The organism is Paenibacillus sp. FSL R5-0887, from assembly GCF_038002305.1.
In the GTDB taxonomy this organism is placed as follows: domain Bacteria; phylum Bacillota; class Bacilli; order Paenibacillales; family Paenibacillaceae; genus Paenibacillus_AQ; species Paenibacillus_AQ odorifer.
In genome coordinates this window covers 1,325,996-1,383,666 of the sequence record NZ_JBBOCE010000001.1, presented here as the reverse complement: position 1 = coordinate 1,383,666, position 57,671 = coordinate 1,325,996, and the positions used below count along the sequence as shown (strand labels likewise).

The window sequence follows — 57,671 nt, the reverse complement described above, 5'->3', positions numbered from 1 at the left end:
TCTTCATCCCAGCGTAGTTGCGCTGTTCCACTAAGATCATCCGCACCCTTATATCCGTTGAGCAAAGGGGTTCCGTCCGCAAGATCAATCAGAGCTGGACTTCGTGTATCGGACTGATGCTGCATCCGGTTAATATCTATGTTTTGCTTGAGGTGAACTGTCTCATAACCTTCAAGGTCAACTGTCAACTCAAGAGGATATTTAACCCCTTCAGAGAATCCCGGCAGTGGAATTGAATAAGTAAATCCACTATTTGGGGCAATTTCAGACAATTGCGATTCACTACCGCTGATCTGACCAGTCTCTTCCCCTAGGGTCCAGGAAATCTTTTTAATTCTTAGAGGATCCACACTGGAACTGTTCGTAAATTGAAGTTGCAGCGACATGCCGCCGTTATTACCATCTGTAATATGAGGAGCAATTTTTAAACCTTGAAAATATAGTCGCAGATCATCTACAGGGGCTTCTGGAAGAGTAGCAGGATCAAGTCCGGGTCCATTATAAGCTCCAATATTCGGTGGAGTTGCTGCTGAAACGGGATTGCCCCAGTAGTCCCGCCCACCGTTGTCTGCAATGACAGCACCGGCCCCAAGTGCAGGAGACCCCTCTCTCAGCTTGTAACCGTCCACTGTATTCCAGCCCATTCCGGCGGTGCCCTGAGCAACTAAGAGTGGATTTGCTGTGATAGGATTGGTATTTTCCGGCTCGCTTACTGGATGGTTGCCATATAATAGATTATGGTCGAAGCTACCGTTCACCCCTGGCAGATTATAACCTCCTTGACCAAGGTTGTAGACCAGATTGTTCCTAAAAGAATATGGAGCGTTAATATTTCCTGCGTCATCCCATTCATGATCGATAATTTTGGTGTTTTGCCCAGCTCCAATATAGATAGTATTGTTATAGATTTGTGTATCTGGCGTAACCCCGCCTGCAAAATTAAACGTATGCGTTAGATCATTCTGGCTGATGTTGTATCTGACTACATTGTTAGAGGAGCCTGTCAGCACGCCTGGAGTCAAACGGGCATCGACAAAAAGCATGAATCCGCCTTTGTTGCCATGGCTGTAATTATATTGAACCACACTGTCCATCGTATCGATATCCAGATTGAAGCCTTGACCATCTCCCTCTGGTTTGTTCGTGTTAAAAGACTCATTGAACTGGACGATATTATTCTTGCCGCGAGTCGGCCAAATTGCGGCAGAGCCGTTAAACTCGCCTTCTTCGGAATAATTTCCGCCTTCCTCCGCTATGTTATGCTCAATCACCGCTCCATCCGCACCGAAGGTGAGAATACCGTCGCTGTCGGCTTGTTTGACATAATTTCCACGGATCGTAACATTGACCGTAGCATAGTCTGCTCCGTTAAAACGCTGATCCCATACCACAATACCGGTCCGGCCTATCCGTTCCACTGTATTGCCCTCGATCCATACCCCATCGAACTTGTCCGTGCCCGTCGTTCCGCCCACATATACGGAGATACCTCCAAACGCATGCGGGCCACCTTCGGCTCCGGAAACCGTCGGATAACGGAAACTGCTTGATACATCATGGACATAGTTATCCTGAATGCGGATATTACTTAATGTTCCTCCATTAGCATTCTCCACCATAATACCTTCCCGGTAAACAGTTCCCCTCTCGGAAGCATAATTAGTGACCTCAAGATCCCGAATCACCCAGTTCGAGGCGTTACGTAGGTATACAGCTGCTCCGGCCATGCCTCCACCATTGATAATCGGTTTGCTTCCACTCCCATAGGCAGATATTGTAATCGGTTCTTCATCTGTGCCGCTGCCCTTAGGATATAATTGTTCGTTCCAGATTCCACCCTTCTTTAATAAAATCCGATCCCCAGCCTCAAAGGTAGTCTGATTCACTATAGAAAAGGTCTTCCAGGCAGTCTCCGGTGTTTTTCCATCGTTGTTGTCGCTGCCTGCAAATGAATCCACATAATATTCTCCGTCTCCACCGCTGCTCCCTCCATCTCCAGGCAAGCGGTTGGATAAGGTGACCGATCCTAGTTGCATCAGCCAGGGTGCGGAATCACCGCTAAGTTCTATTTTTAAGTAATGAAGTCCGGAAGGAATCCCCTGTGCCGGAGTATAATTCGTCCCGGTCCAAGCCGCATCACCAGTGGCCTGTGGAGGTTCATGAACAGCAGAAAGTTCTGTCCAAGTGGATGCATCCGCCGAACCATAGAACTTGATAGTCCCGCTAGAACCGGCAAAGGAATGCATGCGGGCTGTGAAATGTTGCAGATTATGCAAATGGTACACGAGTGATTCTGCTGAGTCTGCTGTTCTCACCGCACGAGAATGATCTCCACCAAAAAAAGCGGGATTGCTTGTATCTAAAGACCAATTTGTACTGTGTGTATAAAGCTGTGCAATGTCGTCAAGCTCATCAACAATCGTTTGTGGTGCAAGCGACACATTGGAGAGCGTAAGGTGCCCAAGCTGCATCAGCCAGGTATCGAGGTCACCACTGACTTCAATTTTGACATAATTGACACCATCCGGCAGCGCCCCCGAGGGTGTATATACTGTTCCGTACCAGCCAGAACCGGTTGCGGTGGGACTGTCGTTGATGGCTGGAAGCTCCGTCCAGATATCTGCATCTGGCGATCCGTAGAACTTGATAACAGCCGTGGAACCAGAGAAATAATACGCTTGAAGCGTAAACGACTGAACTCCAGTCAAAGGGTAAATGGCATAGCCAGTCTCCGTGGAGGTTCTGACCAGCCGGGCTGCATCTCCTCCGAAAAATTGAGGATTACTACTGTCAATTAGCCAGTTCTCGGACCTGTGTTCCGCTGCCGGTAGGGTTGAGAAATCATCGGCATTCGTCTCTTCAGAATGGGCAGAAACGCCCATTACGGGAAGCAGCGCTGTGAAGATCAGCACCATTATAAGCAGTGATTTTACGAGTTTTTTGAACATTATTGTATTATTCCCCCTTGAACATTTATTGGATGGTTTGGTTTGCGAGACCTTCAGCCATCGGGTAATTCCATTCCACGACAGCTTCGGACAGCTTTTCGTCCACAATGGATCTATACTTCTGCTGCGCCAAATTCAGTGCGATGGCATCCTTCACATGATCGAGCGGCTGAACAGCTGCATCATCTGCCGACAGGCAGTAAAGTAGATGGATAGCCCCATTTTCAGCAAACAAACTGCTAATCTCTCCCGGCGCCAGTTGCTCTGCGGTAAGCAATACCTTTGGATTTTCCAGAGCTGCTGTTCGCCGTGAAGCACTTGTTATTTTCACCTCGCCAACGTTTACGCCAAACTCTTTTGCCTGGTCTTGGAAGCCTGTGCCTGAAGAATCTGTTGCTGCTGTCGCTGTTGCTATTGCATGGAGCTTTTCCATTCTTTCTAAGGCTTTTTGCTGATCTTTGTACTCTGTTTCTGGGCCAAAGGGAAGCGTTGCCCATTCCAGACGAATCGTTCCCGGCAGAGAATATTTCGCAATTAGATTTGCTGCATATTCCAATTTCACCTGTTCGTCTGAAATCACGATACTTCCGTTACTGCGCATTGCCTCAATCGTGGCTTCCTCAAGGTTGCTCATGTAATAACTGAAATAGGCCTGCGCCTCCAGATGAAGAGGACCATACACCACCTCCTTATTCGCTGCTGCCTGACTCCGCCGATTATTCTCGCGCTCCATTTCCTTGAGAAAACCTTCAAAACTGATATCCGTTACGACTCCTGCTTCTTGAGCAAGCTGTAGCTCCATCCGCTTCGTCAAAAGCTGAGTTTGAGCTGTATTGATCCATTTCTGCATTGGATTTTCGCCGGAATAGTAGGCAGACCAGAAGTCTTTTGAATAGTCGGCGTTGTAAGTTTGTTTAAAATAATCAACAATCAGTGCCCGATTCATTTGAAGATGCCAGTTGAACTCCGCTGCTGTGGCCTCCTGCCCGTTAAGGGTCAGAAGCATTTCTTCTGCTTGTGGATCTTGCAACTTCTTCGCACCAATCAGCAGCAGGCTTCCTGCTAACAGAGCGGTCAGAATAACGATTAGCTGATTTCTTTTGGAATGAAGTTTTAGAGTCATATATTGATTCCTCCTCTCTTCCTTGGTGTTAAGCGCTTTCATTCTCTTCGATATTAGACATGTTTACCTTGAAATAACAGGCGGGAAAGCTGCGAAATGGTTTGCCATTTCACGATTTGACCGTAAAGGCCAGTTTTCGCCCCATAAAAAATGCTGCGGAGAATAGAGAAGTTACGTATTCGAACGTGGAATGTTGTACAATGTGCAGGAATTCAGCGCGTTTGTCGGGATTGAGCAGCAAATTGTTGTATATCAAGCATGATATCCATGCAATTACGGGATCGGAGTGATTTATAGAAAAGTCGATTTGCAATCATCACTGATTCAGTGTGTTCCTCAATTTTTTTGATTGTAAAATCATCTAATAAAAACAAAGGCAGTCCGGAATTTTCCAGACTGCCTTGCATTGTTCTTAAGACGGATATGCGCCCGAAAACATACAGAAATTCAAGACTCCACCTTTGACAATCTCGTCATGTGACAGAGAGTGGTGCTGCCATAGCGATCCGTTCCAGTGGACCGATTTGCTGTACACATTGGCGGGGCTGTTGTTCTCTGCTTCAATGATCCATTGCTGCCCATTTTCAAGCTGAATAGTTACCTTATCAAAAAGCGGGCTGCCGAGCACATATTCAGGAATTCCGGGACTTAAAGGGTACAGGCCGATGGCGCTCCAAATAAACCAAGCACCCATGCTGCCGTTATCTTCGTCGCCGGGTAAACCATCCATCTGGCTGCTGAACAGTTCGGTCATGGTTTTGCGGACCCAATATTGCGTTTTGGACAGCACACCCAGTCTGGCAAATATATAAGGAATGTGGAAGCTCGGCTGATTGCTGATGGCAAACTGCCCCAGATCGGCGGAGGCCATTTCCGACATTTCGTGTATTTCCAAACCATAGGATCCCACTTTAAATACCGGTTCCTCGGTCATCAACTGATCCAGACGCTGGACAAAAGCCTCTTCACCACCCATCAGCCCGGCTAGTCCCGGGAAGTCGTGGGGCACTGCCCAGCTCCCCTGCCAAGCCCCGCCTTCACAAAACGGATTACCCCACTCCAGAGGATCAAATGCTTCCTGCCAAGTACCGTCCTCATTGCGACCTCTCATAAACCCAACTGTTGGATCAAACAGCAGCTTATAATTCTGTGCCCGAGCCATAAAACGCTCATAATCATCCATTTTGCCAAGTGTTTTGGCCATCTGCGCAATACAGAAATCTCCGTATACATAATCCAACGTGTTGCTTACACTTTCATGGAAACGGTCATGCGGCAGATAACCATGCTGCAAGTACAATTCAAGGCCCCTTCTGCCCAGCTTCTCGTCCACTGATGGACGATCTGCATGCTTCAGAAGACCTTCATACAGTACCTCTGTATCAAATCCGCCGATGCCTTTAACCACGGCATCCGCAGCTGCGGCATCAATCAGTGTGCCGGGCATGGCACTGCGCTCCCCTGGTGACAGCCACTTTGGCAGCCAGCCGCTCTCCTTGTATGCCAATGTCCACGCCTGCATAATCTCACCCAATAAAGATGGGAATAGGATACTGTATAAAGGAAGGCTGGTTCGGTATACATCCCACAGCCCGATATCCGAATACATTGGACCCTGGCAGATGCTGCCATTAAAAGGGCTGTAATGGATTTTCTCGTTCTGCTCGTTATATTCATGCCACGTTCTCGGGAACAGGCAGATTCGGTACATGCAGCTGTAAAAGGTGCGGAGGTTCTCTTCATCTGCGCTTTCAGCAACAATGCGCCCCAACCGTTCTTCCCAGCTTGCCTCTGCTCTATTCAAGATCTCTCCGAAGCTGTCTTCCCCAATCTCTCGGTTCAGATTAAGCAGCGCCTGCTCTCCGCTAATAAAGGAAGTCCCGCACTTCACTCCCACTATGCCAGATTCCGGTGCAGCTATTCCTACGTAAGCGCCCAGTCGTTCGCCAGTCCCTTCATGGGTCTCCAGTGGCTGATAATCTCCGTTAAAGATTCCCGACTCCTCCATGTGAAAATCCCTATCGAACTGGAACACGAAATACATCGCGAAATTATCAGGCACCCCGGCGGTATGGCCTCTTGTGTAGCCGGTGATTCTACGTTTATCCGGCTGGAAGGTGAGATGTGAATCACCTTTCAGAGGTGCTATAATAAGCCTGTTCTGCTGCCTCTCAGCGAAAGTTATTCTTATCGCTGCACAACGTTCGGTTGGAGTCAGCTCCAGCCGGGTGCGGTAACGTTGAAGAAACATATCGAAATAGTGAGGGAACACTTGCATCTCTTCCGTTTTGAAGGAAGAAGAACGTGAACCGGGACTGAGGAGCAGTGGACCTGTCTGCGGCAACAGGGTCAGATGCCCATAATCTCCGATCCACGGGCTGGGCTGATGGGTCAGCCGGATGCCCTCTAGGTGGCGATGGCGCGGGTGGAAGAACCAGGTTCCACCTGCTTCATAGGTTTGCGGGCACCAAGCCGCCATACCAAATGGCATCGCTGTAAGTGGCAGTGTATTGCCATGTGAATACCGGAAATCTGACTCCGTCCCCTGTAATGGATTTACATAATCTAACCAACCCAAATAGATACACTCCTTTAGCCAGTTTTCACCGGCTCTATATTCTCCGCTCTTTACTGATACCGGTTAAGATAATCGGAATACTTGAACATCTCCAGCTTCCACCCGCACAGTCAGTTTTGTAGTTGTGGGTTTCAATAGATTCATTGGTTGAATTTCAGCGCTGCCATCATCAAACCACGGTTCGACAGAAGTATAAACAATACCCAGCGTAACGTCAGCCTTAACCGCCATATCCCCTTCATTATGAACATAAAGAAATGCCCCTCGGTCCTGCTCACCTTCCCACTCGGAGAGATCCGCGCGGACACCACCGCTTGCTTGTACATACGGCTGCAGCTTTAGTTCCTTCTGTAATAGATCCCGCACCAGCTGAAGCGTTCCGGGATGTCCATCCTGCCAGTAGGCAGCCGCAAGCAAGGTACCAAACCATACGGCACGCCCGTTGCCATAAGCGGCGGTAGTCAACACAGGCATGCGGTCCTCGGCAAATTCAGCCAGTACCTTCACATGGCTTTCCAGCTCGATATCCGATTTGTAATAGGATCCGTGCGCCGTATCGTCTGCTGCCGATTCCTCCGCCTTGCTATGCTCCATAACATTCCGCAACGGAATCGCTGTCCGTGATTCGAACGCAACCTGATGATAGCTGTGATCCAGGTTCTCAGCGGAATGAATCCAAGTCTCACGGACCCCGAACACCTGGTCAAATCCATAACCGGGCACCGTATAGCTGTGGCAGCCATTCTCTCCCTGAAGTGCTCCGAACGAGCATTCTGAAATCAAAATCCCGCCCTTTTCCACCCACTGGCGTAGGATGTCACACAGTTTGCGGTTCAAATATAGAGGATAAGGCATCCACAAGCAGTGGTATTGCTCCAGTGTCTTCTCGTTAACATCCGTCTCATGCAGAAATTCAACTTTATAATTGAGCTCATGCAGTAGTTTATGGGCGCCTTGTAAGGAATCGTTGTAGGTGTCCAGATGATCATGTGCCGCAAAGTTAGCAACCTGGTTCTGCGGACTGAACAGAATGGCAATCCCGTCTCCGCGCCGTTTTGCATGCATCAGCTCTTGCTTATTGTTTTGCACCAGCTTATTTAGATGAGCCATATCCTTGTACCATGGGGTTGGACTTCCGTCCAAATATACACTGCCCCATGCAGGGGCCTCCTGTCCCAATATCTCTGGTCTGTACTGCCAGAACAAATATCCCGTGATGCCACGAGCGAGCGGGGTCAGAATATGCCGTTTCATTTCCCGCAGGTCCGGCTGACGCGGCTTCATTGCAGTATTGCCTGGCAAAGCATGAATCTCCGAATTGATAATGGGTTTACCTTTGGCGGCAGAGATCAGTAGATCAGCAGACCAGGCCGAGGACCCAAGGCTATTGCCTGTCAAGTCACAGGGCTCAGCCAGCTTGAAGTCGTCCGAACCCGCTGTAATCATATTAAAGATAGGGGCGGGCACAGTGTGGGCCATAACAGGATGCAAAAGATCCAGTGACTTCACTATATCTACCCGGCTCCGCAGCTCATCCGTTAGAGTACCGGACATGAACAGGCGCCAGTCCACCAGATCATTAAATACGCCTTGTCCACGCGGTGCCTCTACTTCCTCCCAGCTTCCGTAAGTCCGCTGCCATGATTCATTGAGAGCTTCCAAAGTAACATATTTATTTTTTAGCCATTCTTGGAACACCCACAGCGATTGCTCGCAATAACACACCTGGTTGTCAAAAGACAGCTTGCGCTTGATTCCTGTGGTTAGTTCAGGCTCATTCCATAAATCCCAGACCCAGAGCGCCGGATGATCCTTAAAAGTCTTCACCGTCTCCGCCAGAAACTTTGCCTTTTCTTCGGCGGCAGCTGCATGATGATAACAGGGCCCCGGCGCTCCGCCGATCTGGCGGCAATTAATCGCCCTTGGTTCCAGAGTGAAACCGTCCGCTGTAACCATTTTGGAATCAGGATATTTTTTATAGAACCAGGCCGGCGCCACGTCGAAAATTACATTCAAAATGACCTTCAAACCATTCCTCTGCGCAATATCCATTAGCTCCTGAATATCATCGAAATGATAGGTCCCTTCTTTGGACACACTCGCGCGCCATTGTACCCAATATTTCACACAATTGAAGCCCTGTCCGGCAATATTGCTTAGGTCTTGTTCCCATTGATCACGGAAGGGGGTCGGGGAACGGTAATATTGAAACCCAAATGGAATAAATGAATCTTGCATCTAGTGTACTCCTCCTACAACGTTCAATTTCGATCTCTCTATGTTTATAAAAGCGCTTACTGCTCTTTTACGCTTAAAGTCTATCACAGTGGATTTGGCAAAAGTTAGGATGGAATCCTATGAAACGGTTTGCGAAGCTGTTGAAATGTTTGATCCTTACGCTACGTGGCAGTCACTGCGCAGAGTCAGCGGGGAATATACTGCGAAATCGTTTGCGATCCTGACAACCTCAGAAATTATACCTCCTCTTTAAGAGGTTTCATGTTTATAATGGCTGTAAGACATATTAGAAACTACTTCGAGGTGAAGCCAATGTTGAAAGCGCTTGTAGTGGATGACGAATATCTGGTCCGCATGGGCATCACCCAGACCATAGACTGGGCAGAATACAACGTCGAGATCATAGGAGAAGCCAGCAATGGCGAGGAAGGATTGGAGCTTGCCCTACTGCACCGTCCAGATGTGATCATTACCGATATTCGTATGCCGTATATGAACGGTCTTGAGCTCATCGAAAAAATACGGGAACAGGACATGCTCGTAGGGATTGTCGTGCTCAGCGGTTATGACGAATTTCAATATGCGCAGGCTGCTTTGCGTTATGGCGCCTCCACCTATTTGCTAAAGCCCATTAATATAGAAGAACTTGCAAATACAGTTCGAAGCGTCGGGGATGAAATCCTTGGCAAAAAGCAACTCTCCAAGCGGTATTCACAGCTTAATGAGGAATTGGCCTCGATCTCCAAGCAGTTCTGGCAGGATTTGCTGCATGACCAACTGCATGACGAAGAGTTTATTTCAAATAAGATAAAATTACTGGAACTGCAATTGGAACCTGGAAAAGCTATCATACCGCTGTCCATTACCTTTCCTCCTGATAACGGCCTTCAAGGAAATACTGTAGGCAAAGCGCTGGAGGATGCAGCGGCGACTATTCTGGAAGCGCATTCTTTTGAGCAACTGTGTCTATTCCGGGACAGCCATCTGGAGTGGGTTATGATCCTTCGGACCGGGGAACCAGAGCTGGCCGGAGATTCTGCACGAAAATTGGGCAAACAACTATCTGAATGGAGCCAACAGCACTTCGGCCAGGCCTTAAGCGTCGGCATAGGTAAACCTGCGGGAGAATGGTACGGGATCGTAGATTCATACCGGCAGGCTGTACTTGCTGCGCAGCGTGCCCTTTCTGGCATTGAACGTGTGCTGTATGCTGAAGAAGAGGCTGGGGCTCGGTGCCGGCGTGAAATCAGGGACGCACTCGCTTTTATCCGGGAGCACTATGCCGGAAACATTACCGTTGAGATGGTTGCTGCGGCGGTCTTCGTCAGTCCAACCCATTTGATGCATCTATTCCGTAAAGATCTGAACAAAACCTTTTACGAATGTCTGACGGAATACCGTATCGAGGAGGCCAAACGTATGCTGCGCAATCCGAAGTATCGGGTGTACGAGGTTGGCAATCAGGTCGGCTTCACTGACTCCAAATACTTTAGCCAGATCTTCAAAAAAATGACGGGCATCCCGCCGAGCGAATATGCAAAAACCTATGGGTAAGCGGAGACTAGCCAACCGGATGGATTCCTGGATGAGGCGGTTCAAGATCAAAAGCCGGATTGTTGTTGTTCTGTTAGCAGGACTGTCTCTGCATCTGGTGCTGATGCTCGTTATTTTCAATTTTTATTCCTATACCTACCTGCAAAAGGATCTGTACCGCCATGTCGTTCAGACTCAGCGCCAAATTGGGCTTAGCGTGGAGCTCATGGTCGATGACATTCAAATGTTGTTTCTGCGGTTTCTGGTGAACAGTGATATCTACCAAATCATCAATAACGATTCCCTGCCGTCAGCTGACAAGGAATCGCGAATTGGAGCTATCATCGACGGTATGCTGGCCCAGAACGACCTGGTGGGTAATGTAATTATCAGCACCAACGATAATATGCTTTATTCTTACCAGTCTAAGGAGCAGATGCTGGAAGTGCCTGAAGCCCTGTTCATCAAACGCATTCAGGAGAGCAGCATGCCTGTTGTCGGTGAGATCAAACGGGATGGAGAAGGCAATGCGTATATTCCATTCGGCCAGCAGTTCCGCAATTTCAATACAGGGCAAAATATCGGGGTCGTGATCATTTATGTCAGGGAGGCTGCTTTGGCGGACCTGTATTCCTCCAGCTTCACTGGCATCGGCTACTCCTTCCTGACTTCCGACAATCGGATTATTTCTCACCCCGACAAACGGCTCTTGGGCAATTTTTTGGAGGAAAACGCCCCTCTTCGCCCAGGTAAAAAAGAAGGCTATCGTACCTGGTCAGATAACGGAAATTCCTACATCATTGCTACTTATCCTTTGAATCCCCGGTTGGAGACACTTGGGGTCAGCTGGGAATTCACCAGCGTGATTTCCAATCACAAACTGCTCTCGGGAATCGCCAAAGGCAATCAAAATGCGCTTTTGTTCGCCAGCGTTACCTTTATTGTGCTGCTGATTTTTTCCTTCTATCTGGCAGCCAAAATCACCCGTCCACTGCTGAACTTGAAGAAGAAGCTGAGCCTGTTTGGCAAAAAAGATCTGGCCGCTGTTTATGAACAGCGCGGTCAGGTTGATGAGATTTTTCAGCTTGAGAACAGCTACTATCAGATGGTGGAGCGGATCAGCCAATTAATGCTGGAGAAAGATGAGGAGAAAGAAAAGCAACGGAAAGCTGAGCTGACCGCACTTCAATCACAGATCAATCCCCATTTTCTCTACAACACACTGGATGCAATTGCCTGGATTGCCCGACTGAAGAAGCAGCCCGATATCGAACGGCTGATTTCTTCATTAGCTACCTTTTTTCGAATCAGCCTGCATAAAGGCGACAAGTTCGTGACCGTGGACGAAGAAATCCGCTTGGTGCAGAGTTTTGTGACAGTTGAGCAAATGAGGTTTCCGGATAAGTTCGAGATTGAATACGAGATTGAGGAATCGCTGCGCAAGGTTCGCATTCTGAAGCTGATTCTTCAGCCTATTGCAGAGAATGCGATCAAACACGGCATCAGCGAGAAACGCGGGATGGGCCGAATCTGGATTAAAGGCGAATTAGTGGCAGATGAGATTCGCTTCACAGTGACTGATGACGGGGTGGGATTTTCCAACGGTGCGACGCTTAGCCAAGCCAAGGAAGATGTGTTGTTTCAGAGCGGGTATGGACTAAGAAATGTGGACGAACGAATTAAACTTGAATATGGTCCTCAATATGGTTTAAGTATCTTCAGCACGCCGGGGCAAGGCACCACGGTTACGATCAACTTGAAGAAGGAACTGCCCAATTAGCGAATTTAGTTTATAAATGCGGACATAACAAAGAAATCGAACCTTTTTGAGTGGGTAAGCGGGACTTCTACTTTGCTTAAAAAAACGATTTCTTGTTTTATTCTGAGTAGTGGCAAATTAAAGATACTTTCGAGAATTATAGGTGCTTTAGTTGTATTTAATACAGCTAAAGCACCCTTTTTTTGCAGCGAGCAGAAGTTTAAATGTATTTGGTACATCTATACGTTCCAATTCTGTTGGCAGCAACTAACTTTCCGAATAATAAGTGTACTGAATACAACTATATCTTACTTCATCCGTTTATTGCCCAAGCTAGATGTATGAAATACACTTCGGTTAGCGATTTTCATGATTCAGACTCCATCTTATCTTAGTCTTTCATTGTTGAATTAATCTTCAGGTACAACTGCTTCAGTGGATTAACTATACTGCCGCTAAGCACTGAGATCAGCAGCCAGAACACTATGAACACTACGAGGTTCAGGGCGAGCATTAAATACTTAAACGTTCGCAGCTCTGCATTCATGCCATCTGCTGAGATATAGGTGACAATCCGCTCTGCCGATTCCGGTAGTGGATAGAGCAAAATCAGGCCGTCAGCCGTTTCCCGCTCCAGCAGATCTGCATCACCTCTGCCTGTACTATTTTGATCGATACCCTGTGTCACAGGCTCAGGCAAGGTAGCTTTTTCCGAAGTAACTAGTGCTGCTTTGATCTCCTGCAGGCGCTCCTTCGGGACATCGGCAGCACTCAATAGCTTCCTGTTTCCGGTCAGTAGGTAAACTTCATTTCCCCCGTAGATTGTATTCTCGCCAGATAGGTAGAAGCTGTAAAGCTTGTCAATCTCCACTTCGAGCGAGAGCAGACCGAGGACGTCTCCCATCGAACCCTTAATTTTTACTTCAAGCAACAGACGGTCGCGCAGATCCGAAGGTGCATTCATTAGATGCTCCCGGTTCAGCACCGTCCAGCGCAAAGCCTGCTCTCGGTTATTTAGAAATTGTTCCATCCCTGGTTCTTTTTTGATCTCTGCAAAGGGCAGCAACCCGGAAACATTGCTCGAGGAGTAAGTTCCCCCTGCTTCTCCCCAAATGTAAATGCCGAGAATGTCACTACTGGAAGAACGTATGCCCTCAAGTATCGGAGAGATTGCCCCGTCATATGTTGGTTTTTTCAGCGCATTCTGCACCACCTGGTTGTTGGATATAAGCTTCGAGGTCTCCTCCAGCCAGTTCATGAACAGAAGTGTGTTCTTATGCTGCTGGCCAGTGTACTGAACGGATAGCTGCCGCAGCATGTCAAGGCTTCTATGCTCCATAGTACGGTACAGAATGAAGCTCGAAGCGACAATATAGACAGTAATGAACAACACCAGGACTAGGCGGATATTGCGGCCGAACGATCTGAACATATGACTTCCCCATCCCCCTCCGGTGTATGAATCATGAAAACAAAATCAACTGAAATCAGACTAACAGCTAAGGTGACTAATGTCGATCTCCTTGTAAAAGGAACCCTCATCTGTCTCATGCACTTCATGATTAGGCAGAATTATTGTAATTGCCGATCCGGTTTGCCAGGAAGCTTTCATGTGGAAGATCTCCTGTCCTGTTACTGAACGGATCTCCCATTTGATGTTTATTGGGCCGATACTTGTATTTACGGTTCCGCTGGCCTGCCGCAGTTCTCCATAGTGGGGCTTTATAGTTATTCCCTCTATTCCTTGTTGGACACCCAATATCCCTCTGGTGAACTCAGTGATCGGCAGTGCGCTCCATGCGTGGCAGTCACTTCTGGTGCCGGTTGAATCTATTTCTGGAAGTGTAGTGAGATTAAGCTCCAACTGCTTCAACCACCGTGTCCATAGTCCGAACGAGCGGTCATACATTCCGCATTTCTCTAGCGCGCGGAATAGATAGTAGCTCATCGGCAACGAAAGCTTAGCCAGTGATGTGTCTGTTAACGTTGACTCCAGCAGTGCCGCCCCTTCTACAACATCCACTGTGCCCGCCAAAACCGCCCAGACCTGCGTGTGCTGGCTATGCTGCGTTCCCGCAGATGCCTCCGGACTGTCGCGGAACAGCTGACTGTTCGTTAGCCGGCAGCAATCCATTACCGCAGCGTTGACCGCCGCTTTGCGTTGACGCAGTTCACCAGCAATCTGTGTCCAACCGCTGGCTGCAAGCAATTCAGCCGCTTGCTCCAGCGCGGCCGCATACATCAGGCTCAGTACGGTTGCGGGTGCATCATCCGTACAATCCGGTGCGCCGAGCGGCCATTCCTCCACCCAATCGAAGTAATTCCAATATTGGCGGGGCGTTCTGTCCAACAGACCCTCCGGAGTCAGATGTTGATCGAACCAGTCCAGCACAGATAACAGCGCTAACCGGTACTGATTCACCAAGGCCATATCCCCGAAGGATCTGTAGTGGTCATGAATCATTCCGATCCAATATAGGGAGAAGGAAGGAATGACCTGCGGCAGCACAGAGGGATAGCGACTTTGCAGCATCCCGTTTGGTAGCTGAGAGGCCTTATAATCTTCCATAGCTCTCCGCGCTAACCGGTCGTCCCCTGATAATAGGTACGTAAACTCCATCATCAGTTTGGTATCCATGGTATACTGCAGCTGTTCATAATACGGAGTATCCTCGTAGGTCTCATGCATGCAGCGCTGAAGTGTTCGTACACTGAGCTCCCATAGTTGGTTATATTGTTCATCGGAGCAGTGAAAGTTTCCTTCCGGCTGCAGTGGATATCCGGTCTCCCTATAGCTAAAGCTGGAAATCGTTAGAGGCTCGACACCAGCCTGCACTTCCAGCCGTACATAGCGGAAAGTACGGAACCAGAACGGTTCGTAGATTTCCATCCGCGCAGAGATGCCGTAACCTGCCGGGTGATAGCTATCGTAGCCCCCTCTTAATACATGTTCCTTCGTATTATCGCGGACAGCTTTGCGGCGAATCTCATCATCCCCCGTTTCTTCTTCATAACACTCAGCGCATAGTAGGGTAATCCGGCTACCTTTGCCTCCAAGAAGTCTAAGCTGCAAATACCCTGTGGTTAGCTCGCCAGCATCCAACTCCAACCAAAAATGTTGCCCTGCTTCTATTGTTATTCCAGCGGAAGGCAGTACTGCGTTGGGTGAAGCGCCGCCATCTCCATTTCGCAGCTCCAGACTATGCCCTTCCTCAAAAAAGGCTTGCCCTACCCCGCTACTGCTGCGCATTAGCTTCAGAAAAAATTGCTCCCGCTCATACAACAGCGGAATCGGACGCCGGGCCAGCTGCCAAGGGGTTAATTGGCCATATTCATCCCGCACCGGTTGCACAATTCCGGTAGCAAGCCAGGCACTGTCATCATATTCGGGCAGTGTCCAATCCAGCAGCGCTGCGTCACCCTCCACTTCTTCCAGTCCACCCATCCAGCGTATGATCGGAAACTGCTGGAGCTTATAGCGGCGATCCTTAATACTTTTCCATGAGCTATCCGTATTTAGCTCCTGTACTAGCTGCCCGCCTTGTGTAACTGCCGCTTCCACAAGCAGACCGCCTTTTTGCGAGCGCCAGACGGACAAAGGTCCGTCTTCACCCAGCTCAAAGGGCGTAGTCCCTGCATAATGAACGACCATAACAGCAAGCACATTTAAACCTGGTTGTAGAACATTGTCCAGACTGAATTCTTCATAATACTGTATATGACCATGTCCTTTACAAGGACCGGCCCATAAACGCTGCCCATTGACGAACAGCCTGTAGCGGCTGTCTGCGGTAATGGCCAAATCCAGGGTGCAGGTCTTTCCGATACCAGCTGGCAGTTCGAACACTCTGCGAAAGTACGCACGCTCGTGCTGCTGTTCCCTATCCGCTGATCCTTGCTCCTCCTGCGGCCAGATCCAGCGTGCTCCCCAGTCTCCCCATTCTTTTGCTGCCATGTTATGCATATCTCCTTTATCTCATTTAAGTAGTTAAGGCAATCTACGCAGAAACGGCATCGCCGCCCTTCAGAAGGACGACGTCGCCGTTGGTCTGCGTTTTATTTAACCTTATCGAGATAATCACGTTGGAATTCTTCGGCAGCCCTATCCAAGATCTGTTGCGGATCTGCGTTCTTGTCCGTCAGTACGGTTTGCAGTACGATATCCAGCTTTTGGTACAATTCCTGTGCGTTGACTGGTTCTTCCGCCCGCATGCCTTTGCTGCCATTGTCCATATAATCACGGAACAAATCCAGATTGACGTTGTTGTATTTGTCGAGAATCTTTTGTTCTTCTCCAATCCGTTTCTCATCAGTCCAAATCCGCAGCCCGTAAGGCCCTACGATCAGCCCTTGATCGCTCAGTGTCTTCTTCTCAATATCCCAACCGGTCAGTGCCTCTTCAGAGGACTCTGGTGTAAATCCGTAGGTTTTTAGCCATTTGAATCCGGCATCAATCTGCTCAGGTGTTACATTAGGCGAGAACATATATAGGCCGCCACCGAGCAGGGTTACAGGTTTCCCGATCGGTCCTACTGGAAGCGCGGACATTGCCACATTGTCCTTGGACATCTTAGTCTGTTGCTGGATGACCGGTGACCAGTCATTCGTGCCGAAGCTCATAGCGACCTGATCGGTTCCGAACAAGCGGAACATATCGTTCGTAACATCGACCAGATTGTTGTCGGGCAGTACATCATATTTCCATTTTAAGTCCTTCACATATTGCAGGGCCGCTGCTGCTTCCGGCGAATTGAACACCGCCTGCCATTTCCCGTCTACCTGTTTTTCAAATTCTGCTCCGTATGCCCAGGCAATGTTCATGAACATCCAACCGCCTTGACCACTTTTTGTAGGCAAGAACATTCCGGCTTTACCGGTCTTTTGTTTAATAATCTGCGCAGTTTCTGCTAGCTCTTCATATGTTTTAGGAAATTTAGGAATTCCCTTGTCGTCCAGCAGTCCAGCCTCCTTGAAAAGATTCATATTGTAGAGCATACCGATGACGTATCCGTCCTTCGGAATCCCATAATACTTGTCGTCCTTGGTAACCATTTTCAGCAGATCTGGATTGATCGCCTTGTCGTAGCCATATTTTTTCATCGTATCCGTTATGTCAGCGGCGTAATTTGCCTTGATGATTTTGCTTGTTTCTGTAAAAAAGGTTTCGTATACCGTCGGAAGCTGGCCGCTGGCCGCTTTTGGCAGGAATGAGCTGACGTCATACCCCCATTCATCTTTGTCCACAATAATTTCCGGATAATTGGCTTTCATCTTCGCCATGACCTGCTCATACTGGGCGATTTTGGCTTCCTCATTCGGCTTTGGCCAGTTACTGACCTTGATCGTCACCTGTTGATTGCCCGCTGTCTCCGTCTTTCCTCCGGCATTCTTCTCATTGGAGCCGCCTCCGCAGCCAGCCAGTCCGGCAGAAAAAAGCAGCGTAAGTGCCAGTGTAGCTGTCAGGTTCTTGGTGTGTCCTTTTTTCAATGTAATTCCCCCTAGTCTTATTGTTAAAGCATTCTTCGCAACATGTAAAGCGCTTTCTTTTTGAATCTGAAATCATCTTAACATGCACCTTCTGCAGCACCCTACGGGGCAAAACTGTGAAATGGTTTGTGATCGGGTGATGTTACCCTTTAATACTGCCGCCGAAGGATTGCCCGTTCATAATGTACTTTTGGAAAAAAATAAACAGGATAATCGGCGGCAGAATCGCAAACGTCAACGCAATAAACTGTATGTCCTGCGGCAATGTCGCCTTCAGATTGTAAATAGCCACAATGACCGACCAGGTCGATTTATCCTTCAGCACCATAAAGGGCCAGAAGAAGTCCTGCCAGACACTGTTCATCGTAAGGATTGTAATTGTAGCCATAACTGGTCCGCTGAGCGGGAGAATGACTCGAATAAAAATACCGATGGTGCTCGCTCCGTCAATTTTGGCTGCTTCCAGCAGCGCTTGTGGGATGGTATCGAAAAAGTTTTTGAAGATCAGAATTACCACCGGATTCACAGCAGCCATAAACCACATCGGCCAGTAAGTATTGGTCAGGTTCAAGTGCAACAGCGGAAAATCAATCAGATTCTTAAACAGCGGCACCATGCCCACTGTATTCGGCACCATCATGGTCCACACGATCAGGGCAAACAGCAGGGCACTGCCCCGCGGCTTTAGCTTGGAGAAGAAATATCCGGCCAGTCCGTTAAAAGTAAGGCAGAACAGTACAGAACCTGCGGCCAGATAAGCCGTATTCAGATAATAACTGAGGAAGTTAAACTCCTGCCAGGTCTCCCATAGCTTGCCAACATTGAACGAGCGGGGGATCAGGGTGGGCGGGATTGCATAAAACTCTTTGATGTCCTTCAGACTTGAGACCATAATCCAGACCGGAGGCAAAATACAGACAGCGGCCAGCACAATCATCAGAATGAACATGCACCAATACAGCAGGCGCACCCAAGGTGATCTGTATTCTATATTGCCGATAATGCCATATGCTTCTTTAGTTTTCATAGCTTCTACTCCCTGTTCAATTTCTTATCCAGCCGGAAATAAATAATGGTAAGCACCATCAGGACTAGAAAAGTAATAACCCCGAGCGCCATTGAATGGCCTGCTTCAAAACTCCGGAACGCATAATAATAGCTTTGCAGCATCAAGGTCATTGAGGCATTGTTCGGTCCACCCTCAGTCATTACCAGGGGTTCATTGAAGATCTGGAATACACCGCTGATCTGCAAAATCATCATCAGTCCGATCATGCTAGAGATTTGCGGAATGGTGATACTTTTGAATCTCCGCCATACATTCGCACCGTCAATCGAGGCTGCTTCGTACAGATCATGATTAATACTCTGTAGACTTGCCAGATAAAGCAGCACTGTTCCCCCGAAATTTCGCCAGGTAATCGTGAAGATAATCAGCATTATCGTCATTTGCGGATCCTGAAGCCATTGCTGCACCGGAAATCCCATGGCACTCAGCATAATATTCAGCACGCCACCCTTTCCGGGCTCAAACAAAAACATCCATAACATCGAAGCGGCAATGCCGGGAACCATACTCGGAAAAAAGACCGAAAAGCGAAAAAATGACTTCCCATGTCTCAATTCATTAATCACGACAGCGACAATAATGGGTACGGCAAAACCGATCAGTAGTGACCAGAACACATACACAAAAGAGTTGGTCAATGTCTGTTGAAACGCCGAGTTCTGTATAACATCCTTGTAATTCTGCAGTCCGGCGAAACTTACGGCATTATAACCCTCAGTATTGAAAAAAGAGAGCACAATGCCCTTCACGAGCGGCTGCCAGGAAAAAAAGAAAAAGGCAAACAGTGTGGGTACAATTAATATCCAGGATGACCAATCTTTGAATAAACGCCGTACAGGATAACCTTTCTTTTTCTCTGTCATTAAAGGATTTAGTTCACTGGTTTTTCCAATCATGCTCCTGTCCTTCCTTCCTCCCGGAATCAAGCTTTAATCCGGTCAGGCGTTGTATAGTTGTTATACCTAAATGATAGCGCTTCCTACTGAGCGCCGAAATCCGGTAACCCTGCGAAAGCGTTTGTAAAGCTACTTATTTGTTGGCAAAAAAAAGCAGTGCACGCACCGGAATGGCCGCACACCGCTTATGTTCATGTTATGGTGAATCGTTTAGGCCTCACTTAACCCTGCGCTGATGCAGAGGACGGCCGCTTCCGCCCGAAACGCTTCGCTCGCCGGATTGGGCTGCTCCTCCAAAATACGAAGCACCGACTGAGGCTCTACGCCGGGCTGTGGCACACGGGAGGGAGAAACTACGCTCCACTTCTGCTCACCCTTGAGCCTGTATGACAGCTCATAAAGATATAAGCCCGCATGTTGTCCGTCAGTGAGCTGGCTTACGCCATCCTGCCACGAGCAGAGTTCAAGCGGATGCTGTTTGTCCGGCAATACACCGGACGCCAGTGTGATGCGCTCATCTCGAACTACCTGCTGCTTCTGTTCCCAAGCCTGCTGATCTAGGATTCCCAGATCCAGGCGGTATTCCATTCCCGGCTCTCCATAAAGAGTCCAAGCCACAGGGCTACCCACCGCTACGAACTTAGGTGCTTCCAGAAAAACGGGTTGATGAGTTGGGACAAAACGTTCGGTCTGCTCCCACTCTCCCGCAGCCGGACTGCGTCTGCGATAATGCACCGTGCCCGTGAATTCGAGCTCCTGTTCCTGTAGCAGAGCTATTAGACATAGAATAGCTTGCTCGTAAAGATCCGTGCAGTTGTTATGGCCGAAGCGGTATCCGATCTCATGGCGAAGCGGTATCCCGCGACTCCGGACCAAAGCCGCGAAGGAAAAGCTGAAGCGGCTAAGGGTAAAGGCATCATGCGTGCCATGGTTAATCAGCAGCTTTGTGCCACTCGCTTTAAGACCCTCCAGAAAAAATTCGGATTCCAGTCCGGTCGTTTCCTTTAGACTTGCAGAGTCAATAGTTCCCGTCAGAGTCTGTAGCAGAGTCTCGATTCCCGTGCTGCCGTTCTGTGGATGCTGCCAATCTTTCTTCCAGATTTCCCGGTAACCGGTGTCTACTTCCGCCACATGCCAGATCAGTGGGCAAGCTCCTTCGGCAAACTCACGGGTAAGCCCGTTCAGAATCAACGGCGGTGCATAACACAGTGTGTAGCGCACCCGGTAGGGTAAGCAAAGCGGATTGCCTCCAGCCAGCAGCGCAGTTAAGCCGCCGCGCGAACCACCTACAGCCACTACCCGCTCTGCATCACCGCCATAACTTTCTTGACCTCTGGTAATTGCCGCCCCAATGCCAGCATAGATGGAGCCTTGCAAGGAACGGCTGCCGATATATCCTCCTCCGTTCCACAGAATGCCGACAACGCCTTTGCCGGTGCTGGCCAGAGTCTTGCCGATGATTTCCAGAAATGAGGGACCTACCGTACTGAAGGTATTCTCATTGGCATCATAATAACCATTGAACAACAGTGGATATCCCTTAACATTTGCCGCGCTCCAAAAGGGCGGCAGAATATAGGAAGCAAGGCTATGCTGGTCATTCTCTGTAACTAGCAGACTGCCGCTGATGAGCTGAAATACAGGCGCATTACTTAAAAGTGAAGCATTGTCTGTGGATGCATTGCGGAAAACCACCGGAAATCCGAAGGTCTTAAGGATGCGGTCGCTCAAGGAAACTGCAACTAGATCATCTACAGCATAGAGACTGTAGCGGTCACCGATATAATGCTCGAATTGCGGAGTTTTAAAATTCTTATTTCCCTCGTTGCCTCCGAACAGCTGATGATCTTCCGTATTGTATACATAAGGGCTATCTGGGTCGCTATTGTAGAGCCGTGCATGCTCGGAAACAACCTTTTCCCCGGCTTCGTCCATCCGCAATGTCCCTATGCCATCTGTTCCGCCATAACGGAAGCCTCCTTTTCCCTCAGCAACGCTATTATCCCAGTGAGACACTACAGGAAGCATATTGGTCAGCATAGGACTGACTAATACAAATACCCCCTCCTCTTTCTCGGAGATCCCTTCTGCTGCTTCAACTTCAACAGTGTCTTCATGGAGGGTTGACCAATTCGCTTTCTGATAAGCTACTTCGCCGCCTCGCAAGCAAGCAAGCAGCAGTGGAGCGTTGTGCAGCCTTAAGTAATCAGCCACTGCTCTGCTAACAGGTATAGCGACAGGTGTAGATCCCTTGGCTTGAATAAACCGACTTAGCGGAACATGTACCTCCGGTACAAAACACAATGTTTTACTCACGATTTTTTTCTCCTCCAACCTGTATCATTCTGCTCTGTGCTGTTAGGAACGACATGAATCTAATTTCTGGCAAGCCATCTGTGATCCTATAATTTTCCCCAGACAGGAATCCTCCTGAGAGTTTAGGAGTGCAAGTAACCGTTACTGTTTTGGTCTCACCCGGAAAGAGGGTATGGAACTGCTCATCCGCTTCCATCCAGTAGCGGTCTCCCCTTTCCTCTGCATGGATATGCAGTAAAACTTCACTACCGGTATTTTGGACTGTAAAAAGGGCCTGCTGGCTCTTCTCCTGAGCACCCGTCGGCTGCCATAAACTCTCCTGACGCACCTCAAGATTGCCTCCTATAAGTGCAAGCGCGGGAGCATATGGATGCTTTTTATTGGTAGAGAATACATATAAATTCTGCTGTGGTGCTTCATCGCCGTCCTGGTAGGACAATCTGACGAAATATAAAGCATCCTCATGCTCTGGCACGTTGAAATTCAGCACCCCAGCGCCGACAGCCTGATCTTTGTTTCCCTCTGCCTCAAATGATTGCTGATAGATGCACCGTCCGACTGCATCGAAGACTTCCGCGTCGACTTCTACCCTGTGTCCATTTCCTCCATGCACGTATACATCTCCCTGAAATCCGGTGCTTGGTGTAAGCAGTAGACTGCGGTAGTCCAGCGAAACATGTAGCGGACGGAAGGCAGATTTCACCCAATGGTAGGCCATCTTCGTTTCACCGTAATAATCGACAAGGTTAGTGCAGGACACATTCGGCCACGGCTCGTTGAATTGCCATACAATGCTGCCGCTGTTTCGGAACTTACGGCGGCGGTTAGCCTCCAGCACGAACCGGATTCCTTCCGCCTGTATCCACTGGCTGCAGGCAGAGAACTGCTCCAAATCTGTCATGCTGCCGAACATTTCTTCTTCACGGCTCAGCGTATCCCACCACTCCCCGTGATGTCTCCATATCGCGTTGTTCTCCATAGAAACCGGTCGCCGGTTGGTCTCACTCAGAAATTTCTCCAGACTTTTGAGAGAACTCAGACCGTCCACCCCAAATTCGCTGTGCAGCAGATTATCATTGCTGCCATATAACTCGTAGTGATAAGGGTTTCCCATATACTTCCAGTAACCGTGCACATCATGCCCCTGACCTTTGGCATCCGTAATATATTCTACCGGGCCGGAAGCTGAGGTCGGTAGGAAGAGTCGCTGCGGATCATACTGTTCTACCAGTTCTTTCAACATCGCCAGATTGGAATCGCTGCTGTCGGAAGGCTTATTTGGCTCACTCATTAATTCATTGCCGCCGCTCCATACCGTTAGCGATACATGATTGCGTTTGTCACAGAGCGCTGTGCAGGCAGTCTTGTGAAGCAGCTCCAGAAACTCCGGCTGCTTCGAAGGGATATTGTCAATACCTGAACTCGACTGAATGAACTCCTGCCAGACCATAATGCCGTTCACATCACATAAGTCGTAAAAAGCCTTTTTCTCAATGATTCCACCGCCCCATACCCGAACGAGATTAATATGAGCTGCTTTCATCAGACGAATCATCAGTTGATATTGTTCAACCGTTACATTCCCGTAGAGATGGTCCAGAGGGGTCATATTTACCCCTTTCATATAGATCTTGCTTCCGTTAATCACCACTGTATATGGTAGGGCGTTGTCTGGACTGTCTACATTGTGGATATAATCGAGCTTGCGAATGCCCGTTTGAAAGCTCTGGGTATCCAACTCCGTTCCAGCTTCATCCAGTAGCTTTAGTTCAAGATTGTACAGTGGCTGCTTTCCATAACCGTTTGGGTACCATAGCTCAGGTTCGGGTATGTCCAGCTCCGCGTTCAGAAGCTCTCCAGCTCGAACTAGTCGCGATTGAACCAGCAGCGGATTCCCCTCCGGATCAGCACAGGTGATGCACGCTGTCAGTGTCCCATCATCTTCAGAGCCAGCCATTCGCTTGATTCCAGCTTGAATGGTAATTCGACCAGACGAGATCTGATTTCTATCGTTCTCGCCAAACTCCGCATCTGTAGTGATCGACACATCATCCCAAGAGCACTGTTGATGTACCCTCAATACCACATCATCCCAAATTCCGACATTGACCAACCGGGTAGAGAAATCCCATTTATAATTAAAACGGCTCTTCTGCGTGAAGGTAGCCGAGGTTTTGCCGATTTGCCCCATTTCATCTGGCGCCTGCTTCAACAGCACTGAAATTTCAAGGCTTTCCCGCCCGGAGAGCAGGTCTGTAACATCAAATACAGCCGGCTCGAACATACCTTTATGTTCACCCAGCAGTAAATGATCAGCGTATACCGAGGCTTCATAGTCCAGTCCCTGAAAGACCAGTTCAACTCTGGCTGCTCTCAGCTCAGGCTGCTTCAAGGTCGTACGGTAAACCCACCAGCGGTTCTCCACCCATTCACAACTCAGGCTATTTAACTCTTGATTAGGGTTGGTAATCCAGCCCTGTCTGAAGAGATCATAGTGAACTCCACCCGGCACAGTGGCAGGCATCCAGTCCGTAACCCCCATCAATTCCTGTCCCAGCTCCATACTGGTGCCCTTTAGCGGAACCCAGGGCCAATACCCTTTGACTTCCCACTTCAAATCGTTCAATCGAATTTCATTCATGTCTTCCCGTTCCCCCAAACCCTGCTAAATTTGGCGCTGTTCCTGACGATGAGCGGCTCTGGCGCCATTCGTTAATGCGCTTACAACTTTAGGTGTGCAGCTTCATTACCAATGATAGCACCGGGTTAATGTTTTCAAAGGTCTCCAACCCTGTGAAATCGTTTGTAAAACTGCTCAGTTGCTGATAAACACAAACAACCCCTCTAGGCTGGAGTGAGGCTTATCAGCAATCATCTATAGAGGTGGCTTTTTAAGGCTTGTTTTGTTTCGGAGCCTCTGACTCCCGTGCTTTACCAATACGTGTAATACGTCGAACGCGAAAAAAGGAGTTCCCTTCAGCCGCGAAAGGCTGCTTGGTGAACTCCTGTACTTTTTGTTCGATAGAAGTTTTAAGAACTATTGCAACAATGTAGCACCACCTATCGGACATAGATGACGCTAAAAGCAGTATTATTGTACTTTTGGTGGGCTAACGGTCCCCATAGCCACTATCTGTATGAAATACAACACATATGGACCTCTTTTTAAGCAATAGCGTCACTGGAGTCCGAAATGTTGTTCAAAAGGCTGAAAATTAGCAAATAGTGTCATCTGGGTCCGAAACCCTCAGAGACTCAGATAACGATGACACAGTTGAAGCTGGCGGCTACCAATAAACTAAAAGCAGCAAAAAACTAAGAGCAGCGAATCTCTCTTTATTATGAGAAACGCTGCTCTAGAGTTTTTTACGATGAAACCTTCTGTCTTACTCAATAAAAATGTAGTTTTTAGTATAGCGCCCTTGGACTGTTCATCCATATAAAATGCGATAAGTAGCTCAGTAATCGCCTGCCTCTGCCTATTGGATCAGCTCTAGAAGCTCCGCAACATTGGCCTTGTACTGTGGTTTGAAATCGTCTGATTTCATATAACCCGCAAGGCTGGATAAGAACTGTCTGCCTTCCGGCGTATCGCTAACCTTAACAGCATCCAATGCGCATATCAGCAGGTTGCCTGCTCCTACACTGCATTCCACTAGGAAACTCAGCTTATGATTGCGTTCAAAATTATCGATAGTCTGCACAACGGGATTCCAATCGCGGTCAGTTGCATCCATGATGAGCGATTTCGAATTCTCAACAATACTCCACCAAGGATAGGTAGAATATTCCTCGCTCGGGAACTCACGAAGCACCGGGTGCTTGTTATCAATCAACAGCCCCATAGTACCAATGGGTACTGGCCGGTTCATGCTCTCTGAGATCGAGCGGAACATTGGATAACACCAGAAATCTGTGCAGTAATAACCTTCAACAGCATTTTGGAGAGATTCCGGGTTCGGCATAAGCAGCACATTCTCACCTTGCTCCAGCAATGCAAGCGCATTATCAGATAGCTTGTCGAAGACATGGACACCCTCCAGCATGTTGCCACTCTTCACTGGATAAATCCACAGGTCGTAGCTCTTACGGATATCTGTTCCCTGTATGGAGAGGGATAATACGATAGTACTCATCCGTTCAACTACAGGTAGTTTTATTGCCAGATCGCAGATATCGATATAATTCGTTCCTGCAGGTACGTCCACCTCGGTTGAACCTGAGGCGAGTATACCGTTATCCTCGGTAAGCTCCCAATGCAGTTCAAATGCACTCGGCATACCACTGCGGAAACAGCTCAGTTCGACATGGGCATCGAACGATTCACCAGAGACATAGTTATACTTGGGGAATCTTGCCAACAGAACGGCATCATTACAAAAAGTTCGCCAGTCCTCAGCACTTATCATTCCTTTGGAATCCATAAAGGCGTCGAGGACACCCACCAGCGCCGTTCCCTGGCCACTGAAATCCTGCAAATCAAGCAGTTGGAAGCCCGCAAGCCGCCGGGAGCGGAATGCAGACTCGAGTTCCTCTTTGTAGCAAGCTACTGCCAGTTGCCCCGAGGATTCAAAATATTTGGCGGCCAAATGACCCAGCCCTTTACTTTCCAGTCGTTCACGGAAAATTTTGAAATTCTCAGCTTTGAGCGGACCGTTGTATTTATCGATTTCCTCATAATTAGGATAGGTAGCATACTGTCCGATCTCATGCGAGATTACCGGAATGTGCGGTATCCATTCTGCGGAAGCGTCTCCAGCCTTCACCGTCTTGGCTTCCGTACCATACTGGATCTGGATCTCGCCGCCAGCGGCAGCTTCCAACCCCTCTTCGTTGAAGAAATCCTGAGGGACGATCTGATCGTCATAGTCTTTCATCGTGCCTGGCAGATCAATCTGGACATGACCTAATGGAGCATCACACATCGCATAGGAGCCTCTGAACAGCCGATCTCTGGAGAAGCGCACGCCGCTGAAAAAATCGTCATGTTCCAGAATTTCTGGCACCCATTGGTGGTTATTGGATCCTTGTGTATAGAGAATCCGATTATCAAATGCTTTATAGTCCTTTAGGAAGGAATCAATCTTAGCTTTGCTGCCCCATAGCTCATTGCCAAGCGACATCATCACGAAGGAGGGGTGATTGCCAAAAGCCTGAAGAATGGCATAGCCTTCGCTGATCAGATAGTCCTGCTCCGCCTGATCATGTCCCTCGTCGGTTTCTTCTGTGATTGTTCCCCAGAAGGGAAGCTCTGGTTGCATGTAGATACCGAGCATATCCGCTGCGGTGAAAGCAGCTTCCGGCGGACAGCAGGTATGAAAGCGATAATGATTGATGCCGTAAGACTTGGAGATGCCCAGGATTCTTACCCATTCCTCGACGTCAGTCGGGGCATAACCGGTAAGCGGGAAGATCAGGCCGTCATGTTTGCCGCGGAGGAAGGTTTTTTCTCCGTTGATTGTAAACTTATCGCCTTCTGCCCGGAATTCCTTCAATCCAAAAACGAGCTCCTGTCGGTCCGTTATATATCCATCGCTGTCTTTCAAAACAAGGTTTATGTTATAAAGATTGGGAGCGCCTTCACTCCAGAGCAGCGCGTCTTGACCAAGCTCATAGTTGACGGAAAAACTACCCAGTGAGACTGGGTACTCCCGCTCGTCCACAGCATGTGTATTGTCGCTGTTGAAGCTCTGAGCAGACACTGTAAGTATAGATTCATTCCTGCTGTCCAAGGTTGCCGTGATTCGGACTGAGCGGGCTGAGAGATCCGGATCGAGCCGGATGCCGCTGAGCCGTGACTCACCATAGAACTGAAGCTCCATACGTCCGGTAATCCCGTTCCAGTTGGTTTGGGTATCCTGCGACGTTAAATGTCCACCTTTGGTTGGGTAACCAGTATTGTCCACGCGGATGGTGAGCGTATGATTCCCAGGTTGAAGCTGCGGCAACTCATATATATGTGGGGTATTTAGACTGTTACGGCTGCCTATTTCCTGATGGTCCAGCCATAGAGTCGTCAGTCTCGTGCGTTCCAAATATAGGAAGCAGACTTTGCCGGCTAGTTCTTCCGGAATGACGACCTCTTTTGAATACCAGACTTGCCCTTCAAACAAATACTCATCCGTTAATGCGCTTACTAAAACATCCTCGTTCTTCGGACCTTTGCGTGCGTAGGACGTTGTTCCGGGCAGTGTGATAACATCTGTAAAAGGCAATGCCAGCAGTCCTTGTTTTCCCTCATCCAATTGCAACTTCCATTCGCCTTCCAGGCTGATCTTTGTCTGCAAAATATCACTCCTAATAATGATAATCTCTGAACTCCTGAGGTGTAGTGCCGGTTGTTTTCTTAAAAAGGAAGGCAAAATAAGCCGCGGTCTGAAAGCCCACCTGCTCGGCAACCTCGTAAACCTTAATATTGGGGTCACGAAGCAGTTCCTTGGCTTTGTTCATACGCGCTTCCTGCACGAAGTCGGAAATCGTCCGGCCCATTTCTTTCTTGAAGAGAACACTTAAATAGCTGTGATTCAAGTGGAACTGCTCAGCAAGCTGCTTAACAGTCATGTTCTCATGCAGATGCTCCTCCAGTTGGCGGGCGACCCGCTGGATAAGGTTATGCTGCTGAGCGACCTGCTCTCTTTGATTAAGCTTAGCATATTGCGCCAAATATTCCAGTACGACCTTCCTGACTTCATCTACGCCTGTACAGTCGATCAGCCGCTGCCACATGAGGATGTTCATCTCTGTTTCCTTCTCATGTACACGCTTCAGTTTTCTGGCTAGCTCGCTAAGCAACCCCATTCCGAAAGCCTGCACATAGGAGAAGGATACAGGCTCTCGTGCAAGTAACACTTCGAAAGCATGATTGAAATAAGCGGAAGCTTTATCGCTCTCTCCTCTGTCCAGTAGCTTAACGATTTCCGGAATGTATTCTTCACGCAACCTGAAATCATGATATTCATTCATCAAGTTCCGGTCGAAATAGAGGATTTGTCCGTAGCCGGCCAGCCTGGCACCGCTCATCATATGCCTTACTTCCTTATACAGCAACGGTATTTCCGTCCAGAACAAACACTCTCTGCTGATTCCGACCGAGACGGAGGCTTTATACTGCTCTCTTAGGATATCTTGGATAAACGCAAGCTGCTTCTCAAGTCTTGCCCGCACCAATGGCGTTGCGTTCAGCACAATGACGGCCAGTTCATCCGCTCCTGTCTTCCCTATATAGGTACCGGAGAAACCAGATAGACCAGTCTTAACGCAGTTCAATAGCCCTTCGCTAAGCAGGATCCGATCCTTGGCATCATGCGGATTATCTAGGAACCTGCGGTCATATCCGAACAGGAATAAAGTTGCCTGCCATTCCCCATTAGGCAGATCCAGCAGGCGCCGCCAGGATTCGAGCAGCTCATCACTGTGGATCCAGCCTTCGACCATATCTTTGACGAAACGTTCCTGCAGCACCTCATAGCTCTCTGTAACTTTCTCCCTAAGTACAGTGGTTTCCTGTTCAATCTGTTTTTTCTTCTCAACTACTTCTCTGAACACAGCCAGTTTCATTTCGAGTTCTTCCGTCTTGATGGGCTTCAGAACGTAAGCTTTAGCTCCCAGATGTATAGCCTCCTGCACAAATTCAAACTCGTCATATCCACTGATCATCACAGTCTGTAAAGACTGGAGTGTCGGATAATCCGCTCTGCATCTGGCGAGCAGTTCGATCCCTGTCATACCGGGCATCGAGACGTCAGCGATCAGCACATCCACAGGAGTTTCTCCTAGAATCGTTAGTGCTTCTTCACCAGATAATGCAGTTAACGGTTCCTCATACCCCAGAGCTTTCCAGCCAATATGACGAAGAAGCCCTTGAATCTGCATAGGCTCGTCGTCGACAATTAATGCCCGCATTAAGCTCCATCCCCCTTTTTTATCTCAGGACTTTCCTTGCAAACAGGGATATCAATGGTTACACAAGTCCATTCGTCTTCTACACTTTCAATCTCAAAGCGGCCCTCTGTGCCAAAATACAATGCAAGACGTTCACGGATATTGTTCATCCCGAATCCGTTTTGCGTACCCGTGTAGCTGCCGGCACGGATCTGTTCCAGCTTCTCACTGCCAATCCCTTTTCCATTATCAAAAATCTGAAACTGCACCGTATTCTCCACTCGTTTGATCGTAATTTGTATAAAAGCATGAGTTCTAGTTGTGATGCCCCCGTGCAGATAACAGTTCTCGACCGTTGGCTGTAGGATCAGCTTAATGCTGTACAGGTCAAGAACGTCCGGCTCTACCAGCCACTCTACGGATACCTGACCGGGATAACGCAGCTGCTGAATTTCGATATACGCTTTCAGATGCTCAATTTCGTCACGGATCAGCGTCACATTAACCCGGTTATTGAGTGCCAGCCGATAGAATGTCGTCAGCGCATCTATGGTTCGGATTTGCAATTCGTCCTGCTGATCTAATGCCCGCCAACGGATCAGGCTTAACGAATTATAAATAAAATGAGGGTTAATCTGTGCCTGCAACGCCCTGAATGATTGCTCCCGCTCTTTGAGCATGGCCTCTGTATGTTCTTCGACCAGTTTTCTCAAACGGCCAGACATGGAATTGAACAATACCTCAAGCTCCCCCAGCTCATCGTTGTCACGGTTTCTCACTGTAACTTCGAAATAGCCCTGTGAGATATCTGTCATCCTGGTGCCCAGCTTGCGGATCCGCCAAATCACATTTTTAAGTACAATCATGATTAGAAAGATGGACAGCAGCAGGAAAAATGCAATACCTGCTCCGATATAGTACATAATCCGCGTAGACTGCTCCTCCAGTCGGTCAAGATGCACAAGTGCGGCAACCGTCCAGCCAGACTTAATCTCCTGAGTGATCAGCATCATCCCGCTTTTTGTTGCTGAGGTTTCCAACGAGTTGTTCCAGTACTGACCTAAGGAGGATGAGGATAACCGGCTGCCAATTTCAGAGGGCTCCGAGGATGCAATAATGCGTTCGTTGTCGTCAACGATATACAATTCTCCGGCCCCTTCAAAAGGATGTTCGAACGATTCCATGAAGACACCGTTATAGTTCAGTAACAGGTACACAATCCCGTAAACATCTCCATACGCGTTCAGAATTTTATGGGATACCACTAGCTTAGTCCTGTCGTCAGCTGCATTAGTCCATACCAGATTGTCTGTTGTGCGAAGCATTTTCGTATACCAATCCCGCTCTCGAATTCCCGAAAGGCTACGTTCTTCCGGCTTCCACAGAAGCCCTCCATCTTGCACTAGTGTATCGTTGGTATGATAGATTCGGAAATTCTCAATACCTGGCAAGTATTTGCTGGTGAGCAGAAAGGATCGGTCCACATAATTGACCGTACCCAATTGTTCATCGATATCCGCATAGTCCCTGGCTAATCTAGAGATCAGCTCACCATCCGTAGCCGTCCGGGTAGCCAGCAGATCATAGCTTTGCTTCCTGAATTCAATACTCTGCGCACTTTGCCGAACGGCTTCCCTGATCGTAAGCATATAATTGGCCCGCACCGTATGAAGCATCATATACCCTGCACCTGCAGCCAGCAGTACGGTGGGGAGAAATACAATTAGTCCGTAGAATAATACAATTTTACTCCTCAGGTTCATGGAACGGGTCATACGGATGATCCATTTCTCTATTTGTTGTTTAATCATAGATTCCCCCCATGAAGTGCAAAGGGAGCCCCCTCCAAGTGAGAGGTGCTCCATTAATTTTTTATCGTTTACGATCCGCGACTGAAAGAGCATCACTGTTGTCTATTGCAAGGCTGTTACTTCCTCCTTGTACGTATCCAGCCACTCCTGCTTGACTTCACTCCAGTGCCCACGCTTCTCTAGTGCTGCTTGGAAATCGCTCCAATTCTTTTCGAATTGCCCCTCGTCTTTGGCCATTAAAAGCTTGGCTCGATATTCCTTGCGGATATTTTCGATCTCCGGTGAATATTTCTCCCATGCGCCGCCCTGTTTCATCTGGAATAGATCATAAGGCTCTGCCACGCGGATCGTTCCCATTTTGCCGATAGCTTCAGTGAACTTAATGGTCTTAGCAGCTCCGGCTTTTCCTGCATCCTCTGTGTTCCACCATGGGTACCATTCATTGCTGTAAGAGGCAGTCATGTAAAGCTCAGGGGTGACTTTAGCTTTTTGTGCGGTGTCTCCGGAATTGCGGCTCGTCTTGTAGGTTTCGTCTGTGAATTTCCATTTGCCCAACGGTTGATCAATCCAATCCCAGTATAATCCCGCCGGTCCTTCATTAATGACCTGCTGCTGCTCGGGTTTTGGCTGCAAGGTATAATCGAAGAATTTCAGAATAGCTTCCAGATTTTTAGTTTTTTCACTAACATAGACATCATAGCCTGGATTCGGATTGGTAACCTGGTTAATTCCGACTTTCTCTACACCATCCACTTTAGGAAAAGGGATCGCTTCGTAAAACCACCCTGGCTCTGTTGGGCCGTCCAATGTCTCCCAGGCTGAGGCAGGAATGTTCCAGAAGCTGCCGACATTGAAGGCAATACGACCCGATTTGTTCTTTTCTGTATACTGTTCTCTTTTGCTGGTGACGACCTCTGGATCGATCAACTTCTCCTGGTACATCTTGTTCATCCATTGATAAGCTGCTTTATAATTGGGATCGTCGTAAGCGAATACAAAATCATCGCCGCGTTTGTCAACGCCATTACCTGCTGTAGTCACCCCGAATGCTGTCAAAATCGCGTTTTCATCGCTCCAGCCCAGATTATCACTAGTGTCCATCAGGAATGATAGAGGAATAAGCGATTTGCCGGAAGCATCCTTCTCTTCTGCAGCTTTCCGAAGGAAGGTCTCAACTCCTTCTAACGTTGCTAAGTCCTCTTTGGTCATACCTGTTTTCTCCAGCACATCACTTCTGACAATCCAGGCTTGAGATGCCCAGCCTGGCCACGGATCTTCCGGGTTTTGGTCAAACCAGGTAGGAATGGACCAGATATGACCCTCATTATCCTTCATAAGTTCCAGATACTGCTTTGGAATAGACGCCAGTCCTGGATATTTGTCAGGCATGTCGAAATACTGCTCTAGCGGCATTAGCTGTTTCGACCGGTTCATCGCGCTTTTGACCGTTTCGTTTCTGCTGAAGATAGCTGCATCTTCAAAGCCGCCAGTGTTTATCTTCAAATTAAGTGCAGTCATCGCGTCGCCTTGAGTGGTTTCCAGCTTCACATTTACTCCAGGCTCCTGTTCACGCCAATATTTCTGGACCAAACTATCATTATTGATGGTTGCCGTCCATCCAAGCCAGAGATTAAAAGATGTCGAGCCACTGGCGGGCTGGTTACTTGACGTTTCATTGTCGCTTCCAGGCTTGTTCGCAGTATTCTCACCTGATCCGGAGCATCCGGCAATAGACATCAGTAAGGTTGCTGCAGCCAAAGCGGCTAGACCCGTTTTTTTGAATATCATTGATTTTTCCCCCTGTTCTATTATTGAAAATCAGCCTTTTACTGACCCTACAAGAACTCCTTTCACAAAATATTTCTGCAGGAACGGATACACGCACAGGATGGGGATTGCACTCACCATAACGACTGCCATCTTAATCGACATCAGCGTAATGTTCTGCATTTGTGAGCTTCTCGCCAAAGCTTCCTGGTTGGTATTCGAGCCAAGGACAGCGGATAAATCCTGAGCAGCGAGCAATTGCTGCAGGAAGGTCTGCACCGGAATCAGGTTCTGCTTCGTGACGAAGAAAGCACCGGCGAACCAGTCATTCCAGTGTCCCACTGCGGTAAACAATCCAAGTGCGGCAAGCATAGGTTGAGAGAGTGGAATAATAATCTGAATCAGAGTACGAACAGGACCGGCTCCATCTAGTTCAGCGGATTCTACCAGAGCTTCAGGGATTCCCTGTATAAACTTCAGCATGACAAACATGTTCCAGACCGAGAACAGCCCGGGGAAAATATACACCCAGAACGTGTTGATAAGCCCGAGATTATTAAGCTGAATATAGAAAGGAACCAGTCCTCCACTGAATAACATGGTTAAAAGAACATAGCCTAGTATCGTGCTTCTTAATGGAAGACCGCGGTAGGACAAGCCAAAGGCCACCAGAAGTGTGACGATAAGTCCTGCGAATGTGCCAATGACTGTCCTAGCGATTGTAATTAGATAAGACTGGCGGATAATCTCATTTCCTAATACAATCTCATAATTAATTAATGTGAAATTCTTGGGCCATAGATACACGCCACCTTTGGCCGCACTTGCACCGTCATTCAGTGAGATGGCCAGCATGTATAGGAATGGATATAGTACAGACAAGCACAGACCGGCCAGTACTATGACGATGACGTATTGAGCTATTTTTTCACCTCTGCTGAGCTTCATATGCCATCACCATAATCCTTCACCATTTATTTTTCTGGATAACTGATTAGTCGAAACAACCAATATCAAGCTGATCACTGAGGATAACAATCCCACCGCGGTCGCCATCCCAAAATATCCCTGCTGCAATCCGTTGCGGATGATATACGTATCCAGTACATCCGCGACCCCTTGATTAGCAGAATTCATCAGCGGATAAATCTGATCCATCCCTACTGAAATCAGGCTTGGGATACTCAGAATTAGCACAATCGATATTGTCGGTAGAATACCCGGGAAGGTGATATGCCGAATCTGGGCTAACTTTCCTGCACCCTCTACTTTGGCGGACTCATACAATTGCGGATCAATCGTTGTGATCGCAGCCAGATAGAGAATCGTGTTCCAGCCGGTCTCTTTCCACAAGCCGCTTAATATAACCATGGGCCGGAACCACTCCGTGGAACCTAGAAAAAATACAGGATCACCGCCTGCTTTCTCGATGAACTGATTGACCAGCCCACCATCCAAAGTCAGAAAAGACTGCAGGATGTAAGCGACTACAATCCATGAGAAAAAATGAGGCAAATAGCTGACCGATTGCACGAATCGCTTAAATACAGGCCGGGTTACCTCGTTAATCACCAGTGCCAGTAGAATCGGTGCCGGGAATCCGAAGATGAACTTAAGCACAGATATATATAACGTATTTTTGACGACAGTTAAAAACTGGGGATCTTGCAGGAAAGAAAAGTTGTCTAATCCCACCCATGTGCTGTTCCAGATCGAGGTGCCAATCTGAAAGTCGCGGAAGGCGACCTGAATCCCTGCCATCGGAATATAGCTGAACAAAAATAGCAACAGCACTCCCGGAAGAATCATTAAATATTGCCATCGGTACTTGTAGAACTTAGCGTACAATTTACATCCCTCCTTGATATTTCTATCATAAGGTGCAGCGGGAACCCTGCCTATATAACAGTGATTGGTTATCTATTGCTCTGATTGGTTCTTTAAAGCGCTTACGTTGTTAGACAAGCTCCGCTCGCACGCAAATAAACGCAGCCTTAAACGGCTGCGTTACATTTTTTATGACGAAAGCTAATTATTCGATTCAAATTATTATTGTTAATGTACGGCTTTTTGCCCTACCGGTTGTGAAGCCTTGGAATAGCGGTTCTCTGGCAATGGAATACCGAGATTTCCACGCAGGGTGCTACTTTCGTATTCAGTGCGGAACAGGCCCCGCTCTTGCAGAATCGGCACTACCCGATCGACGAATTCCTCCAGTCCATTAGGAACAGCAGCTGCGATCATAAATCCGTCTGCTCCTCCACCCTCAAACCAGGTTTGAATCTGATCAGCCACTTGCTCAGGTGTGCCAATAAAGCTGCTGCGCGGGGTAGCGGATTGTAAGGCGACCTGTCTTAGTGTTAAGCCTCTCTCCTTCGCGTCCTTTTTGATTTTATCCGTGCCGCTCTGAAAACTATTACGCCCCAACTCGCCAAGCTCAGGGAACGGTTCATCCAGCGGATATTGCGAGAAATCATGATGCTCGAAGAATCTGCCCAAATAGTTCAGTGCATTCTCAATCGTCACGAGACCAGCAACCTCCTGATATTTACGCTCTGCTTCCTCTGATGTGTCGCCAATGATTGGTGCAATACCAGGAAAGATCAGCACCTCATTCGGATCCCGGCCAAATGAAGCTACCCGTGTCTTAACATCGCTATAGAATGCCTGGGCATCTTCTAGCGTTTCGTGGCCAGTGAAGATAGCATCCGCTTCCTTTGAGGCGTAATTTTTACCAACTTCTGAGGAACCTGCCTGAAACACGACTGGCTGCCCCTGCTTCGAACGAGCAATATTGAGCGGTCCTTTCACGGAGAAGAACTCTCCTTGATGGTCCAGGGTATGCATTTTTTGCGGATCAAAGAATACACCTGTTTCTTTATCTCGAACAAACGCATCATCCTCCCAGGAATCCCATAATCCGCGTGTCACCTGCAAATATTCGGTAGCAATACGGTAACGCTTGCCATGGTCAGGATGCTCTGTTTTGCTGTAATTCGAGGCAGAGCCTTCCAGCGGTGAAGTCACCACATTCCAGCCGGCCCGGCCACCGCTGATTACATCCAGTGAGCCGAATTGACGCGCGACGGTAAACGGTTCACTGTAGGAGGTGGAAAGGGTACCAACCAGACCGATGTTGGTGCTGACGGCGGCGAGTGCGCTAAGAATGGTCAGCGGTTCAAATCGGTTAAGGAAATGCGGAATGGACTTTTCATTAATGTACAAACCGTCTGCGATGAAGATCAGATCCAGCTTGCCTTCTTCTGCCTTCTGTACCCACGCTTTGTATAATTCAAAGTTTACACTTGCATCCGGCTTAGCATCAGGATGGCGCCACATCGACGTACTGCCTCCTACTCCATGCAGCAGTGCGCCTAGCTTCAGTTGTTTTGGTTTGGTCATGTTCATTCCTCCTAAAAGTTTTGTGAGCATACGATTCCCAGGTTTTACTTCATGCAAAACTAACTATGAAAGTATTCATTGCACGAACGATGCATTGGCTGCGCCCTGCTTGATTCGCTCAATCTGGCCAAGATGTCTCTCTACATGTGCGGTGAAGCTATGGACGATATCGGAAATTTTAACGTTTTCCCCCTTGAAGTTAACCCCGCTTTTTTCCCAATCCTCTGCGCTGAGTCGTTCAAACAATAGACTGTTATAATAAAGCAGGCTGCGGAACAACTCCAGACTATCGGAAGCACTACCACTATTGGCGTACTGGCCGCTGACCCAAGTGTCCTGATTGAAGACTGGCAGCTGCGCAGTTGTAGCAGCGAGAATATCACGTATACGGAACGAAACCACAATGCTGTGATCAGCTAGATGGGCTAACACCTCAGTAATACTCCAACTCGTTGGTGCTGCCTTCCATTTCAGCTGTTCCTCTGATAACCCTGCGGTTGCATGCACCAGTTGGTTGTGCGTACTTAAAAAATTGCTAATTTGAACTTTGCTCATTAAATCCCCTCCAAAATTAGGCCTGCTTGCGAATGATCAGGTGTAAAACGTGATAACGCAAAAGGTTGAATGTTGTGGTTGGTAGCTCCACTTGTCGCCAAATCAGCAAGTATTTCACCTACAACACTAGAAAATTTAAAACCATGCCCTGAGAACCCTCCGGCTACCAGCACATTGGAGTGGAGCGGATGGCGGTCAATAATGAAATCTTCATCAGGTGTATGCTCATATTTGCATACAGATCCTTTAAGTAATCGGCCAGCTGCACCCGGCATGTAAGTCTCCAGTACTCTTCGGAGGTCTTGCTCATCGCTGGTTTCACTGCCAAAGGGAGCAAGTAGTGTGCCTGGTTTCCATTCCAGCCCCGTATCGTGCCGGCCGATCTTCAGACCGGCTCCAGCAATGCTGGGAAAGCCATAATAGCCACCTTCCTCAGCTCCTAGCGTGAAGCCAGGGAAGTTACCGGCTGCAAAAGCAGGTGAGCTCTCAAACCAGCCCACAACTTTGCGGATCGACTTGATTGGCAAATGCACAAAAGGCGCTAACGCACCAAACCAGGCTCCGGCACTAAGGATAGCTGACGCTCCGTGATAATCGCCGTTTGTTGTATGAACTGTTACACTGCTTTCGCGGGCGGTGATGTTTACTACCGAAGTGTTCGTCAACAGTTCCGCACCCTGTCCAAGGGCAAGCTGGCGGTAGGCGGAGATACAGCGCTCGCTGTACAAATACCCGGCATCTGGTTCATACATTGCTGCGAATGTTTCCGGAATGTTCAATCCCGCCCAGCGCCGCCGGATCTCTCCGGCATCCAGATGCTGTACCTGCACCTTCCGTTTCATTGCTTCCGCGAGACGACCGCTAAAGGAATACACTGCACTATCTGCGAGATTCAATACACCCGAGCGGACAAGCAGTTCTATTCCGCTCAACTGCTCAGCTTCTTTCCATAAACGATCTGCCCGCAGAGCCAAATCAATGTAGGCGGGATCACCACTGTAAGCATGCCGGATCAGCCGCGTTTCCCCGTGATGGCTTCCCTGTGTATGTGGAGGATCAAAGGCATCAATTAGCAGCGTCTTCACTCCGCGCCTCGCAAGATAGTAACCGGCACTCATGCCCATCGAGCCTGCGCCGACGATAATTACATCGTAACTGTTATGTTCAGCTATAATTCTGCACCTCCATCGGGACTGTACTGCACTAGGGATCGTACAGCTACATCCGCAAGGAAACGTGCTGCCACAGGGAGTGCGCGTTCATCCAGATTGAAGGCCGGATGATGCCATTCCTGGCTTCCTTCAGTACCTACAAAAACGAACAGTCCGGGTACCACGCGCTGATAGAAGGCGAAATCCTCTCCAGCCAGAGAAAGCTCTGGCTGAATCGCTCGGTAGCCAAGAGCATCGACCGATTCACCTCCAAGCGCTGCTAGGGAGGGATCGTTGATAACCGGAGGTGGCCCTTCTATCCAGCGAACGGTAGCTTCTGCTCCAAGAGCCGCTGCTACACCGACCGCCACTTCCTGAAACCGGTCCAGCACTTTGCTGCGCACCGTTTCATCAAAGGTGCGGATCGTCCCTTCAAGCACCGCTTTTTCGGGGATAATGTTCCATGAATTGCCGCTGTGAATCTGCGTCACACTGACCACCGCACTCTGCAGCGGGCTGACATTGCGACTTACAATGGACTGGAATGCCGTCACAATATGCGAAGCCGCTACAATCGGGTCTATGCCAGCTTCCGGAACGGCAGCATGAGAACTGCCACCCTGCACTTCTATCACAAACCCGTCAGCTGCTGCCATTAAAGGACCACCCTTAATACCGATGGTTCCGACTGGCAGGTCTGGCTTGTTATGCAGCCCGATCACTGCCCGGACGTCTTCGAGTGCCCCGCTAGCAATGATTCGTTGTGCACCCTGCGCCTTCTCCTCGGCTGGTTGGAATAACAGGCGCACCGTTCCCTGTAATTGCTGCTCTCGCTGTTTCAATTGATAGGCGGCACCAATCAAGGCAGCCGTATGGAAATCATGCCCGCAGGCATGCATTTTGCCGGGATATAATGAAGCAAAGGATACTCCGCTTTCCTCCTGGATTGGTAAGGCATCAATATCTGCGCGCAGTGCGATGACCGAACCGGGCTTTTTGCCGCCAATCTCTGCGATCACGCCGGTAGACAGACCGTATTCTACGATCCTGACTCCTGCCCGCTCCAGCAGGGAAATAATATATTCTGTTGTGCCATATTCTTCATTGGACAGTTCCGGGTGCCGGTGCAGATGACGGCGTATCCCGATTAATTCTTCTTCAAGCGCTTCCGCACTCAACTCTTTAGCTTTACTTGTCATTTACAGTCACCCTCCTTTACACGATTTCCTGTGTGATACCGAGCCCGCCCGCTTTATGCCTCTGCAGCCACTTCAGCGATTGCTTCGCTCAGTAGCTCAAAGGATCGGAGCCGTTTGTCAAAGGGCTGTACATTCGTCGTTATGATGAACTCCTCGACACCGGATGCCTCTGAAAGTTCCAACAACTGTTCACGGACAGATGATTTTGTTCCCTTGGTAATCTCCGGTTCCAGCTCTTCAATCGTGTAGGCTTCATTGCTCTGGCGGGCAAATTCCTCCGCCTGTTCCAAGGTCCCTACTGTCAGCTTCTTCCCGCTCGCCAGTTGAATCCGGATCAGCTTATGCGCACCTGCCAGTTCTTTCGCTCCCTCTTCAGTCTCAGCCACCACTAACGCTAAAGCGATAATGGCTTGCGGTTGTCTGCCCTGTGAAGAAGCGAAACCGCTGCGGTAAGCACGAATGGCATCCAGCGCTACCGCCTTATCGCTGTTAATAAACAGGGAGAATACGTAGGGTAACCCCAGTTCAGCGGCAATTTCCGCGCTGCTTACACTCGCGCCAAGGACATACAACTCAGGAGGAATACCAGGAAGGGGACCTGCCTTCAACCCTGCCAGCGGATGGTTTTCTTCGAGGCGGTTATGTACATACTTTTCCAGCTCGATGATTTTGTCCGTCAGGTCTGGGGTTTCAGCTTTTCCCTGCTGTAGTGCCTGTGTGCTACGTGGGAGTCCACCGGGAGCACGTCCCACACCGAGATCCACTCGTCCAGGAGCCAGTGTAGACAGCACATTGAAGTTCTCCGCTACCTTATACGGGCTGTAATGCTGGAGCATGATGCCACCGGAGCCAATGCGGATTCGCTCTGTTTTAGCCAGAAGATGTGAGATAAGTACTTCCGGGGAAGAGCCGGCTACCTGCTCGGAGTCATGATGCTCCGAAACCCAGAACCGGTGGAATCCAAGCTCTTCGGACAATTGTGCCAGCTTGATCGTATGCTGGAATGCTTCCTCCGGCGTTTCTCCCGGATAGATCGGACTTTGATCAAGTACGCTGATTGTAATAACCATTGTTTTTCCTCCTATATGGAATAGTTAAATTCAGGTGTGATCCGCTTCAGGAACTGCTTCGTTCTTTCTTCGCGCGGATGGTTAAACAGCTCTGCCGGAGTCCCTTCTTCAACAATGACGCCTCCGTCCATAAAAACCACATGATTCGCCACATCGCGAGCAAAGCCCATTTCATGAGTCACCACAATCATTGTGATGCCTTCCTTGGCAATTTTACGGATGACGGCCAGCACCTCACCCACTAACTCTGGGTCCAACGCCGATGTGGGTTCGTCGAACAATATAACCTCCGGCTCGAGCGCCAAGGCACGGGCAATGCCAACCCGCTGCTGCTGGCCTCCGGACAGCTGACTTGGATAGGCGTCCAGCTTGCTGCCAAGACCAACCTTTTCAAGCAGGGCAATACTCCGATTTTTCGCTTCGTCCTTCGGAAGCTTTTTGACAATCAGCAGTCCCTCCATCACGTTCTCCAGCGCGGTTTTATGGCGGAATAAATTGTACTGCTGGAACACCATTGCCGTTTTTTGCCGGAGCAGATGAATCTCCTTTTTGCGGGGATGTTTGCAGTTCACTTTGAAATCGCCGATGGCGATCTCTCCGCTGCTTGGCTTCTCCAGATAATTCACACAGCGTAAAAGTGTCGTTTTGCCTGAGCCGCTGGGACCGAGAATGACGACAACTTCACCCTTCGTCACCGTTAAATCTATATTATTGAGCACCTGATTCCGACCAAATGACTTCGAAATTTGCGCAAGCTTGATCATGCTACTCCACCTCGATTGTACAGATTAATTCTTTTTTCAATCAGCGACGTCACGCGTTCGATTAGGAACGTAAGTCCCCAGAAAATCAGTGCTGCCGCCAGATAAGCCTCAAAAAACTTCCAGTTCGTTGAAGCTACAATTTGCGCCTTAGCATTGATATCCACCACCGAAACGGTAAAAGCAAGGGTAGATCCATGCAGCATACCAATTACCGAATTTGACAGATTAGGCAGACTCGCCGCCAGCGCCTGAGGAAAAACAATCCGCCGCAGTGCCTGGGGTGTGGTCATTCCGATAGAATGGGCAGCTTCCAGCTGACCGCGATCCACAGCAAGCAGACCGGAACGGACGACTTCGGACATATAGGCTCCCGCTGTAATCGAGAACGAAATATAGGCAAAACCGATCATCGGAATGGCTACCGACCTGAAGCTCCAGCCGAACTGCACTGCCAGACCATCGATTAACACGGGAAGCCCAAAATAGATAAGCAAAAGATGCGTCAGCATCGGTGTCCCGCGGATGAACGTAACATAACCGACAGCCAGCGGATACAGCAGCGGAATTCTGTATATCCGGATCAACGCTACAGCCACACCAATCACAAATCCAATGAGTACTGAGACAGCAGTAATAGATAAGGTCACAGGAATTGCACTTAAAATTTGCACCAGAGCAGTCCAGATAAAAGATGGGTCCAGCTTCATAATCCGCTACCTCCTTTACCCGGTCCAAGTTCAGCAATGATGCGGCGGTAGGACCAGCTTTTGTTGATTTTGAACGATTTTTTCTCCGGTGTATTCCGTTTCTCATGCCGCAGCAGCCGGCGTTCTGCTATAAGCAGCAGTTTCTCAATTGTAAAGCTGATAACCAGATAGATTAGCGCAAGCGCGATATACGTTTCAATAAAATGCTGAGTTAAGCTGCCTAGCGTCTGTGCTTTACCTGACATTTCCATCACCCCAAGAGTAAAGGCCAATGACGTATCTTTCAGTAGAGCAATCACCAGATTGGAGAATACCGGAACTGCGATTCCGAGCGCCTGCGGCAGCACGATTCGCGTAAAAGCTTGAAACCCCGTCATCCCTGTAGCATAAGCAGCCTCTACCTGCCCCTTATCCACCGCCATTACAGAAGCCCGGATCATTTCGGACATGTATGCCCCCGTATGCAGCCCGTAAGTAAGAATCACAAAAACAAGCACCGGAGTCCGGGTCATATCGACATGAACCAGCTTCATAATTTCGGGCAGACCATAATAAAACAAGAAGAGCTGGATAAGAATCGGAGTTCCCCGAAAAAAAGAAATATAGATTTCGGAGATGGTTTTTAACACAGGCACTTTATAAAGTCTTGGCAGAGCTACGAGAAAGCCGACAAGAATTCCTGTCAGTAGAGAACAGGCGACAATCAGAAGCGTGGTGCTTAAAGTCCCTAGTAACTTAGGCAAAAACGTAAATACAAAGCTGATATCAAACTGTGCGCCCATATATTCCCCCCCTTCCCGTGCTCACCGGCTCAATCATTTAACCGAATCCGCTGTAACATCCGCACCCAACCATTCCGTACTAAGCTTGCCTAGTGTGCCGTCTGTCTTCAGCTCTTTAATCGCACTGTCAATCGCATCTGACAGCTTTTGTGAATCGGCATCATCCTTACGGAAAACATAGAGAATATCCGCGGATGACAGCTCGTCGCCCGTAGCTTTTAGCTGACTCTGCGGATCAATGATCGGCAGGACAAAATCTGCAGCCAGCGTAGCGTCCACACGCCCAGTACTAATCTGTGCGACGGTATCATTCGCTGCACCATTCTGATACACGATATCAATCGCATTGTCATTCTCTTTATTGTAGTTCTCGAGTATTTGTGCTTGTGCACTCGTTGCACCTACAAGCACCTTTTTCCCTTTGAGATCATCAAGCGATTGGATTGAATTATTATCCTTTGCCACTACAATGCGGTTTCTCCAGTGGGCATAGGCTTCTTTGTTAAAAGAGTATTTCAGCTCCCGTTCCGGATTTTTCTCCATGACATGGGCGACCAAATCGATTTTTTTGGTTTCCAGGCTCAGCAGCAGATTGCTGAAATCCATGGTTTGAAATTCGAATTCATATTCTGGCAGCTGCTTATCGATTTCTTTGAGCAGTTCCACATCAAATCCGGTGAGTTTGCCGTTCTCATCTATGAAGCAGACTTTCGGAAAAGCAGTACCCGTGCCCACAATGATCTTAGTTACCTTTGCCGAATCCTTTGCCGGTGCCGCAGCTTCTGCTGCATTTCCATTCTGATTGCTGCTAGCGCTGTTACTGTTGTTTCCGCAGCCGGCAATCGCCAGTGTCAATACCGATGCAAATACTAGTGAAATGGACTTTTTCATTGTTTTATCCCCTTTGAATGAACTGTGGTTTGTCTGTAAGTGTTTTTTTCATCAGATACATAATGCCGTCACCGTTCTGCTGATCCAGTTCTAAAAACCGTTCGTACCCCCGGCGTTCATACATTTGAACCAACCACGGATGTTTCTTCGCCGTTGCCAGCGTGACTGCAGCCGAACCTAACTGTCCAGCAATAATGTTCTCTTCCACCCAATCCAAAAGTTTTCCACCATAACCTTTGTTACTGTAATCTGGATGAGCAGCAAACCATTTGATAAAAGGCAGTGGGCTAATCTTCTTAATCTCTTCTTCCTTTGAAAGGGTTATGGTTGCAACTATCGTTCCGTCAACTTCAAGCACATAACACTCATTCGTAGCTATATTGTCTTCAATAAGCGCCAAGTCGGCTGTGGCCGCCGGCCAATGCAGCCCGAGTTCACGAATCAGCTGATAGGCACGATATGTAACATCTAGCAATTGCTCCGCATCCTTCAGTTCTGCCAGCCTGAATACCTCACTCATCACATGCCCTCCAGCCTTTCGGAAATTAATTTAATAATCCCTATCGAAATAGTCGTGATTATATGCAATTAACTTTATCACTGCATGTGTCCACGCGCTAATAGAGTTTTTTAATACATCTATACAATTAGTCGATCTCCCACTTTACCAATCCCCAGTTCAAGCAAGGTTTCGATGAATTCTGCGTTTTCTCCATTCAATGAAATCAGGCTGGTTCGCAAGGAGATGCCTTCCGTCTCCGCAATATCCACCCGGATCAGCGACCCCGTCGCCACTTCCTCTTGCACACTGAGGGCGGGAAGGAAACAGATGCCTGCTTTTTTCAATACCAGCTTTTTGGCTGTCTCCAGGTTATCTACCTGATATTCAATCTTCGGTGGCTGTTCCATACTCTCAAATACACGATGCAGCCGCATCCAATCCAAAGATCCGCATTCAAAAAAAACCAACGTCTCCTGGCGGATATCCTCCAGTGAAGCCCGCTGTGCTTTAGCAAAGCGGTGTCCCTCATGTACATACAGTGAGATGGGGTCCTCGCAGAATGGAAAGGTTTGAATTGCCGGATTTACGACCTTACGGATAAAAGCCAAATCAAGCTCTTTCGATTTTAACTTTTCAGTCAATACTTCCGTAGAAGCTGTCATAAGCTTGATTGTGATATGAGGATATCTGCGCTTTAAATGAAGCATCAGATGGGGCATTAAATAATTGGAAACCGAGACCGTACTGCCGATTCTCAGTTCATTTGGAATGTGTCCCTTAGCCTGAACCTGATATTTACCGTTCTGATAGATCTGGAGAATCTGCTGGGCATAGGGTAGAAACTGTTTACCTTTATCCGTCAGGTTAATCTGCTTCCCCAACCGATCAAACACTTTGCAATCCAGTTCCCTTTCTAGCGATTGAATCCGGGCCGTTACTGTCGGCTGTGAGATATATAGGACTTCGGCCGCTTTATTGAAGCTTCCATAATGATTGATGTAGACAAAGGCCTCAATATTTTCAATGTTCATCCCTAATCCCCCTATGCTTTTATTAATTTTACTATTCCGATGAAAAAACAATGAATTATAGCGATGCTTTCCTATAGATTTTGTTTATATCTTAGTCATCGCCCTATTTTTTGTCAACAATTAATTCCGTGTAAATCAATCGGATTTTGAATCAAACGTTATGTTTATTTCATATAGAACTTTTCTATTCCTATATCAGAATTATAAAACACCTCTTATTCCACTGGGAATTATCATATATAATAATTTCATTCGAATGAACATAACATTTGTCTGAAAGGGGATAGCAAAAACATGTCACAAAAGATCATTATCCGTGAAGCTGAGAATAAAGATTGTAATGCTATCGCCGAAGTGCTGTTAGATGCATACCATCAATATTCGAAGATCATGCCTGAGCCGTTGTGGCTGGAGTACCGGAAATCGCTTCTTGATTCCGTTCATGGTGATACCCCGCTCGTACGGATCATCGCAGAAATCGACAAGAAAATCGTTGGTAGCGCACTCTTGTTCAGCTCCTCGGAAACGGCTTACGGGAAACCGGAGCTAGGGATTCACTCCCCTATCCTACGTCTGCTAGCCGTATCTCCATCCGCTCGTGGTCTTGGCGTTGCAACCCTTCTGATTCGCGATGCTGCACGGAGATCACTACAGTTGGGTGCCACCACCTTGAACCTGCACACCTCGGAAATGATGTCTTCAGCCATCAAACTGTACCAGCGCTTAGGCTTTAATCGTGCATATGAGACCGATCTTATGAACGGTGACACTCTAGTACAAGGCTTCCGGCTAGACCTGCTGTCCTCCGTCCGTTCTACAGCGGGACAAATATAGAATTCGAGAATTCTTAAATATTTGTCTTTTAAATATAAAAAGAAGCCTCGGAAAGCTTCCCCAATGATCTTGTGTGATCGTTACGGTAAACTCCCGAGGCTTCTTTATTTTTCTTTTTTATAAGTGATTTCTTTAAAACTCACAGTGATCTCCCCCGTATTATCGGCATCGCCCATTCGAAGATCTGTAGTAACGGTAGCACGGGAAGGGATGGATGAAAAGCTTGCCCCCTTCTGCTTCTTTTTTACATCATAGAGATAATAAGAAACATCCTTAACATTAAGCCCTACATTATCCTTGTGTATAAGTTCTACAGTATAGGATTTTATCACGGCTACATTAGCGTCCATCCACCCCACAACTTCAATAGCTGTATCTTCATGGTTGCCTTCAGTCTTAATGGAGCCGATGGAAAGACCATCCTGATTATAAAAATTAATTTTTTGTGCAGCTATTTTCAGATAATCGATATCGATGTCAAGAATTCGGTTTTCGTTGACTTCTGCTGTATCCATCCAGGCAATCGTGCCCGCCGGGTTCCACTTTATTTTCTCAGAAGGTACATATTGCTCTTGTGGTAACGGAACAGTACGAAGAGAAACTCCTTTATTATCGTAAAAGGTTAATTCGCCGCTCTCATCATCATGTACAAATCTTTTAAAAGTTGGTGAGAGGAACAGGGATGGCGCCCCGGTCGTCGAATGTGGGATTACGCGATATTTCAGAAGATGAACATCGTCCTTTCCTGTTTTCAGATCAAAGATCCATACATTGCCGAGATAACTCTGCATAAACAATTTTTGCTCATCAGCTTTCCATTGAAATTTATAAATGTAATCATAATCATCAGAAAGCGGCCAGAAGTTTTCCCGAAGTCGTTCAATCTTTCCTGTAAGAACATTATATGAGGACAAATGATATTGCCCAGCTTTTTTCGTCACATCCGATTCCAGAAATAATAGATGATCCTCATCCAGCGGGATTAGCATATTATAGTTGCTCATAAAAGCATTATTCCAGCGATTATTGGAATCGTTGAGCTCGTCGCTCCATTTCACCTTTACCTCATCCGAAGCAGGATCATGGGCTAACAAAGCGTTGACAGCATTATGGTCGCCATAGAAAAGATGAATGGTATGATAAGCTATCCCTTGCAGTTCAACTACTGCTCCACCGTTTAACAGATAGTTATTTTCGGATAGGCCAATCGGTTTGGCCACCAGATCTCCAATAGAGTTCCGTTCTGTATTAAACTCCAAACCATTAAATTTTGCTTCCGAGAACAGAATCTTCTTTAACTCGGCAGTTGATTCCTTAGTAAGTGTGTAGCTTGTATCCGTTTTGTTCACATTCATTAACATGCCTTGCTCGCTTGTCTCGTTAATCCATAAATGAAAGGCATATTTATTATTATCTGAGATTAGAACGATATCGTAGTTAGGCGTTGCGGTATTTAAATTCCCTGGTATTTGTTCAGCGGTACGGATGGCTCGGACGAAAATATCTATGGTTTCATGATCTGTATATTCATCCTTTATGTTAGCATTCACTGAACCATGTGCTAGAGCGTTTGCTAATGTGATTCGCTTGATGGTCTCATCTATCTTTAGATTATCGGATTCTATATGCTGATCATTTGATTGAAATAAGGTAAGCAAAGCAGTCTTATCCGTTTCAGATAACTTGTAATGCCCATTTACTCCTGATTTGGTGAAAAGACCATTATTACTGCCCATAATCCAGAATGAGAACTTTTCATTTTCTTTATTCTTCAATTCAACAATAGCCTCATAATCAGGTGCTGCAATATCAAGCTTCGCGTTGTCATACTCAGCAGTATGTATAGCTTTATTGAAACGTTCTATTAGCTTTTGGTCCGTTATGGTTATTAATCCGCCGCTATCATTATGGATTGTAATGGAGTCCACAGAACTCAGATCGATTAGCGTTTGATTCCCTTTATCTTTATTCCCTGTATTGGTACATCCAACAAAGATTATTGAAATAACTGCTAAAAGGGCTAGTAGATTTAACTTTTTCATATAGGCTCTCCCTTCTTATTCTCTCTTCTTTGACGCCGGATAGAGGATAAAGTTGCAAAAAATGAGATTTTACACCTATTTAAAAAGATCTAATTAAGCCAAATATAGCCTGTAACCATTGGATCTGATTCTTGGCCTGAACAAAAGTACAGTGTTTGCAGCGATAAAAAAAGCCACCGCACAGGCCTGTTCTCCTGTAAGGCAGCTTCTTCTTTATCTCAATATATCTCTTACAGCACCCGTCAATACACCAATAACTTCTTGCTCGGAGGCCAGCGGAGAATCTCCTTCTACTGTGTGTGCTAGCATACCGGCCGTGGCCGCAAAGGCTACAGTATGCTGAGGATCAAAACCTTCCAGCTCACCATGAATTATACCACTGGCATATGCATCTCCAGCCCCGACTCTATCAAGCACCGGAAAGGTTAAGGTCTCGGAATAAGCGAAGCAACCGGCTTTGAAGATATAACCGCGCAACGAGTGGTGGTTATCATCATGGATGGACCGATGCGTTCCTGCTACCGTACTTAGACTGTAGCGTGAAGCTACTGTGGGAATCAGCTCCTGAAGTTGTTCTTCTCTTGAAGTTCCTTCGGGCTTCATACCAAGGATTAGCATTGCGTCTTTTTCATTCATCAGCACGATGTCGGCCAAATGCAGCATGTCTTCGTAATGGGAGCGCGCCAGCTCATAGCCTCTCTCCCCCCAGAGCGATGGGCGGTAATTGCAGTCAAAAACGACTAGACCACCGTGTTGCTTAACCGTTTTTGCATAAGTTTTCATCGCTTTTCGCACATCATCGTTCATTGCCAGTGTTATCCCGCAGAAATGAACAGTATCCGCGAGGTCTGCCAGCTCTGCGAATGGATAAGTACCCGGAGGAGCAGTATTGAAGCTGCTCTCCGGGCGACCGGAATAAGTCACTCGGGAGGGGCGAGCCCCGAATCCGTTTTCAAGAAAGTACATCCCTATACTTGAGCCCCCGCGTTGGATATGCTCCGGCTGGATGCCCAGTCGCCGAAGATAGGCTGTTGCTGCGTCACCAATAGGATTCGCAGGCAGTCTGGACACCAAAGTCCCCCGATGTCCGTATCGGGACAATGCGGACAGTACATTGACTCCGGTGCCGGAGAACGAATACTTCAGCAGGTTACCCTGAGATAACAGTTCAAAGCCAGGTACCTGTAGCCGCATCATTATTTCACCAAAAGCGGCGATATGTTTAGGCATATTGATCCGCCAGCTTTTTCATCGTCCGATACAGCTGTTGTATGTCCGCCACTCTCGTTCTTCCGCTCTGCGGATCGATGATCGATGTATAGACATGGGGAATCACCTGCGGCACTCCCGCTTCCAATATAATAGACAAGATCTCTTCAAAGTTGTCCAGATCGATACCGCCGGTCGGCTCCAGCGCAAACCCCTCTTCCGCACAGGCTTTGGCCACTGCGATTAGCTCCGCTTTACGGCTCAGCCCCTGCATCGGAAAATACTTTAAAGCATTTCCGCCCATATCCCGAACCAATGCAATCGCCGCATTTACGGGAATTACAGCGGGTACAGATTGTGCCGCACTGGCCGGGCCGGTGGAGATATTCACAAAACCAGGTTGTCCCGTTGGTGCGATCATACTGTTAATCCAACTATCTTTCGCTCCAAGGTTGGCACGGGTCGCACCAACTGCTGGGAATACCTGATTAATGTGGCTGCCAGCATAGGATTTGACAATCTCTGCAACAACAGCAGCTTGCCGATTATCACCCGCACCTAGTCCTATTGATACCGCACCGTCAATTTCCCGCCCATATGCCTCCATCGCCTGCACAGCTTCTTCTACCGTTGCATAGTCTTTGGACAATACACCGACCAGTACATAACCTTCGGCAGCAGCAAATACCTCTTTGGCATTTTCTATATCCTTAGCCAATACGTTTAAGGCCACCCGACCTTTATAGAACCGCTTGTTAATTTCAGACATTGCTTGGCCCTCCTGTCAATTCCCTTATCCTCGCTGTAATCATTTCTATGTCATCACCCATTAGCGGACGCGGGTCAATATCAAAATAACCTTGCCTTACCCCATAGTCTCTAGTGTAAATAGCCACTTCACCTTGTTGAAGCTGCTGGGACAGCTCAAGTGCTGTTATTGCGCACTGATTCGGGTCCACATGGATGCGTCCACGGTAAATCGCCCGGCCTGCTTCATCCTGCACGATAGTTACCCGAATTCCGGGAAGCCCATCGAGCGGCATCAGCAATTGGAGCGTAGCTTTTTCCTTTTCGCTTGTATCCTGTTTGTGAGCATATTCATCCAACGCTTGCATCAGGCCGAAGGATGTTTCCTTACCAACCTTCATGCTGCGTCCAATGCCGTGAAGCTGCACTTTCAGCCATTCAATATAAAGACGTTTTCCCGCCACAAGTCCGGATGTTGGACCTTCTATGGCTTTGGAGCCACTATAAATGACCAGATCGGATATTTGCACGTATTTCTGCAGATCCTCTTCCGCTGCAGCATCTACAATAAGCGGGACGTTATGAGTTTGGGCCACAGCCCAAGCTTCCTCTACAGAGATCATATTCTTCTGAACGGCATGATGAGATTTGACATACAAGATAGCCGCAGTCTGATCCGAGATCGCAGCAGCCAAATGCTCCGCCCGTCCTTCATTGGCATAACCTGCTTCCACTACTTTACCACCGCCGAGATAAACCATGGTTTCCACTGGTGCACCGTATTGTACGTTATGACCTTTTAGCATTACAATTTCATTTCTAACAATGCTATCCTGATGGAGCCGCAGACTTGTACGAATATTACCGCGGGTTACCAGCGCCGCCACGGATAAAGCAATTCCACTGGAAGCCGAGTTCACGATCACCGCTGCTTCAGAACTTGTATGACGTGCAACATAATCCCCCGCTTTATCCACCAAATCGGCGATTTCCACATAACTCTGTCCGCCTTGACGCATAGCTTCCATCACCGTATCGGTCGGTGCCGATACCCCGAGGATGCTCATCCGGCCGCTTGCATTAATAACTCTTTTCAGGCCGTATTTCGCATTCCATGTATTTGTCACCTATGATCACTCCTATTGCTTGAATGGTTTGCTGTGCTACCCGGCGTTCCCCCTCAGAATCTACCAGTTCAATCTTCTTATCCGTCACACGAAAAAGGGTCAGATTCGCCTTGTTATTGATCCGAATCTCCCCAAGTTCCGGGCGTCCCAGCCACTGGGCTGCTCTGCTTGTCACCCGTGCAATTGTATCTTCAAGGGAATATCCCAGTGCAAGGAATTTGTTCAACAGATTCGCCATGGAGTAGACGGGACCATTGATACGGTTGCCTCTGTATATGTCTGTGCTGATCGTATCCGGATCAATACCGTTTTGTTTGGCCGCCTCGGCCACAGCGAACGAGAAGCTAGCCGTACCATGTCCCACATCCAAGTGAACTCCACGCTCAATAGCATCTCTCAGCACTTGGAGCGGTCGATTCTCCTTATCGAACAAATTGTTGCTTTTACCATTTAGATAATGGGTTATCACGTCGTTGCGTTGAAGTAGCGGTAAAACCTCACGGATATCCGGCGGTGCGGAGCCTATATGTACCATCAGTGGCAGCCCGGTCTTTTCCGAAAGCTCCAGTGCATGTTGAAGCGGTTGAATGCCATTGTCACCCACTACGCTTTTGCTGATTCTGGCCTTCAAGCCTACGATAAATTCAGGATAAGCAACTACCGCCTGAAGCACCTTTTCATGATCAATCCACTCTAATTGGGACAACTCGTCAATTCGCATCAGGCCAATCTTTGAAATGTTAAGAAAAGCAAGCAGTTGCGTTGCTGACTTTTTCCCCGCCTCTGCCAGCTCACCAATACGCTCCGCTCCGCAGCTACCTGCGTCCACGAGGGTAGTCACGCCACATTTGATTCCGATTTCATCGATCTCGTCTCCATACGGATTCAATTCTGCAAACGCATGTACATGCAAGTCGATCCAGCCGCTAGAGACATACGCCCCATTGGCTTCCACGACCTTGAAACCATGGTCTTCGGCGGTGCCTCCGGGAACAATCTGGACTACGTTGCCATCAGCTATGACAATGTCCACTTCCGCTCCATTCAGGACTTTCGCCCGGCGGAGGAGCAAACGTTCTGCTGTCATCGTCACACCTTCTTTCCAAATTCAGAACATTACCGTCCTAGGTCTTTCCCGCACAATCTATAACACAAACAGTCCCAATGGATGTAGGATCTTTTTTCACTGGGACTGTTTGAATGAACTATTTATTCTTTATCACTACCGTGTTCAGACCCGAAAACCCTTTAAAAAATTCACAGCCTGGCGGATATCTTCCTCCGGATTAGTGCCAACTTCCCGTTCTATGGTCAGGAATCCTGTATAACCGATGTCGTTCAGTGCTTGCAGATAGTTGTTCCAATCAACAGAACCCGCTCCGAGCGGAACTTCACGGAATGCCGAGCCGGTCTCGGCCATTTCAGCGATTTTCTCATGGTCTAATGCTGGTGCTTCATAACCATATTGACCGTAAACATCGCGTGGATCGATATCGGCAAGCTTGAGACCATCTTTAGCATGGGTGTGTACAATGTAGTCTTTTAGAGTATGAACACCTTGCACAGGATCATCACCAGTCACCATGACCATATTGGCCGGATCAAAATTAACGGAAACCCCTCTGGAACCCAGACCGTCGAGGAACGTCTTCAGACGTGCAGCGGGTTCTGGCCCAGTCTCAATCGCAAAATAAGAATTCATCTCATGTGCATATCTGCTAAGTTCCTCACAGGCAATGTGCATGGTTTCATAGATTTTACTGGCTGGATTAGAGGGAACAATACCGATATGTGTAGTTACGATATCTGTACCTAGCTCCTTGGCCAGCTCCATAATGCGCTTGGACTTTTCAATTTTGGCACGGTTCTGGGCAGGGTCCTGAAAGCCATGTCCGCCTAAATCTCCAACGAGGGCAGAGATTTCTAAACCTAGCGAAGCAATGTAATCCTTCCATTCACGGCGTGCTGACTGAGAGAGAGTAGCGGGATCAAATTCGCCTTGTACCGCATAAATCTGAACTCCATCTGCCCCAGCTTCTTTTGCCTTGCGCAATCCCTCTTTCACTCCAACCTGAAAGCTGTCTACGATAACACCGATTTTATTAGTGATAATTGGTTTAACCATGGCATAATCCTCCAGTATAATGAATTAGATTTGGTTCCAAACCCGCTTGATGTATTCCAGCCCCAGTCTTGTTCCCTTACGGCACTCTTCCATTCCCTCAAATTCTACAGAGATATATCCATCGTAACCGCTTTCCTTAACGATTCGAATTACACTCGGCATATCGATGTCTCCTTGACCAACGATGGCACCTCTCAACCAGTTCCCACCGGAGGATTGGAACCAACCTTCGCCAGGCTGGCGGTCTTGCGGACGAATATAGAAATCTTTGAAATGCACCATTGAAGCAAGCTTGATGTTGTTAGGTACAGCTATTAGCGGGTTCTCATCTGCGCACAGGAAGTTCCCAATGTCGAGTGTTGTACGGAAGTTGTCTCTACCCACCGCATGAACCAGCGCCTGTACACGATCGCTGTGCTGAATAAAGTATCCATGATTCTCCACACTGGTCGTAATGCCTAAACCTGCGGCATAATCGGCAATTTCTCGGCAGGCTTCAGCCAAACGTGGAAGCTCTTCCAAAAAATGCGTGATGGATAGATCGTTTGAGGAGGCTACATCATGCCGCATCCGCTGAATGCCTAATGCCGCGCACACGTCTACTTCCCGCTTTACCCGCTCGACTTCCCGCTGCATTTCCGCTGTCTCCAGCCCGGCAAAGTTCGCCCCGATAGCATAATTGGATAACTCTAGTCCACGACCCGCTGCTGTTCGTACAATCTGATCTATTAGCTCAGGATTTTCAACCAGATTAATACCTAAGGGTACAATCTCCGCATGTTCTGCGCCCAGATCGGCGATCGTCTCAATGACTCCTTCAAGCGTGAGCTCACCCGTTGAAAAAGCCGAATGCAAACTGTAAGTGCTGATTCCTAACTTCATAGTTTCACCTCTTCACCTTTGGCTGCGGATTCATAGATCGCGCCGAGTATCTTCATAATTGTAACGCCGTCTTGCACAGGACTAATCGGTGTAGAGCCGGTACTGATGTTGCTCGCAAAATGATTAATTTCATTCTGGAATGCACTGTTGAACTCAAACCCCTTATTATCGGTCTGCGGATAGGTATTGACGATCGTATCCGCCTGTTCTTTAACGATGACTATCTCAGGATCAATTTCAAAACCACCCTTGTCACCGTACAGGCGTACTGAACGCTCGTCTTCTTTGGCATGCAGTGTAAAGCTGACATCGACCATTAGCGAAGCTCCATTCTCAAAGCGAATCAGTGCATTCGCTAAATCTTCCACCGTATTGTTCGCTGCGTCGTAATCGGCGGCTTTATAGAATGAGAGATTCTTAATATTAGAACGATTGCCGAGCTTCCGGTAGGTATTAGCACTTACCGATACTGGATTCGGACGGCCCATCAAGTACCAGCATAGATCAATCACATGGACACCAATATCGATCAGCGGTCCGCCGCCGGAGCGTTCAATATCACTGAACCAGCCGCCGGGATTGCCTAGTCTCCGGAACGTCGTTGCTTTTGCATAATAGATTTCGCCGAATTCTCCTTGTTCCACCAACGTCTGAAGGAGCTGGGCATTGGAGTCATAACGTCGTACAAAGCCTACTTGCAAAATCTTGCCGCTCTTTTCCACTGCTTGCTGGACCTGAAGCGCTTCTTCAACCGTACGGCAAAGCGGCTTTTCCACAAGCACATGCTTGCCTGCCTCAAGCGCCGCGATGCTGATCTCGGCATGAGAGTTGTTCCATGTGCAGATGCTGACTGCATCTATTTCGGAATTGGCCAGTAATTCACGATAATCCGTGTATACCTTCTCGACATTATATTCTGTAGCAACTTCGCGTGCACGCTCTTCATTCAGATCACATACCGCATATATGGTTGTCTGCGGATTATTCCGATAAGCACTTAAGTGCATGCCGGAGATAGAGCCCGTACCTATTACGCCAATTTTGATCTTATCCATTAACACTCGCTCCTTTATTTTGCATAGGTTATGATTCGTATTATAATGATTTCAACCTTAAACACCATGCAGAGCCTTGCGGTTTCATTTGTACAATTGTGCTATAGGAGGTGCAGTCTATAAATGTTGGACTATGATAAACATCTACAGGAACCCATGGACATGCCGGATCCCGAGTTTCCGATTAAAGTACATACCCAGCGTTTCAACCAAGAAGGAGTTATGTTGTTCCCACATCATTGGCATGAGCATCTTGAGTTTATATTTATTGAAAGTGGTGAGGCTGTTTTTGAGTGCGGACGAACACCGATCAACGTTCGGGCTGGCGATTTAGTTGCTGTGAACAGCAACGAGCTGCATTATGGGGTAAGCGCTTCTTCTGATTTATTGTATTATGCGATTATTGCAGATACTTCTTTGCTGCATAGTGCGGTAAGCGACGCTGCCGAAACCAAGTTCATCGCCCCGATTCAGCGGAACCAGCTGCTGTTACGTAACCATATCCGGGGGGATCAGCATATTACTGACTGTGCTTTGGCGATTATTCGGGAACTGGAACGTCGCGAATTTGGTTACGAGCTGGCCGTCAAGTCCGAGCTATACCGCCTGTTAACGCTGTTGTTGCGTAGACATATCGTCACCGTACTCTCACAAGCTGAGCAAGAGAGGCGTATTCAGACCGTTGAACGCTTCGCACCTGTTTTGCGTTATATCGATACCCATTACCAGGAACCGATTCAAGTTGACGAACTTGCGGCGCTAACGGGGCTAAGCCGCTTCCATTTCAGCCGTCTCTTTAAGGAACTAACTGGGCATACGATATCGGAATATGTAAATGCTGTCCGTTTAGACCGTGCAGATTATTTGCTCCGCCATACCCAGCTAACGATTTCTGAAATCGCTACCACTACCGGCTTCAGCGATATCTACTATTTCAGCCGCACCTTCAAAAAGCATAAAAAAGTAACCCCTAGCAGTGTGAGGGGATTCTAGTTAGAATGAACAAAGGACTGCCTCTTGGCAGTCCTTTGTTAGTGTATGCAGCGTTCCTCTAGTTAAACTATTATTGCCATACAAGCTGTCCCTTTCTTATTTTTGCTGCATAGATGATTTGGCCTGTATGATAATGGACTTCTCTCACCATCGCTATCATGAGATTAAGAGCAGTGGTCTCGTTATTTACTTGGCTATATGTAAGTGGTGGCAAATTAAGAAAGGGTTGTGACATCAATAACTCCGGGTTAGATTGGAGCCGTTCAAGATATTGGATAATAATATCAAAAGCATCCCTGGTCATGGTTATAGCTTGTTCTTTAGTCATTTCTAGACCTCTTTCAAACTCCCTCTCTCTATCTCTTGTATCAGGAATATCTAAAAGAATGGTTTCAATTCGTGAGTGTACTGCTCCGCTAATATGAGCAACCAAATTTGCAATACTGTTACTTTCCACGGTTGGGGACCATGTAATATCCTCTTGGGTACATTGCTCGATTGCTTGGAGCGTCCATTTCTTTTCCGATCTAAATTTAACCAACATACTTTCAATTAACTCAATGGCGATATCCATTGCTAACCTCCTATTGATATAACCTATGTAAATTTTACCAAACTCATCTCTACTGTCAAATGAAATCCAGTACCAATGCTATTTTTATGCCACAATGTTTTGTTACATTCTTATCCGAGCTCCTGAGTAGAGTTAATTGATAACGTTTGTTGGCCTTAAAAGAAGGAGTTGGTATATGACACTGTTTAATTCAGATTAGTACAAAAGAGACTGATGAGATTATCTACTATTTTTAGAAAAAGGAGATACGAAATGAAACTTAAAAAATGGATTGCCCCTATCCTCACATGTTCTCTGATGAGCCTCTCTTTCGCTACAGGATCTGCAAGTGCAGCAACTAACAGCGAGTATAGCTTGAAATTCAATGCGACTAACTATACTACAAAGACCATAACGGTGGATGGTCAATCCGTCACTTATCGGGCATATGAGAATATCGTTTATGTAAAGAACCCTGTAGATATTAATTATGAAACTATGAACGTCTATGTCCCTGAGGAATACTTCCAGGGTAAGTCGATCGGTAGTTACACCGCCGATACCGCACCTATCTTCTTCCCAAACCAGGTTGGCGGGTATATGCCTGCTCAGCCAGGTAGTACTGAAACAGGTAAAGGAATGGG

The 57,671-nt window shown here is 47.8% G+C and carries 42 protein-coding genes (2 of these 42 running past the window's edge); 5 read left to right on the top strand and 37 right to left on the bottom strand.

Translation table 11 applies throughout. The features are described from left to right. From MKY14_RS06295 to MKY14_RS06280, 4 genes are all read right to left on the bottom strand, one after another. A protein-coding gene (locus tag MKY14_RS06295; protein WP_340976002.1) for an S-layer homology domain-containing protein crosses the window boundary here: on the bottom strand, window positions 1-2,948 show its 5' portion. Its footprint begins 1,975 nt before the window's first position; 2,948 of the gene's 4,923 nt are visible here — the first part of the coding sequence; it begins with the start codon at window positions 2,946-2,948; its stop codon lies off the left edge, out of view. A gap of 25 nt (window positions 2,949-2,973) precedes the next feature. Next, on the bottom strand, window positions 2,974-4,071 hold the full coding sequence (locus MKY14_RS06290; RefSeq protein WP_280752981.1) for a hypothetical protein: 1,098 nt from the start codon (window positions 4,069-4,071) through the stop codon (window positions 2,974-2,976). 412 nt (window positions 4,072-4,483) lie between these two features. Next, window positions 4,484-6,649, bottom strand: a complete 2,166-nt coding sequence (locus MKY14_RS06285; protein WP_340918817.1) for a GH92 family glycosyl hydrolase — start codon at window positions 6,647-6,649, stop codon at window positions 4,484-4,486. A 63-nt stretch (window positions 6,650-6,712) separates the two neighbouring features. Beyond that, window positions 6,713-8,887 carry a beta-galactosidase gene (locus MKY14_RS06280; RefSeq protein WP_340918814.1) on the bottom strand — a complete coding sequence of 725 codons (2,175 nt, stop codon included), beginning with the start codon at window positions 8,885-8,887 and terminating at the stop codon, window positions 6,713-6,715. Window positions 8,888-9,157: 270 nt separating this feature from the next. On the opposite strand from MKY14_RS06280, the gene MKY14_RS06275 reads away from it, so the two are divergent. After that, window positions 9,158-10,441: a response regulator gene (locus tag MKY14_RS06275; protein WP_076303722.1), complete on the top strand. Its 1,284-nt coding sequence runs from the start codon at window positions 9,158-9,160 to the stop codon at window positions 10,439-10,441. A 31-nt stretch (window positions 10,442-10,472) separates the two neighbouring features. Then, complete coding sequence (locus tag MKY14_RS06270; RefSeq protein ID WP_340976000.1) at window positions 10,473-12,200, top strand: cache domain-containing sensor histidine kinase; 1,728 nt, start codon at window positions 10,473-10,475, stop codon at window positions 12,198-12,200. Window positions 12,201-12,570: 370 nt separating this feature from the next. Here the strand turns inward: MKY14_RS06270 and MKY14_RS06265 are convergent, their stop codons facing one another. From MKY14_RS06265 to MKY14_RS06150, 24 genes are all read right to left on the bottom strand, one after another. Then, window positions 12,571-13,611 (bottom strand): hypothetical protein, encoded by a 1,041-nt coding sequence (locus tag MKY14_RS06265; RefSeq protein WP_280752977.1) that lies wholly within the window; start codon window positions 13,609-13,611, stop codon window positions 12,571-12,573. Window positions 13,612-13,671: 60 nt separating this feature from the next. After that, on the bottom strand, window positions 13,672-16,134 hold the full coding sequence (locus MKY14_RS06260; protein WP_340975999.1) for an alpha-L-rhamnosidase-related protein: 2,463 nt from the start codon (window positions 16,132-16,134) through the stop codon (window positions 13,672-13,674). A 101-nt stretch (window positions 16,135-16,235) separates the two neighbouring features. Further along, window positions 16,236-17,666 (bottom strand): ABC transporter substrate-binding protein, encoded by a 1,431-nt coding sequence (locus tag MKY14_RS06255; protein ID WP_081383668.1) that lies wholly within the window; start codon window positions 17,664-17,666, stop codon window positions 16,236-16,238. A gap of 142 nt (window positions 17,667-17,808) precedes the next feature. Then, window positions 17,809-18,693, bottom strand: a complete 885-nt coding sequence (locus MKY14_RS06250) for a carbohydrate ABC transporter permease (RefSeq protein ID WP_051490964.1) — start codon at window positions 18,691-18,693, stop codon at window positions 17,809-17,811. Between the two features lie 5 nt (window positions 18,694-18,698). Beyond that, window positions 18,699-19,631: a carbohydrate ABC transporter permease gene (locus MKY14_RS06245; RefSeq protein WP_197740348.1), complete on the bottom strand. Its 933-nt coding sequence runs from the start codon at window positions 19,629-19,631 to the stop codon at window positions 18,699-18,701. A gap of 210 nt (window positions 19,632-19,841) precedes the next feature. Further along, entirely contained in the window at window positions 19,842-21,947 is a 2,106-nt protein-coding gene (locus MKY14_RS06240) for a hypothetical protein (protein WP_340975997.1), read from the bottom strand. Further along, window positions 21,940-24,588 carry a glycoside hydrolase family 2 protein gene (locus MKY14_RS06235; RefSeq protein WP_076276558.1) on the bottom strand — a complete coding sequence of 883 codons (2,649 nt, stop codon included), beginning with the start codon at window positions 24,586-24,588 and terminating at the stop codon, window positions 21,940-21,942. Before MKY14_RS06235 ends, MKY14_RS06240 begins: the two co-directional genes overlap by 8 nt. An 838-nt stretch (window positions 24,589-25,426) precedes the next feature. After that, window positions 25,427-28,234: a glycoside hydrolase family 2 TIM barrel-domain containing protein gene (locus tag MKY14_RS06230; protein WP_340975996.1), complete on the bottom strand. Its 2,808-nt coding sequence runs from the start codon at window positions 28,232-28,234 to the stop codon at window positions 25,427-25,429. Between the two features lie 10 nt (window positions 28,235-28,244). Beyond that, window positions 28,245-29,849, bottom strand: a complete 1,605-nt coding sequence (locus tag MKY14_RS06225; RefSeq protein WP_340975994.1) for a response regulator — start codon at window positions 29,847-29,849, stop codon at window positions 28,245-28,247. Further along, a complete protein-coding gene (locus MKY14_RS06220) occupies window positions 29,849-31,639 on the bottom strand; it encodes a cache domain-containing sensor histidine kinase (RefSeq protein ID WP_076184638.1) in 1,791 nt (596 codons plus the stop codon). The genes MKY14_RS06225 and MKY14_RS06220 overlap by 1 nt, the downstream gene beginning before the upstream one ends. Before the next feature lie 102 nt (window positions 31,640-31,741). Then, window positions 31,742-33,427 (bottom strand): hypothetical protein, encoded by a 1,686-nt coding sequence (locus MKY14_RS06215; protein ID WP_248548284.1) that lies wholly within the window; start codon window positions 33,425-33,427, stop codon window positions 31,742-31,744. A gap of 30 nt (window positions 33,428-33,457) precedes the next feature. Next, window positions 33,458-34,354 carry a carbohydrate ABC transporter permease gene (locus MKY14_RS06210; RefSeq protein WP_076218970.1) on the bottom strand — a complete coding sequence of 299 codons (897 nt, stop codon included), beginning with the start codon at window positions 34,352-34,354 and terminating at the stop codon, window positions 33,458-33,460. Window positions 34,355-34,360: 6 nt separating this feature from the next. Further along, window positions 34,361-35,254 (bottom strand): ABC transporter permease, encoded by an 894-nt coding sequence (locus MKY14_RS06205; RefSeq protein ID WP_081383282.1) that lies wholly within the window; start codon window positions 35,252-35,254, stop codon window positions 34,361-34,363. A gap of 207 nt (window positions 35,255-35,461) precedes the next feature. Further along, window positions 35,462-36,808 carry an LLM class flavin-dependent oxidoreductase gene (locus tag MKY14_RS06200; protein ID WP_076125544.1) on the bottom strand — a complete coding sequence of 449 codons (1,347 nt, stop codon included), beginning with the start codon at window positions 36,806-36,808 and terminating at the stop codon, window positions 35,462-35,464. Window positions 36,809-36,883: 75 nt separating this feature from the next. Continuing rightward, window positions 36,884-37,363, bottom strand: coding sequence for a DinB family protein (locus tag MKY14_RS06195; RefSeq protein ID WP_076190340.1), 480 nt, complete (start codon window positions 37,361-37,363; stop codon window positions 36,884-36,886). After that, complete coding sequence (gene solA, locus MKY14_RS06190; protein ID WP_340977025.1) at window positions 37,363-38,535, bottom strand: N-methyl-L-tryptophan oxidase; 1,173 nt, start codon at window positions 38,533-38,535, stop codon at window positions 37,363-37,365. Before solA ends, MKY14_RS06195 begins: the two co-directional genes overlap by 1 nt. Then, window positions 38,532-39,713: an amidohydrolase gene (locus MKY14_RS06185; protein ID WP_076218973.1), complete on the bottom strand. Its 1,182-nt coding sequence runs from the start codon at window positions 39,711-39,713 to the stop codon at window positions 38,532-38,534. The genes solA and MKY14_RS06185 overlap by 4 nt, the downstream gene beginning before the upstream one ends. A gap of 53 nt (window positions 39,714-39,766) precedes the next feature. After that, a complete protein-coding gene (locus MKY14_RS06180) occupies window positions 39,767-40,783 on the bottom strand; it encodes an LLM class flavin-dependent oxidoreductase (protein WP_076184631.1) in 1,017 nt (338 codons plus the stop codon). 11 nt (window positions 40,784-40,794) lie between these two features. Further along, complete coding sequence (locus MKY14_RS06175) at window positions 40,795-41,547, bottom strand: amino acid ABC transporter ATP-binding protein (protein WP_076125552.1); 753 nt, start codon at window positions 41,545-41,547, stop codon at window positions 40,795-40,797. After that, the gene (locus tag MKY14_RS06170; protein WP_076125553.1) at window positions 41,544-42,254 is read right to left on the bottom strand and encodes an amino acid ABC transporter permease; all 711 of its coding nucleotides are present in this window, start codon (window positions 42,252-42,254) and stop codon (window positions 41,544-41,546) included. Before MKY14_RS06170 ends, MKY14_RS06175 begins: the two co-directional genes overlap by 4 nt. After that, the gene (locus tag MKY14_RS06165; protein WP_248548281.1) at window positions 42,251-43,036 is read right to left on the bottom strand and encodes an amino acid ABC transporter permease; all 786 of its coding nucleotides are present in this window, start codon (window positions 43,034-43,036) and stop codon (window positions 42,251-42,253) included. Before MKY14_RS06165 ends, MKY14_RS06170 begins: the two co-directional genes overlap by 4 nt. Before the next feature lie 33 nt (window positions 43,037-43,069). Continuing rightward, window positions 43,070-43,927 carry a transporter substrate-binding domain-containing protein gene (locus tag MKY14_RS06160; RefSeq protein WP_076125557.1) on the bottom strand — a complete coding sequence of 286 codons (858 nt, stop codon included), beginning with the start codon at window positions 43,925-43,927 and terminating at the stop codon, window positions 43,070-43,072. A 4-nt stretch (window positions 43,928-43,931) separates the two neighbouring features. Next, complete coding sequence (locus MKY14_RS06155; protein WP_339282105.1) at window positions 43,932-44,447, bottom strand: GNAT family N-acetyltransferase; 516 nt, start codon at window positions 44,445-44,447, stop codon at window positions 43,932-43,934. A gap of 119 nt (window positions 44,448-44,566) precedes the next feature. Then, window positions 44,567-45,460, bottom strand: a complete 894-nt coding sequence (locus MKY14_RS06150) for a LysR family transcriptional regulator (protein WP_076309429.1) — start codon at window positions 45,458-45,460, stop codon at window positions 44,567-44,569. Between the two features lie 294 nt (window positions 45,461-45,754). Between MKY14_RS06150 and MKY14_RS06145 the strand changes: the two genes are divergently transcribed. Beyond that, window positions 45,755-46,294: a GNAT family N-acetyltransferase gene (locus MKY14_RS06145; RefSeq protein WP_076302088.1), complete on the top strand. Its 540-nt coding sequence runs from the start codon at window positions 45,755-45,757 to the stop codon at window positions 46,292-46,294. Window positions 46,295-46,398: 104 nt separating this feature from the next. Here the strand turns inward: MKY14_RS06145 and MKY14_RS06140 are convergent, their stop codons facing one another. From MKY14_RS06140 to MKY14_RS06105, 8 genes are all read right to left on the bottom strand, one after another. Continuing rightward, a complete protein-coding gene (locus MKY14_RS06140) occupies window positions 46,399-48,336 on the bottom strand; it encodes a hypothetical protein (protein ID WP_340975992.1) in 1,938 nt (645 codons plus the stop codon). Window positions 48,337-48,549: 213 nt separating this feature from the next. Beyond that, on the bottom strand, window positions 48,550-49,566 hold the full coding sequence (locus tag MKY14_RS06135) for a sugar kinase (protein WP_340975990.1): 1,017 nt from the start codon (window positions 49,564-49,566) through the stop codon (window positions 48,550-48,552). Beyond that, on the bottom strand, window positions 49,559-50,314 hold the full coding sequence (dagF, locus tag MKY14_RS06130; protein WP_076184626.1) for a 2-dehydro-3-deoxy-phosphogluconate aldolase: 756 nt from the start codon (window positions 50,312-50,314) through the stop codon (window positions 49,559-49,561). The genes MKY14_RS06135 and dagF overlap by 8 nt, the downstream gene beginning before the upstream one ends. Next, window positions 50,307-51,359 (bottom strand): DgaE family pyridoxal phosphate-dependent ammonia lyase, encoded by a 1,053-nt coding sequence (locus MKY14_RS06125; RefSeq protein WP_370510683.1) that lies wholly within the window; start codon window positions 51,357-51,359, stop codon window positions 50,307-50,309. The genes dagF and MKY14_RS06125 overlap by 8 nt, the downstream gene beginning before the upstream one ends. Before the next feature lie 13 nt (window positions 51,360-51,372). Then, on the bottom strand, window positions 51,373-52,506 hold the full coding sequence (locus MKY14_RS06120) for an amidohydrolase/deacetylase family metallohydrolase (RefSeq protein WP_076125570.1): 1,134 nt from the start codon (window positions 52,504-52,506) through the stop codon (window positions 51,373-51,375). A gap of 144 nt (window positions 52,507-52,650) precedes the next feature. Further along, window positions 52,651-53,544, bottom strand: coding sequence for a sugar phosphate isomerase/epimerase family protein (locus tag MKY14_RS06115; protein ID WP_036677301.1), 894 nt, complete (start codon window positions 53,542-53,544; stop codon window positions 52,651-52,653). A gap of 24 nt (window positions 53,545-53,568) precedes the next feature. After that, the gene (locus tag MKY14_RS06110; RefSeq protein WP_076125572.1) at window positions 53,569-54,426 is read right to left on the bottom strand and encodes a sugar phosphate isomerase/epimerase family protein; all 858 of its coding nucleotides are present in this window, start codon (window positions 54,424-54,426) and stop codon (window positions 53,569-53,571) included. Then, a complete protein-coding gene (locus MKY14_RS06105) occupies window positions 54,423-55,481 on the bottom strand; it encodes a Gfo/Idh/MocA family protein (RefSeq protein ID WP_076125574.1) in 1,059 nt (352 codons plus the stop codon). The genes MKY14_RS06110 and MKY14_RS06105 overlap by 4 nt, the downstream gene beginning before the upstream one ends. Window positions 55,482-55,604: 123 nt before the next feature. Here MKY14_RS06105 and MKY14_RS06100 point away from each other — a divergent pair, with 123 nt between their 5' ends. Continuing rightward, window positions 55,605-56,474 carry a helix-turn-helix domain-containing protein gene (locus tag MKY14_RS06100; RefSeq protein WP_036677307.1) on the top strand — a complete coding sequence of 290 codons (870 nt, stop codon included), beginning with the start codon at window positions 55,605-55,607 and terminating at the stop codon, window positions 56,472-56,474. Between the two features lie 70 nt (window positions 56,475-56,544). Here the strand turns inward: MKY14_RS06100 and MKY14_RS06095 are convergent, their stop codons facing one another. Then, window positions 56,545-57,048, bottom strand: coding sequence for a DUF1572 family protein (locus MKY14_RS06095; protein ID WP_036677310.1), 504 nt, complete (start codon window positions 57,046-57,048; stop codon window positions 56,545-56,547). A gap of 252 nt (window positions 57,049-57,300) precedes the next feature. Here MKY14_RS06095 and MKY14_RS06090 point away from each other — a divergent pair, with 252 nt between their 5' ends. Further along, on the top strand, window positions 57,301-57,671 hold the start of the coding sequence (locus MKY14_RS06090) for a subtype B tannase (protein ID WP_340975989.1). 1,714 nt of this gene lie beyond the right edge of the window; only the first 371 of its 2,085 coding nucleotides appear in the window; it begins with the start codon at window positions 57,301-57,303; the stop codon falls past the right edge of the window.

Coding starts and splice junctions, on each gene's coding strand:
- MKY14_RS06290 (WP_280752981.1), bottom strand. CDS start 4,071: ATGACTCTAAAACTTCATTCCAAAAGAAATCAGCTAATCGTTATTCTG.
- MKY14_RS06280 (WP_340918814.1), bottom strand. CDS start 8,887: ATGCAAGATTCATTTATTCCATTTGGGTTTCAATATTACCGTTCCCCG.
- MKY14_RS06275 (WP_076303722.1), top strand. CDS start 9,158: ATGGCTGTAAGACATATTAGAAACTACTTCGAGGTGAAGCCAATGTTG.
- MKY14_RS06270 (WP_340976000.1), top strand. CDS start 10,473: ATGAGGCGGTTCAAGATCAAAAGCCGGATTGTTGTTGTTCTGTTAGCA.
- MKY14_RS06265 (WP_280752977.1), bottom strand. CDS start 13,611: ATGTTCAGATCGTTCGGCCGCAATATCCGCCTAGTCCTGGTGTTGTTC.
- MKY14_RS06260 (WP_340975999.1), bottom strand. CDS start 16,134: ATGGCAGCAAAAGAATGGGGAGACTGGGGAGCACGCTGGATCTGGCCG.
- MKY14_RS06250 (WP_051490964.1), bottom strand. CDS start 18,693: ATGAAAACTAAAGAAGCATATGGCATTATCGGCAATATAGAATACAGA.
- MKY14_RS06245 (WP_197740348.1), bottom strand. CDS start 19,631: ATGATTGGAAAAACCAGTGAACTAAATCCTTTAATGACAGAGAAAAAG.
- MKY14_RS06235 (WP_076276558.1), bottom strand. CDS start 24,588: ATGAATGAAATTCGATTGAACGATTTGAAGTGGGAAGTCAAAGGGTAT.
- MKY14_RS06225 (WP_340975994.1), bottom strand. CDS start 29,849: ATGCGGGCATTAATTGTCGACGACGAGCCTATGCAGATTCAAGGGCTT.
- MKY14_RS06220 (WP_076184638.1), bottom strand. CDS start 31,639: ATGATTAAACAACAAATAGAGAAATGGATCATCCGTATGACCCGTTCC.
- MKY14_RS06215 (WP_248548284.1), bottom strand. CDS start 33,427: ATGATATTCAAAAAAACGGGTCTAGCCGCTTTGGCTGCAGCAACCTTA.
- MKY14_RS06210 (WP_076218970.1), bottom strand. CDS start 34,354: ATGAAGCTCAGCAGAGGTGAAAAAATAGCTCAATACGTCATCGTCATA.
- MKY14_RS06200 (WP_076125544.1), bottom strand. CDS start 36,808: ATGACCAAACCAAAACAACTGAAGCTAGGCGCACTGCTGCATGGAGTA.
- MKY14_RS06195 (WP_076190340.1), bottom strand. CDS start 37,363: ATGAGCAAAGTTCAAATTAGCAATTTTTTAAGTACGCACAACCAACTG.
- MKY14_RS06185 (WP_076218973.1), bottom strand. CDS start 39,713: ATGACAAGTAAAGCTAAAGAGTTGAGTGCGGAAGCGCTTGAAGAAGAA.
- MKY14_RS06180 (WP_076184631.1), bottom strand. CDS start 40,783: ATGGTTATTACAATCAGCGTACTTGATCAAAGTCCGATCTATCCGGGA.
- MKY14_RS06175 (WP_076125552.1), bottom strand. CDS start 41,547: ATGATCAAGCTTGCGCAAATTTCGAAGTCATTTGGTCGGAATCAGGTG.
- MKY14_RS06170 (WP_076125553.1), bottom strand. CDS start 42,254: ATGAAGCTGGACCCATCTTTTATCTGGACTGCTCTGGTGCAAATTTTA.
- MKY14_RS06165 (WP_248548281.1), bottom strand. CDS start 43,036: ATGGGCGCACAGTTTGATATCAGCTTTGTATTTACGTTTTTGCCTAAG.
- MKY14_RS06160 (WP_076125557.1), bottom strand. CDS start 43,927: ATGAAAAAGTCCATTTCACTAGTATTTGCATCGGTATTGACACTGGCG.
- MKY14_RS06155 (WP_339282105.1), bottom strand. CDS start 44,447: ATGAGTGAGGTATTCAGGCTGGCAGAACTGAAGGATGCGGAGCAATTG.
- MKY14_RS06150 (WP_076309429.1), bottom strand. CDS start 45,460: ATGAACATTGAAAATATTGAGGCCTTTGTCTACATCAATCATTATGGA.
- MKY14_RS06145 (WP_076302088.1), top strand. CDS start 45,755: ATGTCACAAAAGATCATTATCCGTGAAGCTGAGAATAAAGATTGTAAT.
- MKY14_RS06140 (WP_340975992.1), bottom strand. CDS start 48,336: ATGAAAAAGTTAAATCTACTAGCCCTTTTAGCAGTTATTTCAATAATC.
- MKY14_RS06135 (WP_340975990.1), bottom strand. CDS start 49,566: ATGCCTAAACATATCGCCGCTTTTGGTGAAATAATGATGCGGCTACAG.
- dagF (WP_076184626.1), bottom strand. CDS start 50,314: ATGTCTGAAATTAACAAGCGGTTCTATAAAGGTCGGGTGGCCTTAAAC.
- MKY14_RS06125 (WP_370510683.1), bottom strand. CDS start 51,359: ATGAGCATCCTCGGGGTATCGGCACCGACCGATACGGTGATGGAAGCT.
- MKY14_RS06120 (WP_076125570.1), bottom strand. CDS start 52,506: ATGACAGCAGAACGTTTGCTCCTCCGCCGGGCGAAAGTCCTGAATGGA.
- MKY14_RS06115 (WP_036677301.1), bottom strand. CDS start 53,544: ATGGTTAAACCAATTATCACTAATAAAATCGGTGTTATCGTAGACAGC.
- MKY14_RS06110 (WP_076125572.1), bottom strand. CDS start 54,426: ATGAAGTTAGGAATCAGCACTTACAGTTTGCATTCGGCTTTTTCAACG.
- MKY14_RS06105 (WP_076125574.1), bottom strand. CDS start 55,481: ATGGATAAGATCAAAATTGGCGTAATAGGTACGGGCTCTATCTCCGGC.
- MKY14_RS06100 (WP_036677307.1), top strand. CDS start 55,605: ATGTTGGACTATGATAAACATCTACAGGAACCCATGGACATGCCGGAT.
- MKY14_RS06095 (WP_036677310.1), bottom strand. CDS start 57,048: ATGGATATCGCCATTGAGTTAATTGAAAGTATGTTGGTTAAATTTAGA.